Origin of the sequence: Gilliamella sp. Gris1-4, from assembly GCF_001690335.1 — a bacterium.
Lineage (GTDB): Bacteria > Pseudomonadota > Gammaproteobacteria > Enterobacterales > Orbaceae > Gilliamella > Gilliamella apicola_P.
Genome location: NZ_LZHA01000079.1, coordinates 1 through 57,671, shown reverse-complemented (window position 1 = coordinate 57,671; position 57,671 = coordinate 1). Strand labels below are relative to the sequence as shown.

The window sequence follows — 57,671 nt, the reverse complement described above, 5'->3', positions numbered from 1 at the left end:
TTCTGTAAACGAAAAAATTCTGAGCCATCCGCGAATGCCGTAGCTTGAACCAAGTTTACCAACAACAATAAGATTCTCAGTATTCATCATTACAGTGATTATCAATTACTAAATTAAGCAGCTTTTTGTGCTTGTTTAATTAGTGCATTAACACGATCAGAAACAGTTGCACCTAAACCAACCCAATGATTTACGCGATCAAGATCTAAACGTAATTCTTCTGCTTTACCTTGTGCAATTGGATTAAAAAAGCCAACGCGCTCAATAAAACGGCCATCACGTGGGTTACGGCTATCAGTGACAACTACTTGATAAAAAGGGCGCTTTTTAGAGCCACCACGAGCTAAACGAATAGTTACCATAACATCCTCTTAAATTAAAAAATAATCTTTTTTCTGCCCAACACGGACAAAATCAAAGCTCCAGAATTATACTCTTTCTAGCAAAAAGTGCAATGGCTGTTTGTTGATGATGCGGCGTTATATTGATTGACTTAAACTAACTTACAAAAGAGTGGATAAAAATGATACTAACTATAATTTATTTAATTTAACTGGAAATCGATAAATATAATAAAATAGTGATTTTTATTTTTTGTTCTTTTTGTGGAAAAAAGCTCTCTTTAAAACATCAAAAAAGCCCAGTGAGCGTACCATTTTTTGCCCGTCAACATAAACTCGAATGGCTTTTAATACCTTCTTGGGCTCTTTAGATGCAAAGGTGAATGTGCCATTTTTTTTTGTTTGTATAGAATAACGAGGGATCCATCTACCGCCTAATAATACAGAAGCAATCACATAATCAATTTCATTCCATGGTATTTGGATATATTTGCGTGGATCGTGTTGATGATAAAACTCGAAGGCTTTGTCACCAATTATTATATTGCCGTATTCAGATAAGCCTGTAAATGCGGTTGCTTTCATTGTAAAATCAATTTTAGTATTTAATGATTGAACCATCTACCCTATATCCATGCAAAGTTCGAATGATTAATGATACCTTTTCATCACATGGTGTGATGAAAAGGTTAATGTAATAGTAAATAGAAAGTTGGCGCTATTTTAAAATATCATACTTTCTAAATACATATAGGCATAGCTATATGTTTATAAAAGACCGATTACATGGCCAACAATACCGACTATAAATAATCCCAAAATAATTAGGATTGGTGATACTTTTTTACGAAGTAACCACATGCAAAAGAAAGTCAATAGTAAGGGGACAAGTCCAGGTATTAATTGATCTAAGTTATTTTGTAAGGTGGTTACCTTTTGTTGAGTCAGTGATAATCCGCTTTGCATTTGAATTAATGCTTGTTGAATGCCTTCAGCACCTGCTGGTAATGTATTCCAATCAATAAAAGCACCATTGTCTAGCTTGACAGTAGATACAACTGGTTGGAATTTAATTGATACCCATCTTTGTACTAAGGCTGCCAGTACAAACATCCCTAAAATAGAAGCTCCTTTAGTGATTTTTTGCAGTAATCCGCCTGATAAATTATCGGTTATTTTAGAGCCTGTACGGTAACCAAATTCTTGGGTATACCACATGAAACCCCAACGAATAATATTCCATAATAAGAAGAATAAAATTGGTCCCATAATATTACCGCTTAGTGCAAGTGAAGCGCCAAGAGCGCCGAGCATTGGACGTACGGTAAACCAGAATACAGGATCACCCACACCCGCTAATGGTCCCATCATCCCAACTTTTACCCCTTGAATTGCTACGTCATCAACAGCAGCTCCATTAGCCCGTTCTTCTTCAAGTGCAAGAGTTACCCCAAGCACTGGAGAAGCTAAATAAGGGTGAGTATTAAAAAATTCTAGGTGACGCTTAAGGGCAGCAGAGCGAGCCTCTTTGGTGGTATATAATTTTTTGATAGCTGGGATCATTGAATAGACCCATCCACCATTTTGCATACGTTCATAGTTCCAAGACCCTTGGAGGAAAGTTGAACGCCAAGCAACCGCTAAACGATCTTTTTTGTTTAATTGGATTCTATCAGTCATTTTCTTCTCCAAGTTTTTAGTAATCATTTAAAATATCATCAAGTGGATCACCTTTGCTACCACCATTGGATGAATTGCCACGTTCTGAAAGATTGAGGTAAATTAGTGCTAATGCTATACCTAAAGCACCAAGTGCAATCAGTGTTAATTGTGATATCGCGGCAACGACAAAACCAATAATGAAAAATGGCCATACTTCGCGGTTTGCCATCATATTGATTACCATCGCATAACCAACAGCAACAACCATTCCACCACCAATAGCCATTCCCGTTGTTAGCCATTCTGGCATTGCTTCTAGTGTACTTCTAACAACTTCAGCAGGAATAAAGAGTAACGCAGCAGCTGGGATTGCGATACGTAGACCTTGTAAACAGATACCTAAAATTTGTAACCATTCAATTTTTTGAATATTGCCTTCTTCCGCTGCAGTATCCATCATGTGTACTAATGGAACAGCAATAGTTCGTACAATCATGGTTAAGAATAGCCCTGCAACTGCAAGTGGAATAGCTACAGCTATAGCGGTAGATACGCCAGCTATACCTTGGCCGCCTAATACTAAAATAATTGATGAAGCAACCGATGCTAAAGCTGCATCAGGCGCTACTGCCGCCCCGATATTGGCCCAACCGAGTGCAATCATTTGCAACGAACCGCCCAATACAACACCAGCTTCTAAATTACCTGTTACAAGTCCAATTAAAGAACAAGCCACTAAAGGTTGGTGGAATTGAAACTGATCTAAAATACCTTCCATACCAGCTAGAAAGGCAATAACTATCACTAAAATGATAGCAATAATTGACAATGTCATAATATAACCCCTTAAATAAACTAATTCTTTTGTTGCGCCAATTCTTCTTTCGCTTTTTTCAATAATTCCTCCATATTACTGCTAGAGTCATTAGGTACTTTGCGAACATCAAATTTCACATTTTTTGTTTTTAATTTTTCAAATGTATCAACATCATCAGCATTCATTGACAGCACTTTATTAACCATAACCTTTCCTACGGAATGGGCCATTGAACCAATATTAAGTTCATTGATATCGACGCCGCCCTCTATGGTTCGTAGCACATCTTGTGGATTTTCAAATAGAAGTAGCGCTTTGGTATTACCAAAACGAGGATCGCGTGAAACTTCAATAATTTTTTTAACTGGAACTACATTTGCTTTTACACCAGGAGGCGCTGCTTCTTGGATGAGTTTTTTTCTTAATTCATCTTTTGCAACCGAGTCAGAAACAACAATAATCCGGTTCGGATTGGTTGATTTTGTCCATGCTGTCGCCACTTGCCCATGTAATAGGCGTGAGTCAACACGAGCTAACACAATTTTCATTTTACCATCTCCAAGTACTGTTCCTTCGGGGATAGTATTTGCGTTTTTAGTAGAAGCAGAAGATTGTATTGGTATTTCGACTGTTGTTCGAACACCTTCTTTGCTTGGTTCAATAATTGCGGTAGCAATTTCTTTCGCCGTTTCCATTGAGAAACGAGATGAATAGGCTTCAATTAACATTGGTAAATTTAAACCAGCAACAATAGCCCAATTACTATGTTCACCACATAAATTGTTAGCTTGATTAAATGGTGTTCCTCCCCATAAATCTACTAAAAACAGGACTTCTTCTTGATTAGCAAATGTCGCAATCGCTTCAAGCATTCGTTCTTTTAAACTTTCAGGACTATCACTTGGGTGCAAGGTAACAGCTTTAACATTTTCTTGCTCTCCAAATATCATCGATCCTGATTGTAGAATACCTTCCGCAAACTCACCATGAGTTGCTAGGATGATTCCAACCATATAACGACCTCCTAATTTTTTATATTAATTGCATAATATATAAAATAAAAATATCTAGTTATTTTACAGAAAAAAATAAGTTAAAAATTATGTGAGCATCACATTTTAATAAAAAACTTAATTTTTTATTGTTTATTAAAGTAAATTTAGTCTATCTTACAGTGTTTGACGAATAAAACCATTTTCTTTTTTTAGTCTCACTCTGGCTTGCTCTGCATTTAAACCTGAAAGAATCATCAAAATAGCAGTTTTACAATGCTTATTACTTTCGGTTAATGCGGTAATGGCTTTTTCTCGAGTGCAATCGGTAGCCTGCATAACAATGGATATTTGCCGTTCAACAAGTTTGGCGTTGGTAGCTTGTACGTCAACCATCAAATTACTATAGACTTTGCCGATTTTTATCATGCTGGCAGTGGTTAACATGTTGAGGACTAATTTTTGTGCTGTGCCCGCTTTCATTCTGGATGAGCCAGTAATTACTTCTGCACCAACGATTGGTGTAATAGAAATATTGGCTAAATTAATCATTGGAGCTAATGGGTTACAGCATAAGCTAATCACTGTTGCTCCAATTGATTTAGCATATTGCATAGCACCTATTACATAAGGTGTGCGCCCACTAGCGGCAATGCCAACTAAAACGTCATTTGAGCTAAAATTAATGTTTTTTAAGTCAGTAATTGCCAATTCTGGGTTATCCTCGGCGTTTTCAACCGCCTTAAAAATGGCTGTTTTGCCTCCAGCAATTAAGCCAATAACTTGTTCTGGTGAAGTGCCATAAGTTGGTGGACATTCACTTGCATCTAAAATACCTAGTCGTCCTGAAGTGCCAGCACCTATATAGATTAGTCTACCTTGATTTGAAAATGCTAAACTAATCACATCAACGGCTTTTGCGATATTGGGTAACTCTTTTTCAATAGCCAATGCGACTTTTTTATCTTCATTATTGATGATTTGTAGCATTTCTAATGTTGAACAGTTATCTATCTTTTCGCTATTAGGGTTACGACTTTCTGTTAGCATTGCTGATAGATTAATGTGATTCATTATTTTTTAACCCTAACCATAATAAAAATATAACTAAAGCAAATAAGCCCCCAAAACCGACACCGATAGCAGTAATCGATAAATTTAAAGCAACGGCTAACGTATAAAGCCCTAACATTATCATCATCGCTGAGTATTCACTTAGGTTTTGTACCGAAATAACACTGCCAGCACCGACCAAATCTTTCCCCATTTTTTGAATAAAAGCATTTAATGGTACTAAAAAGAAGCCGCCTAATGCTCCGATAACAATGAGTAAAATATAAGACGAAATTATGTTGCTTTGCAAAGTGAAGGCAATTACCGCTATGCCCATCATTATACCAGCAGGAATACAACGTAAAGTGTTGTTAATTGAAATAAATGTACTAGCTAGGCCTGCACCAATAACAATGCCGATAGCAACTATTGCATTAAGGTTTGTTGGTGTTGCGTTGTCATGAATATTTAAGATAGCAGGAACCCAACTGATTAAAAGAAAACGTAAAGTAATACCTGCTCCCCAAAATAAACTGGTACCCAATAGTGTAAATAAAACACGTTTATTATTGCATATGATTTCTAATGTATTAGTAAAATTGTTTACCATATTGATAAATTGCCATGAAATATTTTGCCGTGCAGCAGGTAATTTAGGAATAAAAAAATTAGCAATAACAGCTAGCCCATACACTAACACGCACACAAGTAAGGAAGCGCTCACATTAAGATCGGCAATATGACCACCAGCTAGCGAACCAAGTAAAATGGCGGCAATGGTTGATGCTTCTATTAACCCATTTGCTTTAACTAAATTATCACCTGTAGTTAGTTCGCCTAAAATTCCATATTTAGCGGGAGAGTAGGCCGCAGCACCTATACCAACTAAAAAGTAACCAACAAAAGGACTTATATTTAAACAAATACAACCTGCACCTAATAATTTGATGCTATTTGAAATCATCATTGCTTTGCCTTTTGACATGCTGTCAGCAAATTGCCCCACAAAAGGTGAAAGTATGATAAACGGTGCGACAAAACTAATTTGTAATACCGATTGGCTCCATGTTGGATAATGTAAATTCTTAATGAAAGCTAAAATAGCAAAAAAGATTGCATTATCAGCAAATGCTGAAAAAAACTGCGCAAGCATGGTTGCAACCATGCCTTTGCTTAATAGAGAATGTTGTTTCATGTCACATCCTTTAGTTTATTCATCAGCCATTTTTCGTAAAGTAATAAAATCAATTTTCCCCGTACCTAGTAGCGGTAACTCTTTTACTATACGAATATCACGAGGAATAGCTAGTGCTGGAATGCCCAATTCTTGAGATGCCTGATTAAGTTGCTCTCGATTTAATTTTGTTGAGGTAGTAAATAAGACAATTGCTTCCCCTTTAGCTGCATCGGCTTTAACTGTTGCACCGTGCATTGCATCAGAGTCAACTTTTTTTGCTAAGGATTCAACACTTTCTAATGAAACCATTTCACCGGCGATTTTGGCAAATCGTTTCAAGCGTCCTTTAATTGTCAAAAAACCCTCACTATCAATAGCAACGATATCACCGGTATCATACCAACCTTTTTCGGCTTGTCCATTTTCATCAACTGCTACTGGTTCTTCAAGTTTGCCCGGATTTTCCACCCGTAAATAACCTTTCATCACATTAGGTCCTTTGACTTGCAATTGGCCTCCATCGCTAATGCCCGGCATGTGAATTAATCTTGATACCATGCCTGGAAGTAATCGCCCTACAGTCCCAGCTTTAAATGCCATAGGAACATTAAGGGCTACAACAGGTGCACACTCGGTAACGCCATAACCTTCTAAAATACGAATACCATATTTATCTTTCCATTGTTCTCGTACTGCATCTGATAATTTTTCGGCACCTGCAACAACATAGCGTAAACGCATAAAATCATATGGGTGCGCATAACGGGCATAGTTTGCCAAGAAAGTTGGCGTACCAAATAAAACCGTACAATTTTGGTCATAAATAATTTCAGGGACCATACGGTAATGTAATGGATTTGGATATAAAAATGTACGGCTACCTGAAAATAGCGGTAAAAATAATCCTGCTGTAATACCAAAAGCATGGAATAATGGTAGAGCCGACATGAAGCGATCTGCAGGGGTTGGATCTATAACCGTTCGAATTTGTTCAACATTAGCAAGTAGGCTTCCATGACTATGAGCAACACCTTTAGGGTTTCCCTCTGAACCAGAGGTAAACAGTACTAGTGCTTCGTCATCGCTTGATTGTTGGTATTTAATTAAGCGTGGAATATATTGATGCACTGCAACATAAAGCTTATCTTTTAAAGTTAAGTTTTTACGCAAATCTTCAAGAAAACACCACTTAACGTCTTTGATTTCTTCAAGTAGATAATCAAGTTTACCTTTTCTAATAAATTTGCGTGAAGTAATAATCGTTTTGATTTCAGCAGCAGTAATGGCACAGTTTAAGCCTTTTGTTCCCGCAGTATAGTTAAGCATTGCTGGAGTTCGATTTTTTACTGACAAACCAAAAATAGTTGCAACAGTAATAGTTGCATTGGGTAATAAAACACCTACTCGCTCTTTATTTTTAGTAATTTTGGCAATAATACAACTAACACCTATAATTTGTTTTAATAAATTGCGATAAGATGCTTCGTTAGTTGTAGGATCTTGTACCATTCTTGATTTCACGCCATAGCGAACTTGTGCTTCTAATAATGCTTCAAACAGCGTTAATTTTGGACGACTTGCCATGCGTGCATTCATCATAATTTGATGAAGTTTTTCACCTGCAATATAACGCCTTTCACTAGCTTTAGGCGCATCGGGCATCGGAATAGATGTAGGGTTAAGTACATGAATGGTTATTTTAGGGAATAAACGACGTTTAAATAAACCTTTTAAACGACTAGTTAAAGTAAATTCAGCACCTTCGATCCACACTGGTACAATGGTGGCTTGAGAGCGAGCAGCAACAAAAGCAGCACCATCATAAATTTTCATTAATGAGCCAGTTATAGTAATTCTTCCTTCAGGGAATATGACTATCGGGCGGCCTTTTTCAACTTCGCGAACTAATCGCTTTATTGCCATTGGACTAAGTGGATCCATTGGAACAAAATCAACATAGCGCTTTGCTAAGCGAACTAACCAGTGATTAATATAACCCGAATAAATAGCAAAGACCGGTCTTACGGGTAAAAATACGCCGATTAGAATACCATCAAGGAACGATACATGGTTAGGTGTAATAAGAAGTCTATCTTGTTTTAAATTTTCTAAATCGCCATTAATTCTTACATGGAATAGGATCTTTAAGAAAAATTTTAATATTTTAAATAGCATCTGATTTCTCAAATATCGTGCAATATTACACGCTGTAATAATAGTGAAAATATAGAAGATATACAAGAACTGCGATTTTTGTTATATAAAACAGTTTTTTATGGTTTAATTAATAATAAATCTTGATCTAAAAAATAGATAATAGATACTAAAGTTCAAAAAATATAGAAAATCAATAAGGAATAAAAATGCTTATTTTAACGGCCAATGATATTGAAAGATTTTATACAATGAAAGATGCAATAGCTGCAGATAAACAAGCTTTGAAAATCTATAGCCAAGGAAACAGTGATGTGCCGTTACGAATAAATTTTGATATGCAAAAGGGACAATGTTTGTTTATGCCCGCACATATTAATGGTAGCGATATTGTGGGTATAAAAATTGTTTCAGTATTTCCTGAAAATCCTAAATTGGGTAAACCATCAGTACCAGCTCAAATTTTAATGTTAGATCCGCAAACAGGTGAAGTCTGTGCTATGCTAGATGGCACTTTTGTCACTCAGCTTCGTACGGGAGCAGTTCAAGGTGCAGCAACCGATTTGCTAGCGCGTAAAAATGCTAGTCGATCAGTGTTGATAGGTACTGGTGGGCAAGCTGTATCTCAATTAGAGGCAATGTTAACTGTTCGTTCACTTACTGATGTCGCTATTTTTGATATTGATACACAAAAAGCGGAACAATTTACAGAAGAGATGAAGCATCGTTTCGCTCATTTTTCTACTAATCTTTATTTTTCAAAAAATTTAGATGAAGACATTAGCCAAGCAGATATCATTACTTCGGTTACAACGTCAAACGTTGTGACATTTAATGGCGAAAAAGTAAAACCTGGCACGCATGTTAATGGAGTGGGTGCTTATACGCCAGAAATGCATGAAATTCCTGAATGTGTAGTTGAAAAGGCTAATATTCGGGTAGTTGATACTAAAGAAGGCGTATTTGCTGAAGCAGGTGATATTATTGATCCAATTAAACAAAAATTGGTATCAGAAGATGAATTTTTAGAGCTAGGAGATTTAGTGATAGACCCAAACCAATGCCGTCTAAATGATCAGCAAATTACGTTGTTTAAAACTGTTGGTACAGCCGTATTAGACGTGTATATTGGCTATGATATCTATCTTAAAGCAAAAGAAAAAGGAATTGGTACGTTTTTGTAATACTTAGATATCAAGTTCGTATGATTTTTTGTCAAAAAGTTTTTGATAAATAGGTGTTTGAGTGTAAAAACTAGCTTTTTAATTCTTCTTTTTGTGAACGTCTAAGTAAAGCCATCGCTGCTTGTTTTGGGTCTTTATGCTCATAAAGGACTTGATAAATTTGTTCAGTGATTGGCATATCTACATGATATTTTTGGGCTAATAACCAGACTTCTTTTGTATTGTTGCGCCCTTCAACAACTTGGCCAATAGCATCTTGAGCTTCTTGAATGGATTTATTTTGGCCAAGTAACATTCCAAAACGGCGATTGCGGGATTGATCATCGGTACAAGTTAAAACCAAATCACCTAGTCCTGCCATTCCCATAAAGGTTGCTGGATCTGCACCTAACACTGCACCTAAACGCATCATTTCAGCAAGTCCACGTGTAATTAATGCTGTTCTGGCATTGGCTCCAAAGCCAAGACCATCAGATAATCCAGCACCAATAGCGATAACATTTTTGATTGCACCACCAAGTTGTACTCCAATAAAATCTGTGCTGCTATAGACACGGAAGCTTTTGCTACAATGAAACAAAGTTTGCAGTTGATTCAAAAAATGCTCATCAGTTGACGCTACAGTTACCGCTGTTGGTAATCCAGATGCGACTTCTTTAGCAAAAGTTGGGCCAGAAATGACCGCTAATGGAATCTTATCACCCAAAATATCTTTCGCAACATCTTGTAATAATCGACCAGTATCAACTTCAAGGCCTTTTGTAGCCCAGACAATTTTTGTATCTTGGTTTAAAAAAGGTTTAATTTGAGTCAAAATGCAAGCAAAAGCGTGACTTGGTACTACAATAAGTAAAATTGGTGCTGCTGAAACTGCCGTTTTTAAATCAGTTTCAATTTGTAACAGATCTGGGAAAGGAATATTCGGTAGAAACTGTTTATTTTGCCTATCATGCTGCAAAATGGTCATTTTATCAGGATTGTGCCCCCATAATAAAGTTGAGTGACCATTTCTTGCCAGTAAAATAGCTAAAGAGGTTCCATAAGATCCAGCCCCAATTACTGTTACTGCAGCATCTTTTTTCATAATCATCTAATAAATTTATTATCAGTTAATTGCAATACAATGACTATTGTAGTGTTTCTTTTGATTCAGCTTCAGCTTGTTGTTGCTGAATATAGTTCATAAATAATGCTTCAAAATTTACTGGTTCTAAATTCACTTGTGGGAATGTACCTTTATTCACTAAACTTGAAATTACTTCACGAGCATAAGGGAACAAAATATTTGGGCAATAAGCACCAACACAATGTTGAATTTGGCCTTCATCAAATCCGACAAGTGAGAAAATACCAGCTTGAGTAACTTCACAGATATATACAACTTCGTTTTGTTGTTTTACTGTTACAGTGACACGAAGTGCAACTTCATATACATTTTCGCTTAAAACTTGCGAAGATGAATTTAATTCAAGATTCAACTCTGGTTGCCATTGTTTAGTAAAAATTTCTGGAACATTGTTAGTTTCAAATGAAACATCTTTAGTATAAATACGTTGAATAGCAAACTGTGTTTCTGGTTGTTGTGTATTGTTTTGTTCTGTCATGATAACACCTTATTTTTTATAATATTATTTTCTAACTAATGGTAAATTCTCGCCGTTCCATCCAGCGATGCCGTCTTTTAATACAAAGACATTTGAAAAACCTTGTTTGACAAGTATTTCACCTATACCTGTTGATGATAAACCATTTTCATCAATTAAAATCACAATGTTTTCTTTAAACTTTTCAATTGTTTTTGCACTTGCATTTTTAATATCGATAGGCAGAATATTGTGAGAATCTGTTATATGCCCTTTTTTAAAGCTATCAGCAGTGCGAATATCAATAATAACTGCTTCTTGTTTATTAACCATATGGATTGCTTGGGCATTATTGATAACTTTAACTTTAGATAGTTTGCCTTTAATGGTTAGTACAATGATTGCAATAAACAGTACAATCCAACCTAGGGACAGTAAAAGATGATTTTTTACAAAAGGTAGAATTTCGAGTGTTATAAAGTCCATACTTGTATGATTACCTAGTCATTTCAATATTAAGGTGAGATTATAACGATATTATGCACTGAAATACAGCACCAATAAGAAAATCTTGCAATTTTATAAATAATATTTATTTAATTTTAAGGAATTGACTAATGAAATTGAAACGACTTATCTTTTTGGTGTGTGTCTTATTTTCCATTATTCCTCAGGCATTTGCTGATGATTATTATGAATCTAATAAATTTGATACTCAAACTATTGAAGCCAAATCTTTATTAGCTAATTATTATTTAGAAAAAGGTAACTATCATCAAGCCTATGCTGAATATACAAAATTGATGAAAAGAGATCTTAGTTTTACAAAAAGATTTCACACACAAAATACTCTTGCTTGGTTAATAATAAATGGATATGGCACTAAGCAAGATGTATTTAAGGCAATTGATCTTTATTATGATTCTTATCGTGATTTTAATCGATTTAATCATGATTTGATGATTAGCGAGGCGAATGCAGCACTGTATATTAATCAACAAGAAAAATTGTGGAATTTAATGTTTATTGATATTGTTTCAAATAGCCATTATGTTTCAGAAAAGCTAAAGTCAGACTTATTTGCAACTTTATTTCCTAATAATCCAAATGCATTAACTCAATTTAATAAACAAATTTCTGAGTTAAAGAGAACAAAACTTCGTGACGTAAAAATCAAACATTCAGAATATTTCCCGCATTATGACTATGATCCTGATTTAACTTGTCGCGATTTTTTACGTGAATTTGATGCAGATGCGCCCGATTTCTTTAAATATAATGATTGTATACAAAATGACAAAGGACAAGGAAAACCTCTTAAAGTTATTTATAAAATTGAAGGTAAATATGCAAAACAAGCACATCAGTATTTAGCTAACACCATGGGAATAGGTGAACTTAAATTAATTTGCTGTTATTGGAGTACGGATGTTTATCCTTCTACATCTTTTGTAAATCCTAAAGATCATATGCTGTATCACGTGGTGTTTAGTTCAGAAGAAACGATTGAGCATGACTGGAATAAAATAACTTTTCATTTGAGCATTGAAGCACTGCGAGAAGATATATAGAGCATAAAAATTGGGTTTAATTTTTTATATGACTATTTCGGTGCGCTATTTTGGTGCTTGTTGCTTTATTTTGGTGCAATTGTGATATTTATGTTACTATGGCTGCTTGTAAAGCCACTAAAAAAATAGAGTTTAAAAATTGGCATCATATTTGCATATTATCTAATAATTTGGCAACAACGCCTTTTAAACTGAACAATTATTATTTGTCCTTAATGGAGAAGCTACATGTCTATACAAAAAGTTTTAAAATTGATTAAAGAAAATGATGTAAAATTTGTTGATTTACGTTTTACTGATACTAAAGGTAAAGAGCAACATGTGACAATCCCTGTTAATCAAATTGATGATGATTTCTTTGAAGAAGGTAAAATGTTTGATGGTTCGTCTATTGCAGGTTGGAAAGGTATTAATGAATCAGATATGGTATTAATGCCAGATGCATCAAGTGCTGTTATCGATCCTTTTTTTGAAGATGTGACATTAAATCTCCGTTGTGATGTTTTAGAGCCTGCAACATTACAAGGATATGATCGTGACCCACGTTCAATTGCTAAACGTGCCGAAGAATTCCTAAAATCATCAGGTATTGCTGATACTGTTATTTTCGGTCCTGAACCAGAATTTTTCTTATTTGATGATATTCGTTTTGGTTCGCCAATGTCAGGTAGCTTTGTACATATCGATGATATTGAAGCAGCTTGGAACTCAGGTACTAAATATGAAGAAGGTAATAAAGGCCATCGACCAGGGGTAAAAGGTGGTTACTTCCCACTTCCTCCGGTTGATTCATCACAAGATATCCGTTCTGAAATGTGCTTAATTATGGAGCAACTTGGCTTAGTGGTTGAAGCTCACCATCATGAAGTTGCAACAGCAGGTCAAAATGAAATTGCCTGTCGTTTTAATACGTTAACTAAAAAAGCAGATGAAGTACAAATTTATAAATATGTTGTACAAAATGTGGCACATGCATATGGTAAAACTGCGACATTTATGCCAAAACCAATATTTGGTGATAATGGTTCTGGTATGCACTGTCACCAATCATTGGCAAAAGATGGCGTAAATTTATTTGCTGGTGATAAATATGCGGGTCTTTCTGAAATGGCATTATTCTATATTGGCGGTATTATTAAACATGCGAAAGCAATTAATGCATTTACAAACCCTGCAACTAATTCTTATAAACGTCTTGTCCCGGGATATGAAGCTCCAGTTATGCTTGCTTACTCGGCTCGTAACCGTTCAGCATCAATCCGTATTCCAGTCGTGACTAGCCCTAAAGCTCGCCGTATTGAAGTTCGCTTCCCAGATCCAGCAGGTAATCCATACTTATCTTTTTCTGCGCAGTTAATGGCTGGTTTAGATGGTATTATCAATAAAATTCACCCTGGTGATGCAATGGATAAAAACTTATATGACTTACCACCAGAAGAGTCTAAATTAATTCCTCAAGTTGCGGGTTCACTTGAAGAAGCACTTAATGCATTAGATGCAGATCGTGAATTTTTAACACGTGGTAACGTATTTACTAACGATACTATTGATGCATACATTGATTTAAAACGTCAAGACGTTGATCGTGTACGTATGACACCACACCCAGTTGAGTTTGAAATGTACTATAGTCTATAAGCTATATAGTAATTTAACCTATTAAACCTATTAAACCACCGTTAATTTGCGGTGGTTTCTAATCAGGACGGAAAACCAACGATGACATTTGATAATGAATCTGATGCTAATCTTGTTCTCGATTCTATGATTACAAGTATTTTATTACTTGATACTAAACTTAATATTCTGTATGCCAATATTGCTGCTCAGCAATTATTAGCACAAAGTTCAAAAAAATTATTAGAAAGTTATCTTCCTGATTTGTTGGGATACTTTTCTTTGGATATAAATTTAATGCTCAGTACATTAGAGCAAAATCAGGGTTTTACAGATAATGAAGTCAATTTAGTTATTAATAATGAATTACATATTTTAACGTTGACAGCTCAACTATTAGGTAATGGACAGATTTTAATTGAAATGACGCCATTAAATAGCCATAAACGCCTTAGCCAAGAACAATTACAACAAGCGCAACAGAGTGCTGCTCGTGAATTAGTTCGTGGACTAGCTCATGAAATTAAAAATCCTCTAGGAGGGCTTCGAGGCGCCGCTCAATTATTATCACGTGAACTACCTAAAAATGAATTGCAAGATTACACAAAAATTATTATTGAACAAGCAGATAGGTTAAGAAATCTGGTAGATAGGTTATTAGGCCCACAGCAGCGATTACAACAAAAAGAACAAAGTATTCATCAAGCAATAGAACGTATCTATGCTTTGCTGTGTTTGGAAAAACCAATCAATATTGAGATTCTACGTGATTATGACCCAAGCCTACCCGATTTTATTCATGACTCAGAACAAATAGAGCAGGTAATTTTAAATATTGTTCGCAATGCTTTACAGGCTATCGGATCCAATACTGGCACAATTATTATCAGGACAAGAACTGCTTTTCAGATTACTTTACATGGACAGCGCTATCGTTTGTGCGCTCGTATTGATATTGAAGATACTGGACCAGGTGTGCCTGTTCATATACAAGATACTTTGTTTTATCCTATGGTGAGCGGGCATGAAGGAGGTACAGGTATTGGACTTTCGATTGCAAATAATATTGTTGATCAACATCATGGTAAAATTGAATTTAATAGTTGGCCTGGGCATACTCAATTTTCTGTCTATTTGCCAATTAGGCAGTGAGGTAAATGAAAATGAATGTTTGGATTGTTGATGATGATAGCTCTATTCGATGGGTATTAGAAAAAGCATTAACTAATGCTCATTTTAACTGTGTTAGCTTTGAGAGTGGTCAACAAGTTATTGATGCATTAGATACATATGTACAAAAACCAGCTGTACTAATTTCTGATATTAAAATGCCAGGACTTGATGGTTTGACATTGCTTCATCATATTAAAGAGCAAATGCCGAATTTGCCAGTTATTATTATGACTGCTCATTCCGATCTAGATGCAGCAGTAAATGCCTATCAAAAAGGTGCTTATGATTATATTCCTAAACCTTTTGATGTGGATGAAGTTATTCAATTGGTTGAACGTGCGATTTCACAAACCCAAAGTAATAAAACCAATAATAATACAACAAGTAAAGCCTCGACAGGTATTATTGGTGAAGCACCTTCAATGCAGGAAGTTTTTCGTATTATTGGTAGGCTTTCCAAATCATCAATTAGTGTATTAATTAATGGTGAATCAGGAACGGGGAAAGAATTAGTTGCAAAAGCATTACATATCCATAGCCCACGCTCACAATCCCCTTTTATTGCGCTAAATATGGCAGCCATACCTAAAGATCTTATTGAGTCAGAACTTTTTGGACATGAAAAAGGGGCGTTTACTGGAGCGGCTCAAATTAGGCACGGGAGGTTTGAACAAGCGAATGGTGGAACATTATTTCTAGATGAAATTGGTGATATGCCACTTGATGTTCAAACCAGATTATTAAGGGTGCTTGCTGATGGGCAATTTTATCGTATCGGCGGTTATTCACCTGTCAAAGTAGATGTCCGTATTATTGCAGCTACTCATCAAGATTTACAAACTAGGGTTCGTGAGGGTAAATTTAGAGAAGATCTTTTTCATCGTCTAAATGTAATTCGTATCTTATTGCCACCGCTACGCGATCGAATTGAAGATATACCAAAACTATCAGAACATTTTTTACATACAACCGCCAAAGAATTGGGGGCAGAAAGTAAAGTATTCAGTTCGGAAGCTTTAAATGTTTTATGTCGCTTTAATTGGCCAGGTAATGTTCGTCAACTTGAAAATATTTGTCGCTGGGTTACGGTGATGTCTTCGAATAAAGAAGTTTTAGTTCAGGACTTGCCTCCAGAATTGTTGCAATTATCGACAGCTAAAACAGTGGTTACAAATGAAAATACCACATTGCCTACAAGCCACTTTTCTCAACAAGAAGTTGATTGGAAAGTATTGCTGGAACAATGGGCAAAACAAGCTCTAATAGATGGTAAAACAGGAATTTTGACTGAAGCAATAAATGATGTTGAACGAATCTTACTAAGAAGTGCACTTAATTTTACTCGAGGTCACAAACAAGATGCTTCTCATCTGTTAGGCTGGGGGCGAAATACCTTAACTAGAAAACTTAAAGATTTATCGCTTGATCCCACTAAACACCCTTAATCACCAATATTAATTATGCTATCGAATAAATCGATAGCTTTTTAATCCATTCATTTGAGCGCTATTTAATCTGTCTTTTGTCACATATTAAATTTTTAAATATTTAAAGTGCATTGAATAGAGCAAAGTTTTTAGTTACAATCTTAATGTAAATGATAATTATTATAATTATCGTTTTTTGTTTTTTATTTGGTTGATAATTAGGAGTTACAATGTATTCATATATCAAAGTGAAATTTTTAGTTTTGCTTGCTGTTTTGCTTGTTTTGGTTGGATGTGACAATAAAAAAGAACAGCAAACCTCTGCAAATACGCTTACCATTGAACATGCTCAAGGTAAAACCGATGTGCCTGAAAATCCTAAAAAAGTTGTTGTTTTTAATACTGCAACACTTGATATCATGGACGCATTAAATATTCCTGTGACAGCAGTGCCTCAATCAGACGTACATTATCCAACTTTCTTATCTAAATATGGACGCAAAGACTACACTAATGTGGGCACTTTATTTGAACCAAATTATGAAGTTTTAAGTTCAATTCAACCAGATGTTATTGTTGCTGGAGGTCGCGCTACTGATGCTTATAAAAAATTGAATGATATTGCTCCGACGATTTCTTTAGATATTGACCCAAATAATTTTTTAAGTAGTTTAACTCAAAGAACAGAACAATTAGGCTCAATCTTCAATAAACAAAATGAAGCTAAGAAACTTATTGTCGATTTTAATCAAAAAATCGAACAATTGAAAACCAAGACAACTACTGCTGGCACAGCACTAGTGATTATGGTTAATGGCGGTAAAATGTCGGCTTATGGCTCAAAATCTCGTTTTGGTTTTGTGTTTGATGTGCTCGGTTTTCAGCCAGCAACTACTTTCCAAGAAGCTGGTCGTCATGGTAATGCTGTTACCTCTGAATTTATTTTGAGTGTTAATCCGCAGTGGATATTTGTGTTAGATAGAGATAATGCAATTGGTAATAAAGAAGCTCAGTCTGCACAACAAGTACTTGACAACGAATTGATCCGAAAAACTGCTGCATGGCAACAAAACCATATTGTTTATTTAGATTCTTCTTCTATGTATATTGCTGGCGGTATTCAAACCTATAGCCGTTTGATGGATCAAATAGGTGTCGCTTTGCAAAGTGAACCAGCGCATTAATGTAAAGCATGATTAAATCATTTTATTTTATTGCAGGTATGTTCATTTTATTGATCATGACTGCAATAAGTTTATTTATTGGTGCAGGGCATGTGACACTATTTGATTTATGGTCAGATAGCAATATGCGTGAGATTTTTTTTGTAAGCCGTATTCCTCGAACTGTTGCCTTATTGTTAGCAGGTAGCGCCATGAGTGTTGCAGGTTTGATTATGCAATTATTAACACAAAATCGATTTGTTGAACCTTCTTTAGTTGGCACTACTCAATCGGCTAGTCTTGGCTTATTAGTTATGATGGTTTTAGCTCCTGGCGCTAGTGTCATGACTAAAATGGTTGTTGCTAGCCTATTTGCTATGATTGGCACAATGATATTTATGGCGATTTCTCGAAAGATTATTTTAAAGTCAGCAATAATGGTACCTCTTATTGGCATTATGTTAGGTGCAGTTATTAGCGCTATTACTACATTTTTTGCCATGTATTTTGATTTATTACAATCACTTGGTGGTTGGGAATCAGGTGATTTTTCAGCTATTTTAAAAGGCCGTTACGAATTATTATGGTTGGTGGGTGGTTTGACATTACTTGCTTGTTGGTGTGCGGATCAGTTTACTGTAGTTGGCTTGGGGCGTGATTTTTCTATTAATGTAGGGCTTAACTATCGCCGTGTTATGTTAACAGGACTTATTGTTATTGCATTAATTGGTGGTATTGTCGTTGTAGTTGTTGGAGTTTTACCATTTTTAGGATTGATTGTACCAAATATTGTTAGTTTATTATTTGGAGACAATGTTCGTAAAACCATGCCATGGATCTGTTTGTTTGGTAGTGGATTAGTTTTAATTTGCGATATTATTGGGCGCGTAATTCGCTATCCTTTTGAGATCCCCGTGAGTGTTATTCTTGGCGTAGTTGGCGCTATTATTTTTTTAATATTGTTGAGTCGAAAACGTCATGTTAGTTAATCAAAAACGCCATATTTTGTGTCAAAAAAGAGTTCTTTTATTGTTAATTATTGCTCTAGTTTGCATAATATGTTTTATGACTTTCAACCTTAAAGGCAATATTAGCTATATTTTGAAGCATCGAACGTGGGTAATGCTAACTATGATTTTAGTCGCTTTTTCGGCTGCGACATCAACACTGCTTTTTCAAACAGTTACCAACAATCGAATATTAACACCTTCTATTATGGGATTCGAATCACTATTTGTACTTATTCAAACTGTTGTAATCTTTTGTATTGATTCACAAGGTATTCCTTATATTGGTATTATTGGTAAATTTGTATTCGAATCACTTTTATTAATTTTATTCTCTTTATTTTTATATCGAGGTTTGTTTACTAGTCTCAAGAAAAATTTACATTTGGTATTATTAATAGGAATTATTTTAGGTACATTATTCCGTAGTTTTTCTAATCTATTGCAACGCTTGATGACCCCGTCTGAATTCGCTGTGCTTCAAAGTCGTATTTTTGCTACATTTACACGTGCAGAACCTGTGTTGATTATCTTTTCGTTAGTAATAGTAGCTATTGTTGGTCTATTTTTATGGCAAATGCGATTTAAATTTGATGTACTTGCGTTGGGTCGGGATAATGCAATCAATTTGGGTATCGATTATCAAAAAAGTGTCACTATTATATTATTGCTAGTTTCAGTTTTAGTGTCAGTGTCAACGGCATTAGTCGGTCCATTCACTTTTTTGGGGCTTTTAATTACTAATTTAGCTTATAGTATTAGTGGATCAAGCCAACATCGTTTTTTACTGCCTACTGCTTTTTTGTTAGGTGTTATTTTTCTGGTCGGTGGACAAATGTTCTTAGAGCGAGTATTAAATATGGTTGGTGCATTATCCATTGTCATTGAATTCATTGGTGGTTCTTTGTTTATCTTCTTATTATTAAAAAAGGTTCCAAAGTGATAAAAATTGATAATGTTAGTAAAAACTATCAAACAGTATCTGTATTAAAAAATGTCAATGCGACGATTTCACAAGGTGGAATTACTGCTATTATTGGTCCAAATGGGGCGGGGAAATCGACGCTATTATCAATTATAAGTCGTCTTCTATTAGCTGATGAAGGACAAGTTAAAATTCAAAATATGGATGTTGTTAATACGCCAAGTGATAAACTTGCCACTTATTTATCAGTATTGAGACAAGAAAACCGTTTTACCAGTAGATTGTCTGTTTTTGAACTAGTTGGATTTGGGCGTTATCCTTATACCAAAGGGCGTTTAAATGCTGATGATTATAACCATATTTATCGAGCGCTCGATTTTTTAGATCTTACTGAATATAAAGACCGCTTTTTAGATGAATTATCTGGTGGTCAACGGCAACGAGCTTATGTTGCTATGGTGTTATGTCAAGATACTGAATATGTATTACTTGATGAACCACTCAATAATCTTGATATGAAACATGCTGTTGCCATGATGAAACAATTGCGCCGCGCAGCCGATGAGTTGGGTAAAACCATTGTGATTGTTATTCATGATATCAACTTTGCGTCTGTATACTCAGACTATATTTTAGCCATGAAAAATGGTGAGCTGATATACCAAGGTACGCCACAAAAGATCATGAATGAGGCTATTTTGGAAGAAATATTTGATACACCTGTCAAAATCGAAAAAATTAATGATCAAAATATTGCTATTTACTATTAACAAATACAATGGAAATTAATTAATCTTAATAGTAAAAAGTTACAATTGTTTAATTAAGTAAATAAAAATTATTGTTTACTATTTATTTCTAACCATGTTAAATAATTGGCAATATTTTTGTTGAGATAATTATAATGAAATTACAGGAAATAGCACTTTTAGCAGGTGTATCAAGGACGACGGCCAGTTATGTGATCAATGGAAAAGCCAAAAAGTACCGCGTTAGTGATAAAACAGTCGAAAAAGTTATGTCGGTGGTGAAAAAACATAATTACCAACCCAATGCGGTAGCAGCGGGGCTTAGAGCAGGTAAAACCCGGACTATAGGCATTATTATTCCTGATTTAGAAAACAACAGTTACACTCGCATAGCTAATTATTTAGAACAAATGGTAAGAAAGGAAGGATATCAATTACTAATTGCATGTTCTGAAGATAATCCACAAGTCGAAAGAGAGTGTGTCAAACACCTTCAGCAGCGTCGCGTAGATGCCTTAATTGTTTCTTCTTCGTTTGTTTCTGCTCAAGATTATTTTTTTTATGATGACTGGCAAAATGAAAAGATTCCATTATTTGCACTTGATCGAATATTATCCATCTCTAAATTTAGAAATATTGTAGGTGCAGATAAACAAGATTCTAAATCACTTGCTCAAGCATTTAATAACTTTGTACAAGATTCTGTGGTTTATATAGGAGCCCTACCAAACTTATCTGTTAGTCAACTTCGTTTAGATGGTTTTAAAAATATCAAACTTGATAATTGTAATAAAGTTGATTTTTTATATGCAAATAACTATAGTCGTCAAGATGCTGATTTAGCCTTTAGTCAATGGCTAGAAAGTCATGAAATGCCTAATGGCATATTTACTACTTCTTTTTCGTTATTACAAGGAAGTATTGATGCAATTTTAAGAAAATTTGGGCACTTACCCGAGAGTTTAACTATTGCTACCTTTGGAGATAATGAATTGTTAGATTTTTTGCCATGTAAAGTCATATCACTTTCACAAGATCATAAAGAAGTTGCCGATGTAACAATAAAACTGTTTTTAAACTATCAGCATAACAATAATTATCAATCGGGCACTACAATAATTCCAAGACGATTGATCTATCGAGGTAGCTTAAGCCGTTAACGCATTGATAGACATGAAAATATATTAATTCTAAAACAGTTTAAATTAAAAAATAAGATCCAGATCACAAATTACTTATTAATAGACATAATTTATTTGATAATTAATGTTTATTTATTCATTATTGCTGAAACGATTCAATTGATTAAAAGATTTGTATTTTCTAAGTCATTTTAGTCGCCCCAATATTATTAACCCAGAGGTATTTATTATATGTTTCATTTAGTTAAAGAAAACATTCATTTAAATGAACAAGCTACCAATAAAACTGAAGCGATAAAAAAAATTGCTTCGGCATTAACCAATGCAGGATTTGTTGAAGATGGTTATGTCGATGGAATGTTAGAACGAGAAGCACAAGCAGCCACATATCTGGGTATAGGTCTTGCTATTCCCCATGGAACTACTAAAACTCGCCATTTAGTCAAAAAAACAGGGGTACAAGTATTTTGTTTTCCTAATGGTGTCCAATGGGGGGATGATGGCGAAAAGGCCTATCTTGCAATTGGTATTGCAGCAAGCTCTGATGAGCATTTAGAATTACTCCGTCAACTAACTCACGTACTTGGAGCTGAAGGGGTAGAGGAGCGAATTAAAAAAATTCAGTCTGCCGACGAAGTAATTGCTATTTTAACTGGTAAAACAAGTTCTGAAGATAGCCAATTTTCTATAAATGAATCTGCATTATTATTGGATATTCCTGCTGATAGTTTAGCAACTTTACAAGCATTAAATGCATCACGTTTAAAACAGCAAAATGCTGTAAATTCAAGCTTTATTGCCGATGTGTTGGACAATAAACCTACATATTTAGGTGATGGAGTTTGGTTAAATGATAGCAAACAAGGTAATTTAAAAAATGCTATGGCGATTAGTCGCACTATCAGTAATATTAATGAAGATGGTAAGCCTGTTAAGTTACTCATCACTATATCAGCTGTTGATGATTCTATTTATGATATTGTAAATAATATTGCAACTTTAGTTTTTAACCAAAAATTACAATTACTATTATCAGCCAATACTGATGATCTCAGCAGCCTTCTTTTATCTGGTTCTGCGACAATAGAATCTAATAAATCAGAAATACAATCGATATCTTCAAATGAGTCGACTGTGGCTGAATCGAATAATGAATCATTAAGTCGTGAATTTATTATTCCAAACGAAAATGGCTTACATACACGCCCATCATCAGTACTAGTAAAATTAGTTAAAGAGTTTAATTGTAAGGTTACTGTCGCTAATTTAGATGGTAAAGGTGAGCCAGTAAGTGCAACGAGTTTAATGAAAATTGTTGCACTAGGCGCTAAAAAAGGTAGTCGATTACGATTTACTGCAGTAGGTGAAGATGCTACTCAAGCGCTTGATGCAATTGGTAAAGCAATTGGGGATGGTTTAGGTGAGGGGACTGAATAATGACTTATCGTGTCGCAACAATAACTTTAAACCCAGCTTATGATCTTTTGGGTTTTTGTCCCAAAGTTGAGCTTGGTGATGTTAATTTAGTCCAAACCAATGCGTTACTTGCTGCAGGCAAAGGTATCAACGTTGCTAAAGTTTTGTCGGATTTAGATGTCCAATTAACTATTGGTGGTTTTTTAGGTAAAGAAAATCGTGATGGTTTTAACTTATTATTCAAATCATTAAATGTGATTGATAAATTTGAAACAATTGAAGGTCGTACTCGCATTAATGTTAAATTAACCGAGGAAAATAGTGAAGTGACTGACCTTAATTTTTCAGGCTTCACGATTAGCGAGCAAGATTGGCAACATTTTGTTACAAATTCTCTTGAATGGCTAAAAAATATTGATATGGTTGCTATCAGCGGTAGTTTACCAGCTGGAGTATCACTTGATAAATTTACTAAGTGGATGGAACAAGTTAAAGTGATTTGTCCAAAGATCGTATTTGATAGTAGCCGAGATGCATTAGTTGCAGGACTAAAAGCAAAACCATGGTTAATTAAACCCAATGATAAAGAGCTAGAAATGTGGGTAGGTCGCAAATTACCAACATTAGAAGATGTTAAAGCAGCTGCTATGGAGTTAGTAAACGACGGCATTGAAAATGTAGTGATCTCGCTAGGAAGTAAAGGCGCTTTGTGGGTAACTAAAAATGAAGCATGGCTAGCAAAACCACCAAAATGCCATGTAGTTAGTACTGTTGGTGCCGGTGATTCAATGGTCGCCGGGTTGATGTATGGCTTAATGACTAATCGTTCAATTAAAGATACTTTAGTCTTTGCATCAAGTGTTGCAGCTTTATCAGTTGGGCAAGCTGGTGTTGGTATATCTGATTGCCAAGCTGTAAATAATATGCTAGAAAAAATTGAAATAATTTCTGAATAGGAGTATTCATGAATATATATATTATTGAAGGTAGTAATACAGGCCCAGTAAATGGACGTTTGGCTAAAGCGGAATTAGCTTTAGCCGCAAACGAATTAAATCTAAATCTGGTTGATAATGCAACATCGGCTGATGTTATAGTTGCAGTAGGCTCTGGAACTATCAGTGATAAAGCAGTTGTTGGTAAAAAGGTTTATGCCGTTGATGATTTAAATCAAATTTTTGCTAACCCAAAACAGATTTTAACAGATGCGCAAAGTAAAGCGAGTGTTTATCAACAAACAGCCGAAGCTATGTCTTCACAAAGCAATAATACCAGTGTAAAACGTATTGTTGCGGTAACTGCATGTCCAACAGGTGTTGCTCACACCTTTATGGCAGCAGAAGCGATTGAAGAGGAAGCCAAAAAACGTGGATGGTGGTGTAAGGTTGAAACACGTGGCTCAGTTGGTGTCGGTAATGAATTAACACCAGAAGAAGTGGCTTCAGCCGATGTTGTAATTGCAGCTTGTGATATTGATGTTGATTTGAGCAAATTTGCAGGTAAAAAACTTTATCGCACCAAAACAAGTCCAGCTCTGAAAAAAACAGCACAAGAATTTGATAAAGCATTTGAAGAAGCAACCGTGTATCAACCAAGTGTTAATGCTTCGGTAGCTAAATCTAATAAACAGAAAAAAGGATTTTATCAACACCTTTTAACGGGTATTTCGTACATGTTACCAATGGTTGTAGCTGGCGGTTTGATTATTGCTCTATCTCTTGCATTAGGTGAGTTTCAAGACGTATTAAAAACGGTGAAAGTCTTAGAAAATGGCGTAGAAGTAGTAAAAGAAGTATTAGTAAACGAACTTGTTGGAGAGCCGCACTTAAATCTGATTGGCGAGAAGGCTTTCTCTCTCATGGTACCGTTGTTAGCAGGATATATTGCCTATTCGATTGCCGATAGACCAGGTTTAGTTCCAGGGCTTGTTGGTGGCTTACTTGCGGTATCGACTAACGCAGGTTTCTTAGGCGGGATTTTTATTGGTTATTTTGCTGGTTATTTAGCAATGTGTATTTCCAAATATTTACCATTACCAAAAACGCTTGAGGGGTTAAAACCGATCCTAATTGTACCACTATTTGCGACATTAATAACCGGTTTAGTGATGCTGTTTATTTTTGGTGCACCTATCGCATGGTTAATGTCTTCCTTGGATTCATGGCTAAATTCGTTGAATTCAAATCCAAATACTGCTGTGATTTTGGGGGTAATTCTAGGGGGGATGATGTGTACTGATATGGGGGGACCTATCAATAAAGCAGCGTATTTATTCGGAACCACATTAATTTCATTACATCAATATATGCCAATGGCAGCGGTTATGGCTGGTGGTATGGTTCCACCGTTAGCTATGGGCTTAGCAACACTTATTGCACGCAAAAAATTTGCTAAACCTGAACAAGAAAGCGGTAAAGCTTCATTGGTATTAGGCTTATGCTTTATTTCGGAAGGCGCAATTCCATTTGCTGCGCGCGACCCATTACGTGTTATCCCATGTTGTATTGTTGGTGGTGCTATTACTGGTGGTATGGCGTTAGCCTTCGGTTCAACATTAATGACGCCGCATGGTGGTTTATTTGCTTTAGCAATTCCGGGCGTTGTTAAACCAGTAGTTGGCTACTTATTATCTATTGTTGTTGGTACCGTTGTTGCTGGTGTTGCTTATGCATTAATTAAACAACCAGAATCGGAAGCTACAGCTGTCGCTTAATGTTTGTTAATAATATAAGAAAAAGCGCCATCAAGTGATGGCGCTTTTTATATAGTATGGCATTTAAGCTATTTTTTTACCCAGCGCTGTAAATCTTTAGGGATAAAATGATCCATTTGTTGTAGTATAGTTCGATGATCTTCCGAAACAATTAATGTTTTATAAAAACTATCTCGAACAAAACCTTCATTCACTGCATGTTGCAAAAAATTAAGCATTGGTTGCCAAAATTCTAACACATTAAATAATGCAACGGGCTTTTCATGATAACCTATTTGCATTGCTGTCCAAACTTCAAAAAATTCTTCTAAAGTTCCAGTTCCTCCTGGCATTGCAATAAAACCATCAGCTAATTCCGAAAGTCTTGCTTTGCGTTGATGCATATTATCCACTACTTCTAAACGAGTGATACCGTGGTGTGCTGTTTCGGCTTTGACTAAACGTTCAGGAATAATACCAATCACCTCACCGCCGTGCGCAAGTACTGTATTAGCAATAATCCCCATTAAACCTTTATTACCACCACCATAAATTAGCCGTCGATTTTGTTCTGCTAAAGTTTTGCCTAATTGTTCTGCTTGTGTACGATATTCTAATTGGCTTCCTTCGTTTGCTCCGCAAAAAATACAAATATTTTTTTTCATAAATGCTATTTTACCTGTTAATAATATATTTAATTATCTTAGCATATCTGCAGATTAATTTGATTACAAGCTGAGCAGTTAATTCTATTTGCTGTTTTAGAGATTGACATTAGCGTTATATATAGTTAATATTCATCCCGTTAAGTGTTCCTCCATAGTTCAGTCGGTAGAACGGCGGACTGTTAATCCGTATGTCACAGGTTCAAGTCCTGTTGGAGGAGCCAATTCCCGAATTTATAAAACCTGCTTATGGCAGGTTTTTTTATATGCAACCCCTTCTGATTATTCGTTTCGTTATTACAGCAAATAGACCTAAATCCGAGTTTATTGGGTATGTATTTAGTATTCTTGTCAAATGGATTGATTGCTAAAAGGGATTTAAATGGTCACAGTTGGGTTGAATGTTATTACCGTAGTATTTTAAATCTCAAAATCTAAATAAAACTAACACAGATCATATACTGTGTCTGGATGCACCGATATTTAAGCTAGGTTAGCATGTTAAACAAAGATTTTTGTTGAGTTTGTGTTTTGTTAGTAATAAATTCCAAATGTTGTGTCAAAACCGAACGTGCGCGAAGGGGAGTTGAAGACTACATTTTGTAGCCAAAGCACAGATGACATCAAATAGGCTAGTATCATGAGTGTATTAGTAATGTTACACAAATCTCTCTTAACTAGGTTTCTTATTAATATTATTTGTTCCATAAAATGTTAGGCGTAAAGATATCACTCAATATTTCAATAAGAAAATTCTTTAAAAACCTCAAATGCAACCGTTTTTTACTTTTTTACAAAAGATATAAAAAAAGTACTAGCTAAAATCTCTGCAAGCGGCTATAATTTCACCGCTTTAGATAAAAAGCTTATTTAATAAGCAAACAAACAGAAAAACGCGAAATAAAACAGAAAAATAATTGACAGGTGAAGAAAAATGCATTATCATTGTAGGCACCAGGCACCAGGCACCAGCACTGGCAAACCTATGTCTTAAATCTTTTTAAACACTTTAATCTTCAAAAAAACTTACAAATCTTAATTTTATCGAGAAAATCTGCGAACAATTTCGCACTTGTGTTTCGATTAAAATTTATATCAAAATTCCTAATTTCTTTGTTGCTGACACCGTTTTTATTATTGTCTTATCCACTGAAATTACAGGCATTAACAACTTATACAACCAATATCATTCATGGTAGTGCACCATATTTAACATTTGATAATGGTCAAACTAAAGCTACAACAACGGATATGTTATTGGCTATCACGTTGCCCGATGGGACAAGAGTCATGCCGTCAACTAATATATCAAGTTCAACAAATCCAATAAAAATTATAAATGGAAGTTCTTTTAGTAGTGTAGGGATGTTGATTCCACCGTCAACCAACTCAATAGGATTAGATGATCTCATTCGGGATCCTTATAATTATTGGGGAGATGATGATGGTGATGGTCAAGGTACCAATGGTGTTAGTGCATCAGGAACTTTATCAGTGGTGTTTACCGATAAAAATAATCATTCTATAAATCGAAATGATGTTTTAGATATTTGTAATGCTCCTTATAAGATAACGTTAAGTACTACCGATGGTCATTTAACTACACGGTACGGTGTTCCAAGTAGCACTACTTTTAATGGTGCATCAGCGACGTATTTCATCAGTCCCGATTCATCTACCAGTTGTTACTTTGTAGGATACGCAAGACCGAATTTAAAACATGGAGAAAATAATGTTAAGATTGAGGGGAATAATTACAATTTTGCTGGCCCAAGTGAGATCTGGAACTCAGCTAAAGGTTTTCTAGTTCAATCAAACAATCCATCATCTTATGGTCTTAATTTCCCAACTACTGGTGCTGATGGCTTATATTTTGATTTAGACATAGAAGGAGTAGATGTAAGTCAACTGACTTGGTCACCTATTACGTTGGGTGGAATAACTGCAACAGTGACGAGAACAATGCCGAACGCAAATCCATCATATGATGGCTGGATTTCAGATAAATCACAATACGTAACACGAGTAACCTTAACAGGCCCTAGAGCAAGTGATAGTCAAATAAAAGCCAGAAACCCTAGTCCACTTGGCTTGCCAACTTTACCTCAGACATTTGAGTTAGTGGGTAGGAATAGTAGTGGTAATGTAGTCGTCAAATACGGTTTTGAGTTGAAGCAGTGGTTTGTTAACCGAGGGGATAAAACTTCAGGTACTGGTAGTCATAGAACTTGGTGTGATAGCTTAGGTTGGCGTCTTGTGGAGGTAAGCGATTTAACTAATGCAGTGCGCAAAAGCTCTCCTTCTATTTCTGGAGCGACACCATCGTCAGATGGTAATAATTACCAGCGTCGAATTGGAGCAGGTTTTTTCACTGAATGGGGATATATGAATGATTATGCCAATGCAGACTTCCGTTTCGACTACTATGTGACGGATACTACTAGAGGTAGCGGCCAGTTTAATGTCGGAGCTGGTCGCGGTTACGTGCACAGCGTTAGCCCTGGTGGCTCCGCCAGAGGAGGGCTTTGTGTCACTCCTTAGTTCTTACGCTCTGAGACGAGGGAAATTATGTAATTTTAGTTAGACAATTTATCAAAGAACAGAGCCCCGTTCAGAAGGGCTCACTACTGGGTTCCGCTTTTGCTATTAAACAGCAAAAGCGGTTTTTACAAAATTAGAACTTACTGCAACAAAAACTAATCTGTAGTCATTTAATTTTGATTGAAAATATCTATGAATCTTCAATAATGTTAATACTCTATATGAGATACTTTTGATAAAACTGTCAGGGGGCACTAAAGATAAAATTGCTAGAAACTCAACCAAAATTATAAAAACAACAAAATTCCCATTATTAGCTAAAATAAAATCGAAGCTTTGTGATATTAAATTTTTGCTTTAGCATTGTGTTATTCTAGGTGTGGGGAAACAGCGTACATTTGTTTTATGAACTAAATATAATAGCTCTAAAATTATACAAAAAACTAAGTTAAATTAAACAAACTAGACTAACAAACAAGCCAAATTGTAATAACTAAATTATATTTGTTTATCTAAGTTTTTAAGCATTTCGATGATCGGTCGATTGGCGTCAGGGAATTCGTCGGCATTCAGATCTTCTTGGTCAACCCAACGACTTGGTTGGCCTTCTTTAGCAAAAGGGACTCCATCCCACTCTTCAACTAAATACGCATGAATTGTGATATCGCGATCATCATAATTGTGGTTAAAGGTATCTAAAAATTGGGCTTGGTGGATATAGATGTCAACTTCTTCAGCAATTTCGCGTTGTAATGTTTGATATGGCGTTTCTCCGGTCTCGATTTTTCCACCAGGAAACTCCCAAAAACCAGCAAGATGAGAGTCTTCTCCGCGTTGGGTGATAAATATTTGACAATTTTGTGAACGAATAATACCTACAGCAATTTCAATATGTTTATTCATAATTTTATTTGCCTATGAGTAAAATTAGGGAAAGTTGTAACTTTCCCTTTCAACCTATTGTCGATCCTAATCGACGATTTTAGTATCAACTTTGCTTGATGATACTAAATTTTTTCTTTACTGAACAGCACCATGGCAATGTTTATATTTTTTACCTGAACCACAAGGGCATGGATCATTACGACCAACTTTGGCTTGAGTTCGTACTATTGGTTGCGAAGAAGCGCCTGCTGATAGTTCTTCACTTTCGCCATTTATACTCGCTACCGAATCATGGTTAGCTTGTTGTTTGGCCATTAGTTTTTCCATTTCTGCTAGGCGTTGGCGTTCAGCTTCGTCAACTTCTTCTTGTGAGCGAATTTGTACGCGACTCAAAATACCAATAACATCATATTTTAATGATTCTAGCATGTTAGCAAACATATTAAACGATTCACGTTTATATTCCTGTTTTGGATCTTTTTGTGCATAGCCGCGCAAATGAATACCTTGGCGTAAATAATCCATAGCTGCTAAATGTTCTTTCCAAAGCGTATCAAGTGTTTGTAACATAACACTTTTCTCGAAATGTCTAAATGCTTCAGCTCCAGCCATGTTTTCTTTTTCTAAATATTTATCTTGAGCAATTTGTAAGATTCGTTCACGCAATGTCTCTTCGTGCAGATTTTGCTCTTCATCTAGCCATTTTGCGACCGGTAAATCCAAGTCAAAGTCTGTTTTTAGCGCAGTTTCAAGACCTGGTATATTCCATATATCTTCAATTGATTGTGGTGGAATGTATTGGTCAATTAGAGTGTTAAATACATCACCTCGAATTGAATCAATGGTATCTTTTATATCGGTATTATCAAGTAAGCCGTTTCGTTCTCGGTAAATTACTTTACGTTGATCGTTGGCGACATCATCATATTCAAGAAGTTGTTTACGAATATCAAAGTTGCGACTTTCAACTTTCTTTTGGGCATTGGCAATGGCTTTTGTAACCCATGGGTGTTCAATGGCTTCACCTTCTTTCATACCCAATTTACGCATCATATTACCCACACGATCAGAGGCAAAGATTCTCATCAATGGATCTTCAAGTGATAGATAAAAGCGTGAAGCTCCAGGATCACCTTGACGTCCTGCACGACCTCGTAATTGGTTGTCGATACGGCGTGACTCGTGACGCTCAGTACCTAAAATATAAAGTCCACCTAACTCAATCACTTCTTCGTGTTTTATTTGCCAAGCCTGTTTCGCTTTTTCGATATCTTCTTGTGTTGGGTTTTCAATTTTTGCTATATCACTTTGCCAGTTACCACCAAGCATAATATCAGTACCACGACCAGCCATGTTGGTTGCAATAGTAACTGCACCTTTACTCCCTGCATTAGCAATGATTTCTGCTTCTTGAGCATGGAATTTAGCATTTAGGACATTATGTTTGATACCTGCTTTTTTAAATGCTTGTGAAACTAATTCTGATTTTTCGATTGATGCTGTTCCGACTAAAACAGGTTGACCGCGTTTTACGCATTCCTGTACATCAGATACAATCGCGTTTATCTTTTCTTTTTCGGTCATATAGACAAGATCGGATTGATCTTTTCGTTGCATCGGACGATTAGTTGGAATAACAATCGTATCTAAACCATAAATTTGGTTAAACTCAAATGCTTCAGTGTCAGCAGTACCTGTCATACCCGCTAGCTTTTCATATAAACGGAAATAGTTTTGGAAAGTAATTGAAGCCAGTGTTTGGTTCTCATTTTGGATTTTAACGTGCTCTTTTGCTTCAACAGCTTGATGTAAACCATCAGACCAACGTCGACCATCCATTGTTCGTCCAGTATGTTCGTCAACGATGATAATTTCGTTATCTCTAACAATATAATCAACATCGCGATGGAAAAGATGGTGAGCGCGTAGGGCTGCATTAACGTGATGCATTAATATAATATTGCTTGGCGCATAAAGGGATTCATCACCTTTCATGATGCCTTGTTTAATCAATAATTCTTCAACTTTAACTAAGCCTCGTTCTGTTAAGTTAACTTGGCGTGATTTTTCATCAATTGAGAAGTCTCCATCACCTTGGAACTGGTCAGAGTCTTCTTTTTCTTGACGAGTTAAGTAAGGAATGATCTTATCAACGCTAATATACCTGTCGGAACTATCTTCAGCTTGACCTGAAATAATCAGAGGTGTTCTTGCTTCATCAATTAAAATTGAGTCAACTTCATCGACTAAGGCGTAATGTAATGGACGTTGTACTCGAGCATCTTTGGTAAATACCATATTATCGCGTAGGTAGTCGAAACCATATTCATTATTGGTACCATAGGTGATATCTGCGTTGTAAGCCTCACGTTTTATGTGTGCGGGCATATTGGGCAGGTTAATCCCTACAGTTAAGCCCAAAAATTCGAATAAAGGACGATTATTTTCAGCGTCTCGCTGCGCTAAGTAATCATTAACCGTAACAACGTGTACACCTTTACCTGTTAGTGCATTTAAGTAGGCAGGTAATGTCGCTGTTAAAGTTTTACCTTCACCAGTACGCATTTCAGCAATACAACGTTCATTTAATACCATACCACCGATTAACTGCACATCAAAATGACGCATGCCAAATACACGTTTACTCGCTTCCCGTACCACTGCGAAAGCTTCTTCCAAAATATCATCTAATTGGGTTCCAGAGGCAATCCTGTCTTTAAATTCTGTAGTTTTTGCTTTTAGTTCATCATTAGTTAATGCTTCCATGTCTGGTTCAAGTGCATTAATTTTTTCAACTCGTTTACGCATACTTTTTAATACGCGCTCATTGCGGCTACCAAATACTTTTGTCAATAATTTTAATAACATAACTTTTCTCTTGTTTTTTCTATACGGATCTAGGGCATTAGCCTTATATAAAAATTAATTTTATTTGCGTGATAATCTCATTAAGCGGTAGCTATAGGTCCGGCTCGTATGCCGTTATAGGGGGATAGTCGGATAACTTTACTTGGTGAAAGCTCAATATAATTGGGTCTGATAAAAAGCGCTACAATACATTGCTTTTGTAACTGCGGTAGCGTTTGGGATTTTTTTCGATCTATTTCTTGGTGATCTTGTACAATAGATGCAATTGCAATAATTTCAATTTGCGAAACCGAAGATTCTGTTGGAAGTGCATCGTGTTGACATAAACTGAACACAGTAGCGATCACACCTAATAATAAGTGCGGGAAAGCGATTTTAATAGGTAAGCGTTTGCTGAGCTTTTGCCAATAATTAATCATTGTCATAATAGCGATATGTTAGCATTTTTTGCCAAAATGAAAAACAATTATTAGTATTTGTTAAAAACAATATAAACTATTTACAAGAACTCATTTTGCAAGTATCCATTATTCAAAATAGGGTGAGATGATTTAGTAATAGTCAATCTTGGATTATGGTAACTTATTAATGCAATAATTTTATTTAGTTATAGAAAATAATTTTTATAATAATAAGCTGTTCTGCTATTATATTTATATAACTTAAATTGACAAATCATAAAGATATGAAAATTCTCTTTGGTGTTCAAGGAACAGGAAATGGCCACGTCAGTCGTTGTAGAACTTTAGCTAAAGCATTAAAAAAAGCTGGAGCTGATGTTGATTATATTTTTAGTGGACGTGATCCTAAAGACTATTTTGATATGCAAGTTTTTGGTGATTATAAGACTTATCGAGGTGTCACCTTTGCAACACTAAATGGTAAAATTAATTTTCGTAAAACCATACAACGAATTCGTGCATTTCGACTTATTAAAGATGTGCGTGAACTCGATTTATCAAAGTATGATTGTATTATTAGCGATTTTGAGCCAGTTAGCGCTTGGGCCGCACATCATCAGCAACGTGACTGTTTAGGTATAAGCAATCAGGCTGTATGCCAATATCTTAAACCTAAAGAATATGGGCTAGTTGCCAATGTAATTATGAAATATTATGCGCCAGTTACTAAGCCTGTTGGTTTGCATTGGTTTCATTTTGGGCATAAGTTATTGCCACCGATGATTGATTCATTTAATGCCACACCAATAGAAGATGGTAGCATTGTGGTTTATTTGCCGTTTGAAGGTATAGATGAGATCATTGGTATGTTAAAACAATTTCAAGATCATCAATTCATCTGTTTTCACCCGGATATAAAGCAAGAATCACAACAAAGTAATATTATTTTTCAACCTCTTAGTCGTGATAGTTTTACGCAAGCTTTAGTCAATTGCTCTGGCATTATTTCAAATACGGGCTTTGCACTGATTTCTGAAGCATTAACGCTTGGTAAAAAGATTCTTACTAAGCCTGTTGCAGGTCAATTTGAACAAATTTATAATGCTCAATGTTTACGATCTCTTGATATGGCAACGGTTATGGAAAGTTTAAACTGTATCAAACTTAAGTATTGGTTAGATTTACCTTCACCAAAACCAATAATATACCCTGATGTTGCTACAGAATTGTCTAATTGGATCGTTGCTGGACAAAAGGAGTCGTTACTTTCTTTAAGCGAACGACTTTGGAGTCAAACTATCTTTCCTGAGCATGTCAATCAGCGAATAAAGTCTTTAGGGTATGTGTAAAGGAACGAATATGATATTAAGTATTATTGTAGCTATGGCCGATAATCGTGTAATTGGCTTAAATAATCAAATGCCTTGGCATTTACCTGCAGACTTGGCATGGTTTAAAAAAAACACACTTAATAAACCCGTTATTATGGGAAGAAAGACATTTGAGTCTATTGGCCGTCCACTACCAAGTCGTCATAATATTATTATTTCAAAGCAAGCACCAAGTGAATCTAATTCAACTCAAAATGTAAGTTGGGTTCAATCAATTGATGCCGCCATAGTGTTAGCCCAAGAACAGAATGTTGATGAGGCATTTATTATTGGTGGTGGTAATATTTATAAGCAGACTTTACCGTTAGCAAATCGACTTTATTTAACGCATATAGATGCGGAACTACAGGGGGATACCCATTTCCCTGATTATTTACCTGAGCAATGGCAAGTTATTTATCAAGAAGGGCATCAACCGGATGATAAAAATGGCTATTCATATCAGTTTGAAATTTTAGAAAGAAAGCAATAAATATTAAACCTAATTGCCACTAAAAAAGTGGCAATTTAACATGTTAATTAACCTTGAAAACGTTTAGCTTCAATAACATCGGGTAGTTGTTTTATTTTATTGAGCACTCGATTTAACGAATCCTGATCAAAAATTTCCATATCTACGTCGATAGTGGCTAATTGTTGCTTCATATCTGAACGGCTCATTAAACCAAGAACATTAACCTTTTCATTAGCTAAAATGGTAGTAATATCTCGCAATAAACCACTTCGATCGTTGGCAACAATCTTTATCACCATGGTATAACTTGATTGGGTATTGTTGTTCCAAACAGCGTGAGTAATACGTTCAGGCGCATGATTTTTAAGTTCTTGCAATTGCTCACAATCAGCTCGGTGAATTGAAATACCTCGCCCATGAGTTACAAACCCCACAATTAGATCGCCAGGAATAGGGCGGCAACAGTTTGCAATGGTATACATTAAGTTACCCACACCCTCAATAATAATTTCACTGCCTTTTTTATTGTTGAATTTATTAGTATTTTTAGCTTGTATATTTGTTTTTTGGGCAATCTGTTTTAATGCTGCTTCATCTTCCTCTTCAGCAGTTGGTTTATTAAATTGTGCATTGATAAAATTAACTAATTGATTAATCCTTACATCACCACTACCAATACCTGCTAATACTTCGTCAAATGAATGAGCGTTATATTTATTAATTAAGATTTTTTCGACACTTTTTATACTAATGTTTAAAGGTTCAAGTTCGCTTTGTAAAATTTGCTCACCTGCGGCGATATTTTTATCGCGATCTTGCTTTTTAAACCAGGCTTGAATTTTAGCTCTGGCACGACTACTATTAACGAATCCTGTATTCGGATTTAGCCAATCTCGACTAGGATTTGGTTGTTTTTGGGTAATGACTTCAACTTGATCGCCCATTTTTAAATTATAAGTAAATGGTACAATTCGCCCGCCTACTTTGGCTCCAATACAGCGGTGACCCACATCGCTATGTATATGATAAGCAAAATCAAGTGGAGTTGATCCCGCTGGCAAGTCAACAACATCACCTTTAGGCGTAAAAACATAAACTCGGTCATCAAAAATTTGGCTACGAACGGCTTCTTGTATTTCACCACTTTCCGACATTTCTTGTTGCCATGTTAATAATTTACGCAACCAAGAAATTCGTTGATCATAAGCTGTCATTTTGTCGGTACTGCCTTCTTTATATTTCCAATGTGCGGCAATACCTAGTTCAGCTTCATTGTGCATTTGTTCAGTACGAATTTGAATTTCGATTGCTTTATTTTGTGGACCATAAACAACAGTATGAATCGATTGATAACCATTTGGTTTTGGATTTGCTACATAATCATCAAATTCTTTTGCGATATGTTTATAATGGCTGTGGACAATACCTAATGCATTATAACAATCTTCAATACGATCGCAGATAATGCGCACAGCACGAATATCATATAAATCTTCGAATTGAAGGTGTTTACGCTCCATTTTTCGCCATATACTATAAATATGTTTAGGACGACCGTATACCTCAGCTCGAATATGATCTTGATTCATCAAATCTTGTAAATGGCTTACAAATTGTTTGATGTACAGTTCACGATCCAATCGCTTTTCTTGCAATTTTTTTGCTATTAATCGATATTCATCTGGATGTAAATAGCGGAAGCAGAAATCTTCTAGCTCCCATTTTAATTGACCTATACCTAAACGGTTGGCTAAAGGCGCATAGATGTTAAAACATTCTTTAGCTGCAAGGACCTGTTCTTCTTGAGGTGCATTGATTAAATTGCGTAAATAGGTAATGCGTTCTGCCAATTTAATCACTACACTTCTGAAGTCATTTACCATCGCTAGTAGCATTCGGCGAATACTATCAATTTGTTCGGAAGTAGCACTGCCGTTACGAATCGCTCGTAATTGGCGAATTTCTTTCATCCTAACAATGCTAGAAATGATATGAGAAATTTCACGATCAAAATCTTCAGGAATATCTTCTCGGCGAATAATTTTGCTATCAACAAAAGGAAGCAATAAAGCCGCACATAAACTATTAATATCCATATTAAGAGTCGATAGAATTTCGACCATTTCTATCGCATTTTGGAAACAGAAAATTTGCTCCGATGCACCTGCGCTGTTTTCAAAACAAAAATCCCAAACTTCTCTAAACTTCTTATAAGATGCGGGATTGGTTAATAACAATTCTTGTTTTACCCATTGTTCTACATCAAATTGAGCAAGAGAATAGTGTTCCTCACTATGTTGGTGTGCTCCTCTAATCGATACCATAACTTATGTCCCTGATTTTATTAACAACAACATTGATTCAATGTGTTTGGTTTGCGGAAACATATCTAAAATAGCAACTTGAGCAATTTGATATCCTGCATCGATAAGTTCTTTGCTATCTCGTGCTAGTGTAGCAGGATTACACGATATATAAACAATTTTTGAAGGGGCTAATTTTGCGATTTCAATTGTTGCATTAAATGCACCAGCTCTTGCTGGATCTAATAATACTTTATTATATTGTGATTGACTCCATATCGAAAATTGTTGAGTATCGTCTAAGTTGCTAGTTAAAAAATTGGTTTCCGCACAAATCTCAGTATTATTTAATATAGTGTTAAATTTTGCTTTTTCAACTAGAGCATCAACACCTTCAACTCCCGTTACAGTTTTACTTAATTTTGCTATAGGTAACGAAAAATTACCCATTCCGCAAAACAGATCTAAAACCCGATCTGTTGGTTGTAACGTTAGCCAGTTAAGCGCCTGTTCGATCATCTTTTGATTAATTTTACAATTTACCTGAATAAAATCTAGAGGGCTGAATGTTAATTTTAAATGATTAATTAAATAAAAATGCTCAGTATTACCGGTAATATGTATTAAATCGTTGCCGTGAAAATAAAGTGAAATATTGTTATTTTCGGCGAATTCTTTTAATAGGTTAACATCATGATTGCTTAGAGGCATAGTGTGCCTTAAAACAAGAATAATACCGCTATCGACCGAAATTAGTTCAACGTGCCCCAGTGCTTTTTTCTGTTTTATGTTATTGAGCATGCTTTGTAATGGCGCTAGCAATGAATCTAATTCGTCAACTAATATCGGACAATGTTTGATATTGATTATTTGATTGGATTCTGCTTGGCGAAATCCAATTGCTAATTGGCCTTTAACGATATTAATTGAAAGTCTTGCACGTCGACGATAATGGTAAGGTTGATCGGCAATAATTTGCGGTGAATTTTTAACGATATTTGTTAAAGGTTGTCCTGTTTCTTTTTGTAATAGATTTATCAACGCATTATATTTTGCTTGTTGTTGCATCTGTGGTGCAATATGTTGTAGTTCACAACCTCCACATTGTTGATAATATTCACATAGAGGTTTAACGCGGTATTTGCTTTGATTATGATATCTAATGACTTTAGCTTTAGCGTAATTTTTCTTATTTTCAGTTAACTCAATATCAACGCTTTCATCAGGCAAGGCTGATTTTACAAAAATTGTTTTACCTTTATGATTGGTCACGCCTTGTCCAAAAGCATCTAAAGATGAGATAGTTACTGTCAATTTTTGTGGTGTGAACTTTTTTCTTTGTGGAGTATAAAAATTAACCATAGACGTTTTTATTTATGTTAAGCGCTTTAATAAAGCTGTTTTGACATGCAGTGGTACTAAATTTGTTATATCACCACCATGGTAGGCAACATCTTTCACTATTGTTGATGAAATAAATCCCATTGCAATTGATGGCATTAAAAAGATAGTGTCTAAATCAGATTTTAATGCACGATTCATTTCGGCAAGTTGCCTTTCGTATTCAAAATCGTGTGTTGTACGAACGCCTCGAACGATAACTGTGGCATTATGGGTTTGTGCAAAATTAGCCATTAAATTGTCAAAGGCAATAACTTCGACATTGAGTAAATGTTCAACTGCTGTTGACGCTAAATTTACGCGTTCTTCTAGAGTAAAGAGTGTTTTTTTATTAGGATTTTCGGCAATAGCGACAATTAATCGAGGAAACAGTAACGAAGCTCGTGTAACAAGATCAATATGACCATTAGTGATGGGATCAAAAGTCCCCGGAAAAATAGCAGTTAAACTTTTGCTTTTCATATTTAATATTATCCATTAGGTATGATGACTGTATCATACCTAATTTTACTTAGGATTGTTAGTTTAACCGTGCAAAATTCTTTTGCTCAAATTGTTAGATTTCTAGTAATGTAAATATGAAAAAGCTAGATGTTATTAATATACAGCAATAATTAAGTCAAACAACTTATTGATTTATAAAAAATTGGTAAGCAGTGTAATGTTCATATATTTGTTCTGGTTGTAAAAAGCAGCTTGGTTGTGGCCAGTCAGGATGATTAGGGCTGTCCGGTAAAAATTGGCTTTCTAATGCTATGCCAGCAAAATTTCCATATTCACCATTATGCCGGTTTGGTGTATGTTGTAAAAAGTTACCTGTATAAATCTGTAATGACGGTTTGGTTGTAGTAACATTCATTGTTACTTTTTTATCAGATGAAATGAGTTGAGCGGCTATCGCTTTGGTTTTATCTAATAAATAAGCATGATCATAACCACCAGTTATTTGCCTTTCTGCGCTTTCAAGTAGTTTTTCCGATAAAAGTTTTGGTTGACGTAAATCCATATTGTGCATGGCAACACTAGCTAAGCCCTTATTAGGGATACCATTGGCATTAACTGGCAAATAATAGTTAGCATTTACTTTTAATCTGTGATTAAGTATATTCTTGCTTATTTCACCATCTAGATTAAAGTAAGCATGATTAGTCAAATTCACTGGCGTAGTTTTTGTTGTAGTTGCATTAAACAAGATAATTACTTGATTGTCATCGGTGAGTTTATACGTTACAGTTACATTCAACTCACCAGGAAAACCTTGATCACCATCAGGTGAAATCAAAAGGAAGGTCACTTGCTGATCGGAGCAAGATTGAATTAACCATAATTGTTTATCGAAGCCTAATTTTCCGCCGTGTAACTGATTTACACCTTGATTCGCAGTGAGATGATATTGTTTATTGTCAATATTAATAGTAGCATTGGCAATACGGTTAGCATATCGGCCAATTGTAGCACCTAAATAGGCATTCTGTTGTTGGTATTGTTCAAGTGAGCGACAGCCGAGTAGCACTTCACGATTCTGTCCATTAACGGGCAATTCACAGGAGAGCCATGTAGCTCCCCAGTTTGAAAGTTTTATTCGCATTCCTTGTTTATTGGACAGTTCAATAATTTGCGTTATAGGCATATCGCGTGTGCTCCTTCACTTGGTTTACAGACATAAAAATCTCCTTTAATACCAAATTTTTTAGCATAACTATCGCTAACAACGGTTTTAACAGCATCAACTTTATCTTTTGGTACTAATGCCACAACACAACCACCAAAGCCACCGCCAGTCATGCGAACACCGCCTTGTTCACCAATTACACCGTGAATTATTTCAACTAGATAATCAATAGCGGGGACTGTAATTTCAAAATCATCACGCATTGAATTGTGACTTTGTGCCATGAGTTTTGATAATAATTTATAATCACCATCTGTAAGAGCTTGTGCTGCTTTTAGTGTGCGCTCATTTTCAGTGATTACATGATGAGCTCGTTTAAAGACAATTGGATCGAGCGTGTTTTCAATATGTTGTAATTCGGTTAAGGACGCGTCTCTTAAGGCTTTTACCCCAAGGGCTTGAGCTGCTGCTTCACACTGTTTACGTCGAGTATTATATTCACTATCAACTAATCCTCGTTTGATATTTGAATTGATGATAACTACAGCAAAATCTTTAGGAATTGAGACTGGTTTAACTTCTAATGAACGACAGTCAATTAATAATGCATGTTGACTTTGTCCAAGGGCAGATATTAGTTGATCCATGATGCCACAATTGCAACCAACAAATTGGTTTTCGGCCTCTTGACCAATTAGGGCTAACTTGGTGCCATCTAAAGCCAAGTTATAAAGAACTTGGAACATTTTAGCTACGGCAACCTCTAGAGATGCTGATGAACTTAGTCCTGCTCCTTGAGGAACGTTTCCACTAATAGCAAAATCGACGCCATGGATATTATTTGCATATTTTTTTAAGTGTTTTACCACCCCACGTATGTAGTTAGCCCACATATAATCCGGATGTTTTTCAATAGAAGAATCTAAAGAAAATTCATCTTGTTGATTATCATAATCAACCGCAATAACTCGAACAAGATTATCTGAACGTTTGTGACAACTTATTATCGTTTGATAATCGATAGCACAAGGTAAAACAAAACCATCATTATAATCGGTATGCTCGCCAATCAAATTTACACGACCGGGGGCTTGTATAAGTGTATCGGGTTTATAATCAAATTTAGATTCAAATGCTTGTGTAGTTGCTTTGATTAATGCGTTCATCTATTTATCCTTTTTGTCTTTATAATGCACATCACTAACGTTACGTAACCTTTCAGCTGCTTGCTCTGGGGTTAAATCACGTTGTACTTCGGCTAACATTTCGTAACCTACCATAAATTTTTTTACTGTGGCGGAACGTAATAAAGGGGGATAAAAATGTGCATGTACTTGCCAATAATCATTTTTATCTTGCATAAATGGCGCACCATGCCAGCCCATAGAGTATGGGAAAGAGCAATGAAATAAATTATCGTAGCGACTCGTTAATTTTTTGAGCGCAATAGCTAAATCACTTTGTTGTTCGTCATTTAATTGGGTTAATTGTGGAATGCGAATTTTTGGTAATAATAATGTTTCAAATGGCCATATTGCCCAAAAAGGAACAACGGCAAGCCAATACTTAGTTTCTACAACGATTCGCTCACGATTAATAAGTTCCTTTTCAGCATAATCAACCAATAAATTGCGATGATATTTTTCAAAGTAATTACGCATATTTAGATCTTCACGCGCAATTTCATTCGGTAAAAAGCTATTTGCCCAAACTTGTCCATGTGGATGAGGGTTAGAGCACCCCATTGCTGATCCTTTATTTTCAAACACTTGTACCCAAGGATAGTTTTCGCCCAACTCTTGCAGCTGTTCTATCCAAGTTTTAATTACTCCTTCAATTGCAGGTAAATCAAGTTCAGGTAATGTTTTACTGTGATCGGGTGAAAAACAGATAACTCGACTAGTACCTTTTGCGCTTTGCATTTGGAATAAAGGATCGGCGTTTTGTGGTGATTCTGGAGTATTTTCCATTAGTGCTGCAAAATCATTAGTAAAAACAAATGTTCCCTTATATTGGGGGTTGATATCTCCTGTTACCCGTTTATTTCCTGGGCACAAAAAGCAAGTTGGATCATAACTTGGTTTTTGCTCTTCGTTTAATACTTCTTGTTGTCCTTGCCATGGGCGTTTTGCCCTATGTGGTGAAACAAGTACCCATTGATTGGTCAATGGGTTGTAACGACGATGAGGATGGTCAACTGGGTTAAAAATATCCATTTTTGCCTCTTCTTTTAATTTTGTATGTTTTATAAAATGTATTGTTAATCAGGATAGCCTTGAGGGTTATTTGATTGCCAATTCCATGAATCTTTTACCATGTCATCAAGCGTGAGTTTGGTTTTCCAACCTAATATTTGCTCAGCTTTGTTAGCGTCAGCCCAGAATGCTGGTAAATCACCTGCTCGTCTTGGAGCAAAGTGCCAATTAAGAGGTTTTCCTGATGCTTTTTCAAAAGCTTTAATGACTTGTAATACGCTATAACCAACACCTGAACCTAAATTGTAAATATGCACACCAGCTTTGTTTTGATCGGTTTTGAGTGCAGCGATATGCCCATCCGCCAAATCAACAACATGTATAAAATCACGAACGCAAGTTCCATCTACTGTTGGATAATCATTACCAAAAACAGCTAATGACTCTCTTTTGCCTACAGCAACTTGCGTAATATAAGGCATAAGATTATTAGGAACACCAAGTGGGTCTTCGCCCATTAATCCACTTGGATGGGCTCCAACAGGATTAAAATAACGTAGTAAAGTTAGTGACCAATCGGGCTCAGCAACGGCTAAGTCCATAATACATTGCTCAACCATTAATTTACTTTTTCCATACGGACTAGTAGGTAAACCTTGCGGTAATGTTTCAACATAAGGAACAGGGGCTAATTCGCCATAGACCGTGGCCGACGAGCTAAATACTAACTGTTTAACGCCTGCAGCTCGCATTGCTTTCATCAGTACGATACTGCCGTAGACATTGTTTTCATAATATTCTAGTGGTTTGTGAACTGATTCACCGACGGCTTTTAGGCCAGCAAAATGGATCACTGCTTTAATGTCATGTTCTGAAAAAATCTTAGTTAATAGTTTTTCATCGCATACATCGCCTTGATAAAAAATGACGGATTGCCCAGTAATTTTTTGTATCCTATCCAGTACTGATGCTTTACTGTTAAACAAATTATCAATAATAATTGGTGTATAGCCAGATTTAATTAGTTGAACACATGTGTGACTTCCTATATATCCACAACCACCAGTTACTAATATTTTCATAATAAAACCTTCATCTAATTCAATAATAGTTATAGTGAGTATCTGTTAATCTTCAGACCTTTCACTGTTGTTATGTTTCCACAGATCCCATGGTCCACGCCCTGATAATGTAAAGGATGAAATAAGCGTAAAACTAAATGCGATCAAGCCAAGGATTAAATATGCTCCTTCGAAACCTATTTTAACATACATTAACCCCGCAAAAGTGGACATAAACATAATAGATAATTGTTTTGCAAAACAAAATGCAATTAAGTAAACAGTTGCTGATAAGTGAATAGGGAAGTGTTTAGTAATATATTTAAATGCACCAACAAGTAATAAAGGTGCTTCGAACATATGTAGCGTTTTTAATATCACCACTTCAACCGCTGTACTGGCAAATGCTGAACCTGTAATACGGATAGACATGATAGCACCAGCAATAAGTAATGTATTTTTACTACCTAATTTCATTACAATCAGAGGAGCAAAAAACATCACAGTGGCATTTAAAAATTCACCAAGTGTCGTTACATAACCAAAAGCTTCACGACCCACTTGTTCGTTAGCAAAAAATGAGGTAAAAAAGTTTGCAAATTGTTGATCAAATACATCATAAGTACAAGCAACTCCAATAATGTAAAGCATGAAAAACCATGTTTTGCGCATACTAAGTAAATCAAGGGCAAGTTTTAGATTGAATGGCTTTGGTTTATTTAATCCCATTTGCTCAACGACTTCTGTTGTTGTGGTTTTTGCAGGATCGGCGATTTTAACTAGAACTAAAAGAATCAATGCAAATCCAGAACATAACCAAAAAACGGCATTGACATCTTTAGAAATCATAATTCCAACAAACGAAGCACATATAGCCCAACCAAAACAACCAAACATACGACAACGGCCAAATTCGAAACCACTTCGTCGACTTATTTTTTCGACAAGTGCTTCAATAGCTGGTGCACCACCACTAAATACCATACCAAGATAAAATCCACCAACAATTGCGCCCAAGGTGACATTTAATTTAAGTAACGGTCCTAAAATGAAGATAAAAAATGGACCAAATAGTACAAGAAGAAGTGTGATAACCCAAAGAAGGTGTTTTTTTAATCCTAGTTTATCTGAAATTAATCCAAACAAAGGTTGAAAAAAAAGCGCAAATAGTGAAATAAATGAAAAAACGTACCCAGTATTTGCCTCATTAAGCCCGTTCATTTTTAGCCAAACGGGAAAAAAAGGACAGTATGCTCCCATAATAAAAAAGTACAGAAAGAAGTAGAGGCTGAATACCCAATAATTCTTATTACTTAGTGATGACTTTATTTTTTGATTCATAATGAACTTCCTTTGTTAGGCTTTAAATGATCACACAATCATTTAAGAATCTTTTACATGTTGATGAACAGGTAAGTTATTTGTTTGGTAAGATAATAGCACTAAAATTATTTTGAAAAAGTGATCTAGATAACATTTTATGAAATCGATTACATAAAGTGTTAAATTATTTTATGTTAAAAAGTTTCCGGTAGATATACGTTTTAGTATAAATTTTGTATTTTATGATGAATAAAAGTACTGATTAATGATCAGTTATTTATTGATAATAAAGTTCAAAGCAATTAATTGAGACGAAAATAGAATTAAATAAAAATAATGTAATCAACCGTTGAAAACGATTACATTGAGCTATTTACGCTTCATTTAGTCTATTGTAATTGACTATGATTTAAGTAAGCTAAACAATTAACATTTATACTGAAACGTATATCTACCGGAAACTTTTTAACAAGAAATTTTTTATTAATTAGAATTAGCTTAACTTTTTATTATTAACTTGTTTAATCCCAGTTAGATAGGAAAAATTAGATAACCTAATGGTTAATTACTTAGTTTTAATTGATTTTATTCTTTCCTCAAAATCTGACCAATAATAATAACCATCATTATTAACAGAAGCATTTTCCAAATGAAGTTGATAATGTTGTGGTAAATTATTGTCATCAAGTGCTAGCCCGTTATGGAGTTGTTCAAAACTTTGATAAATATATTCGGCTTTAAAAAAGTATTCGCCTGTAGATAGGTGACGAAAACGCTGTAAAGCTACTTTTCCACCAATTGGGGTTATTTCAAATTGATTTGGTAGTTGGTAGTCTTTAAAGTCTAATGCACCCAGTAATGAAGCGATGGTACTATCGTGACCAACAAGTAAATTGACTTTACTATCTCTTAGCATAAGATCGTTTATCATGTTGATAATAAGTGCAGCTGAGTGTTTGGCAAGCGTCTTAGAATGGCAAACTAAATTTATATATTGATTACGAATTGCGCTAATTTGTTGCCACTGCTCTTGGCTAGTCAGTCTACCCCATGCAATTTGTTCTTTTGGAAAGGCTGAATAGTATTGCAATAAGAATGCATCAACGGCTGAAATACCTATCGCAAGTGGTCCGAGGAGTGCTGGTTCTTCATGTTTTTTAAAATAAAGTTCGGATGGAATATCGGCTAAATCGCATTTATATTCAGCATATAATTTTGAATGCTTATAATCCAAAATATCGGAAAGGGTTTCATAAGCTGGTGCTAGGCTTTTAAAAATATTAGCTGCTTTGTCAGCTTCTTCAATATCACGCAATACCGCATTTTTAAACTCAGTTGAATCGTCTTGCAAGCTAGGATCGAAAATCGGATCCATTTTTTCAATGGCATATTTATGATGAATAGGAATATCATACCCAGCAAAGGCACCAGCTGTCATAAATTGAGCGGTCGCGACAGTTCTTTGCAGACTATTAGAATACACGAATAATTCAGTATCATGTTTTGATAATTTTATATTGTGTTTTTCAAGCCAAGTCGATAAATAGCTGCCAAAATAAACTTCTAATATTCCACCACGAGTGGTCAAATAACCATATGGATGATCCCATTTAGGCCATTTAAAGGGAGTAACTTTTTCTAAAAACTGCAAAGTATTTTGCAATGGCGTACGAATACCATGACGGCTAAGTATAACGACTTTATCTAATTGGTAATGGTTATTTTTCATTTTGTGATCCATCCTTGTTTATGTAAATAATCTAAAATAAAATCACGTTGTTCATTATTTATTGTATTTGCAATTTTATCACTCCAACCACCGGTTTTTTGATTAGTACTACGGTTTTGATAGTAATCACCTATTTGGGTATCATATTTTGCTAAAGTTGCATGATCAAGTGGTTGATATTGGTTTTCAAAAAAGAGAAGCTCTTTAGGTAACCTCGGTTTTATTTCTGGATTATGATCGGGGTAACCAAGGCAAAGCCCAAAAAGAGGAAGAACATATTTTGGTAACTCAAGTAATTGGGTTGCTTTATCAAGATCATTTCGCAGTCCACCAATATACACAGCACCAAGTCCTAAGGATTCAGCCGCTATTACTGCATTTTGCGCCATAATTGCTGTATCAACACAGCCCAATAATAACTGCTCTGCTTTGCCAAGATTAAGTGTTGGATCAATTTGAAAATGACGATTAAAATCGGCGCAAAATACCCAAAATTCAGGGGCTTGGTTAACATATTTTTGATCACCAGCATAATGAGCTAGTTTTTCGCGTTTTTGAGGATCTGTAATACGAATAATTGTCGAACATTGAATAAAGTTAGAACTAGAAGCCGACTGTGCTGATCGAACTATAGACGCTATTTGTTCTTGAGTTAAACTAGTTGTTTTATAAGCACGAATAGAGCGGTGTAGACAAAGTAGATCGATGGTTTGATTTTGCATAGTGACTCCTTAGCATAATTATTTGTTTACAAATTGAAGATCCCAAACGCCATGGCCTAAATTTTGACCTCGTTTTTCAAATTTAGTAATTGGTCTATCATCAGGTCTCGGAATATAGTCACCGCTTGGTGATAAATTTTCAAAACCTTCAGCTTGGGTTAAAACCTCTAACATATGTTCTGCATAATGTTGCCAATCGGTAGCTAGGTGCAAAATTCCACCTAATTTTAATTTTTGTCGAATTAACTGTACAAATTGGGGTTGAATAATGCGGCGCTTATTATGTCTTGCTTTATGCCAAGGATCAGGGAAAAAAATTTGTACTTTGTCTAATGTATGATCAGGGATCATATTTTCTAATACTTCAACAGCATCGTGACACATCACTTTTAAGTTTGATAATTGATTTTCTCCAATTGCCATCAAACAAGCACCAACGCCAGGTTTGTGGACTTCGATTCCTAAAAAATTCTTATCAGGTGCATTTTTAGCCATTTCAATTAACGAAGCACCCATACCAAATCCAATTTCAAGAACAACCTGTTTGTTAGAGTCAAAAACCATTGGTGAATTTGCATCATATTCAATACCAAATACCGGCCATAAATTTATTAATGCCTGTTCTTGGCCTTTTGTTAAACGACCTTGCCGTAAAACAAAACTACGAATGGTTCTTTTAGATTTGATATTTTCGTTATCTGAGTTTAATTGTTCGTTCATCACGTTATCTACTTTTGTTGTGGAATTTATTAAAGCCAAAGAATGGTTTGTTAGTTAGTTTACTCGATTTTGAGTTCACAGCAAAAGCATCTTATGGCCAAATTGTTTTATTTAATGATTTATAAAAATATATCAAATATTTTCAATATATTTTTATATTGTAGTTGAGCATAATCGATAAATGATTATATAATTATAGCCCCAATTTAACCGATTACGAATAAAGTAATCATGAATACATGCTTGAGGATTTCTCGTGCCTGATATGAAGCTTTTTGCTGGTAATGCCACACCAGAACTAGCAAAACGTATAGCTAATCGTCTTTATACTTCTCTTGGTGACATTGTGGTAAGCCGTTTTAGTGATGGTGAAGTTAATGTCCAAATCAATGAAAATGTCCGTGGTGAAGATGTTTTTATTATTCAATCAACTTGTGCCCCTACCAATGACAATTTAATGGAATTATTAGTTATGATCGACGCAATGCGCCGAGCATCTGCTGGTCGTATTACTGCTGTTATTCCTTATTTTGGTTATGCAAGGCAAGATCGTCGAGTTCGTTCGGCTCGTGTCCCTATTACTGCTAAAGTTGTTGCTGATTTTCTATCAACTGTTGGTGTCGATAGGGTATTAACCGTTGATCTTCATGCCGAACAAATTCAAGGTTTCTTTGATGTACCTGTTGATAATGTATTTGGTAGCCCAGTTATTTTAGAAGATATGCTACAACGTGAGTTTGATCGCCCAATTGTTGTTTCGCCTGATATTGGCGGAGTGGTGCGTGCTCGTGCGATAGCTAAACTGCTTAATGATACTGACATGGCAATTATTGATAAACGTCGTCAACGTGCCAATGAAGCTGAAGTGATGAATATTATTGGTGATGTTGCTGATAGAGATTGTATCTTAGTTGATGATATGATTGATACTGCAGGAACACTTTGTAAAGCAGCTGATGCTTTAAAAGCGCGAGGTGCAAAAAGAGTATTTGCTTATGCTACCCACCCGATATTTTCAGGTAAAGCAGTAAGTAACATTAAAAACTGTGCCATTGATGAAATTGTTGTTTGTGACACAATTCCATTAACGGCTGAAGTAAAAGCATTGAAAAATGTTCGCCAATTAACATTATCAGGTATGCTTGCTGAAGCAATTCGTCGAATTAGTAACGAAGAATCAATTTCAGCAATGTTCCATCAATAACCTATTTTATCATTGGTATAATGCCCCTTTTTTGGGGCATTTTTATCGATAAAATCTAGTAACAATAAAAATATTATGACAACGATAAAACTGATTGTAGGACTCGCCAATCCCGGAAATGAATATGCAGCAACAAGGCACAATGCAGGTGCGTGGTTTGTTGAGCAATTGGCTGAACGTTATAATCAATCATTAAAAAATGAACAAAAATTTTTTGGTTACACATCACGAATCAACATTTCAGGTCATGATGTACGTTTATTAGTTCCAACTACTTTCATGAATTTAAGTGGTAAAGCTGTTCAAGCTATGGCTACATTTTACCAAATAAAGCCAGAAGAGATCTTAGTTGCACATGATGAACTCGACTTAAATCCCGGAATAGCTAAACTTAAGTTTGGTGGTAGTCATGGTGGGCATAATGGGCTAAAAGATATTGCTAGTAAATTGGGAAATAATTTAAATTTTTATCGGTTAAGAATTGGTATTGGACATCCTGGCGATAAAAATAAAGTTGTTGGTTATGTTTTAAATAAGCCATCTAAACCTGAACAGGAATTAATTGATAAAGCTATTGACGAATCCTTACGTTGTACAGATATCTTATTGTCTGATGGGATAGACGTTGCAATGAACAAGTTACATGCTTTTAAAGCTTAGTTAAATTGTTGGAAGTTTCAATAACGTAAAAATCAATAAATATCCACTTTAATAAAAAAAATCCACCTAAAATATTAGGTGGATTTAATTGTCTTAATATTCTCTTTTAAGAGAAAAGATGGGTTACATTACCACCTTTTTCAGCAATTTTTTTCATTACTTCTTTAATTAACCATGTATTCATTGCTGCGGTATCATCAGTATTGCCTGGATAATTCAGTTCTTTCGCTAAATTTTTCCGTGCATCTAAACTGCTATCTATACCTAATAATTTCAATAGATCAACGATAGATGTTTTCCAATTAAGCGTTTCAGGATGCTTTTTAGCTAAATTATCGAGAATAGAGGAAACATTAACATTAGTTGCAGATGCGCTTTGCTCTACTTTATCTTGGACTTTCTCTGAACCACTCGATACTGTATTTTTAACAGATGCGGTGATATTTTCAACTTTATCCTTCACAGCATCAACAGCATTATCTACTGTTGCTTGAGCATTTGGAAATACTTTAGAAAAAATGTTATTTAAAATATTCATATTACATCTCCTTTAAATTTAAACTGCTTTAAAAAAACTGCTTAACGATATAGATGTAGAAAAGATCACATTCAATATAGCGCTTAGAAGAATGTAATGTCAAAATTGTTATGCATTAATAGCATTTTATGTATTACGATAAAGTGTTTATCAATATATTAAAAAATTATTTTATATCAAAAAAATGCCCTTAAAAGGGCATTAGAATTTTGACTAGCTAATTATAATTGATTAATTTAGTTCAATTAGTTAAAAAAAGCTCGAAGAATAGCATACTCAACACCACGAATTTCGGCTAAACCTCGTAAGCGACCTATAGCGGAATAACCTGGATTTGTCTTTTTCTTCAGATCGTCCAACATTTGATGGCCATGATCTGGACGAACAGGGATTGAGCGTTTGATTCCTGCTTTTTTACGTCTCTGTTCTTCTGTAATGAGCGCCTTTATCACGGCATACATGTCAACATCACCAGCTAAATGATCGCCTTCATGAAAAGATAATGGATTTTCTTCTCGAACTGTTGCCCGTAAGTGAATGAAATGAACACGATCAGCAAATTTTTCAGCCATTGTTGCCAAATCATTATCGTTACGAACGCCATAAGATCCTGTACAGAAACAAAAGCCATTATGAATACTGTCAACTGTATCTTTAATCCATTGCATATCTTCGATAGTTGAAACTATACGAGGTAAACCCAAGATAGGGCGAGGAGGATCATCAGGATGTACTGTTAATACCACACCAACTTCTTCTGCAACAGGTACAATAGCTTTTAAAAAGTAGGCATAATTTTCACGTAATTTGTTTTTATCAATGCCATCATAGGTTGCAAGGTGTGCCCTAAATTGATCAAGAGAATAACCTTCTTCTGCACCAGGTAAGCCAGCGATAATGTTAGCGATAAGCTTATCTTTGTCTGATTGTGTCATTTTTTCAAAATAAGATTTAGCTGAAGCTATATCTTCTTTTGAGTAATCTTTTTCTGCATTGGGTCTTTGTAATATAAAGATATCAAATGCTGCAAACGCTGTTTGGTCAAAACGTAATGCTTTTGAACCATCAGGCAACTCATAAGCTAGATCAGTACGAGTCCAATCTAAAACTGGCATAAAATTGTAACAAACAGTATCAATGCCACAAGCTGCTAAATTTCTAATAGACTGTTTGTAATTTTCAATATGCTGCAAAACGTTTCCTGTATGGGTTTTTATTTCTTCATGAACAGGAATACTTTCTACAACAGACCATGTTAATCCTTTTTCTTCAATAATATTTTTTCGTTTTTGAATTTCTTCAATAGTCCAAACTTCTCCATTGGGAATATGGTGTAAAGCTGTAACAATTCCAGTTGCTCCAGCTTGTTTAATATCATCTAAAGATACTGGGTCATTTGGTCCAAACCAACGCATCGTTTGTTCCATATAAATCTCCTTCACGATTTCATTTTGTTTTTCTAAAATAATAAAGATCTATAAACAATGCTGATTATTATCTATTGATTAACAATGTTAACCGGAATTGAGTCAAATAAATAACCATCAAAATTTGGATCTTCGCTATCCGAAACTGCCATTAATGTTTGTTTAACATTTTCTAAATGTTGCCACATAGCATGACGTGCGGCCATTGCATCTTTTACCTGTAACGCTTGTAAAATTTTTTCATGATCATAAAGCCATTTTTTTCGATAACTATGATCAGTTATTCGACTGTGTAGCTGACCCCACATTTTGCTAGCGGTACGTTTTTGCCACAAATCATTTAACAGACTTTCAAGTATTGAATTCTTGGTCGCTCTTGCTATTGCAATATGAAACATTTCATCTGCACTATAATCATCTAAAATATCTTGTTCTAAAATTTGTCGTTCTTGTTCTAAAATAGCTCTTAACTCAATAATATCTGATTTTACAATTTGTGAAGCGGCAAAAGCGGCAATATTACTTTCAATTAATTGTCTAGCTTGTAATAGTTCAAAAGGGCCAAAATCCTCTTCTTCAATTTTTTTATCTGTTTCTGATAATATTTCATTTGGTAAACCAATTACATATACACCAGAACCTTTTTTGACAGTGACTAGATTTTCTAGTTCTAGCATAATTAACGCTTCTCTTACTACGGTTCTACTTACATTAAATGCCTCTGCAATATCTCTTTCTGGCGGTAATCGGTCACCAATTTTATAGGTACCACCTTTTAATAGTGATTTAAGTTCATTACCAATTTCTTGATATAGCCGATTAACTGTTAGCATTATTTATAATCCTTATTCTAATTTCGGTCTAATTTGAGTAATTATACGCTAATTATTACAAGTACTATAAGTCAATTATGGGATAAATTGATTTAATTTCATAATTGGCATGCCAATATAGTTTCGTATTATAGATTTTTTTTCAACATCATATATAAAATAAACCAAAAAATGTGATTTATATCGCAAAAAAGAAAAAATTGGGATGAAATGTTTGCCAACAAATGAAAACATGTCTAACCAATAAAGTAATTAAACAGATAATCACGGTGAATAAAATGTTAAATTTATTAAATCTTCCTAAATCAATCCAACATAGACCTTTATATGATCGGCAAAAAATAACCTCACGAATTGTTCATTTGGGATTCGGTGCTTTTCACCGTGCTCATCAAGCGTTATTGACCGATCGTTTACTTAACAAGGGAAACTGTGACTGGGGTATTTGTGAAGTTAATATTGTTGGTGGTGAAGAATTAATTAATGAAATTCGTAAACAAGACCATTTGTATACTGTGTTAGAAAAAGGTGCAACATCAAAAGAAGCATTTATTATTGGTAGCGTAAAAGAATCATTATTAGCACCAACAGATGGCATAGATGCAATTTTAGAAAAGATGACGGATCCAGTAGTTGAAATTGTTTCATTAACAGTAACAGAAAAGGGATATTGCATGTTACCTAGTGGAGCTGGATTAGATTTGAATAATGCATTAATTAAAGCTGACTTAGCAAATCCAACAAAGCCTATGTCTGCCCCAGGTGTTATTGTTGAGGCGCTTTATAGAAGAATGCAACGAGGGTTAAAATCCTTTACTGCTTTATCATGCGATAATATTCCTGAAAATGGATTGGTCTTAAAAAAAGCAATATTAGGATTAGCTAACGTTCGAGATCCACAATTAGCAAATTGGATTGAGTCTAATACAACATTCCCATGCACTATGGTTGACCGTATTGTCCCTGCCGCAACATCCGAAACATTAACTGAAATTGAAGATACATTAGGCGGTATGTTTGATCCATGTGGTATTGCTTGTGAACCTTTTATTCAGTGGGTTATAGAAGATAATTTTGTCACTAACCGCCCTAATTGGAATGAAGTCGGTGCTGAATTTGTGGATAATGTTGTTCCATATGAAGAAATGAAACTTCGTATGCTAAATGGTAGCCATTCTTTTTTAGCCTACCTAGGCTATTTGGCTGGTTACGAGCACATTAATGATTGCATGAATGATGTTAATTATAAAAAAGCAACTTTAACATTGATGATGCAACAACAAGCACCAACACTTCACGTCCCTAGTCATGTTAATTTGCAACAATATGCAAACAAACTTATTGAACGTTTTAGTAATCCATCTTTAAAACATAAAACATGGCAGATTGCGATGGATGGTACTCAAAAATTGCCTCAAAGAATGCTCGATTCAATCCGTTGGCATATCAAAAATGGTTCAGATTTTTCATTGCTAGCTTTAGGGGTTGCGAGTTGGATGCGCTATGTCGGCGGCATTGATGATAATAACCAGCCAATAGATTTACGAGATCCAATGAGTGAGAAACTACAAACTATTGTTAAAACTAGTACCGATGGCGTTGAACGAGTAAATGCTCTATTACATCTAGAGGCTGTCTTTGGGTTAGATTTGCCGAGCAATGCATTATTTAAAGAAAAGGTAACAATACATTACCTTTCTTTAATGAAATATGGGGCAAAACAAACTGTCAGCAATTTATCAAACTAAGGTTATTAAACTAAGAGTGGATTAAATATAATGAAAAACTTTTTGGATGAAAACTTTTTGTTACAAACCGAAGTCGCGCAAAGACTCTATTTTGATTATGCAGCAGATCAACCAATATATGATTATCATTGCCATTTACCACCAAAAGATATTGCGGACAATAAAAACTTCCGTAATTTAGCAGAGATTTGGCTTGCTGGTGATCATTATAAATGGAGAGTGCTTCGTACCGCCGGTGTAGATGAGAAATTTATTACAGGCAATGCATCTGATTACGAAAAATACTTAGCTTGGGCAAAAGTGGTTCCTTTAACATTGGGCAATCCAATTTATCATTGGACTCATTTAGAGTTAAGGCGTCCATTTGGTATAAAAAATATACTTTTTAATGAAAAAACAGCTGAAAAAATTTGGCTTCAGGCTAATGAGCAATTAGCTACAAAAGAATTTTCGACAAAAGGTATTTTGAAACAAATGAATGTTAGGGCAGTAGGTACTACTGATGATCCAATTGATTCACTTCAATACCATAAACAAATAAGCTTAGATGGTTCCTTTGAAACTAAAGTAAGACCTAGTTGGCGACCTGATAAAGTATTTAAAATTGAACTGTCTGGATTTCCTAACTATATTTCTCAATTAGGTCAGGTTTGTGATATTGAAATAAACACTTTTTCAGAACTGCTCACTGCATTATTAAAAAGGCTTGATCACTTTGAACAGCATGGCTGTGAAGCATCAGATCATGGTATTGAGATATTACGCTACGCAGATATCCCTTCAGAAAAACAACTCGATTTAATACTCAAAAAACGTCTAAATAATCAATCGTTATCTGAATTAGAAATAGCACAATTTAGTACAGCAGTTCTTGTTTGGTTAGGTAAACAATATCATAAACGTAATTGGGTTATGCAATTACACCTAGGTGCTTTACGCAATAATAATCAACGGATGTATAAATTGCTGGGTCCAGATGCAGGATTTGATTCAATAGGTGATAGACCAATCGCTGAACCTTTATCTTCATTGTTAGGAACTTTAGATCTGACCGATGAGTTACCTAAAACAATACTATATTGTTTAAATCCTAGAGATAACGAAGTCCTAGCTACAATGGCTGGTAATTTCCAAGGTTCAGGTATTGCTGGCAAAATCCAATTTGGATCAGGGTGGTGGTTCAATGACCAAAAAGATGGCATGGAGCGTCAACTAATGCAGCTTTCACAAATGGGTTTATTGAGCCAATTTGTTGGAATGTTAACTGACTCACGTAGTTTCCTCTCATTTACAAGACATGAGTATTTTAGAAGAATTTTGTGCAATATGATTGGAAATTGGATCGAAAATGGTGAAATTCCTGCTGATTTTAATTTGGTAGGAAATATGATCAAAGATATTTGCTTCAATAATGCTAATTTTTACTTTTCTAAATAACAAAAATAATTGAAGTTTACATGGAATAATAAGGAGTAATAATGAAAACAGTACAAAAATTTAGGTGGAGCATGATATTACTTATTTGTGCAATTACCATCATTAATTACCTAGACAGAACAGCTTTGGGTGTTGCTGCTCCTACTATCTTAGAAACAACAGGTATTACTAAAGAACAATATTCTTGGGTAGTAAGTGCTTTCCAGTTGGCTTATACAATTGGTCAACCAATTATGGGCTTTTTTATTGATACTATTGGATTAAGGTTAGGTTTTGCTATTTGTGCTATTGTGTGGGGGCTTGCGACTATGGGGCATGCATTAACTGGAACATGGCAAGGTTTAGCTTTTATGAGAAGTATAATGGGTTTCAGTGAAGCATCAGCAATACCCGCCGGTATTAAAACAGCATCTATATGGTTTCCCGCAAAAGAACGAGGTATTGCTTCAGGCATATTTAATATGGGTACTTCATTTGGTGCAATGTTAGCTCCACCTTTAATTGCCTGGTGTATTTTATTTCAAGGTTGGCAATTTGCTTTTGTTGTTTCAGGTTCTTTAGCATTGATTGCAGCACTTGCTTGGTTTACTTTTTATCGAGATCCTAAAGATTCTAAAATGCTATCGGCTGAAGAACGTGCATATATTGAGGCAGGGCAAGAGAAATATTTAGATATTGATAAAAAAGAAAAAGTTTCTATTTCATCAATTCTTTCTCAACGAAACTTTTGGGGAATTGGTATTGCGCGTTTTCTTGCCGATCCTGCTTGGGGTACTATTAACTTTTGGGTTCCAATATTTTTTGTTGAAACACTGCATTTTAGCCTAAAAGAAATTGCTATGTTTGTTTGGTTACCTTTTTTAATGGCAGATTTAGGATGTTTAGCTAGTGGATTTGTAGCTAAATTTTTGAATGATAGAGGTTTTTCTTTAATTAGATCAAGATTAATTACTTTTTCTATAGGCGCTGTACTTATGATGACCATTGGTTTTGTAAGTATTGTTCAAAACCCTTATTTAGCCGTGTTCTTAGTTAGCTTAGGTGGTTTTTCTCATCAACTATTATCTACAGTTGCTTCAACACTAGGTGGCGATTTATTTAAGAAAAACCAAGTGGCTACGGCAGTTGGAATGGCAGGAGCATGTGCATGGACAGGTCAGCTAATTTTTAATCTATTTATTGGAGCATTCGTTGGGATTATTGGTTTCGGTCCATTTTTCATTGCGTTAGCCTTCTTTGATGTAATAGGTGCCGTTGTTTTATGGATTTTTATCAGAGAAAACAAAATTGAGAACAGTAACTTTCAATTAGAAAGAAATTAGCTATTTTCCTTATATCTTTAAACAGGCAAATACAATATCTGATCTGTATTTGCCATTATTTTATTAGTGTTTTGTTTTACTATTTACTAGGGCGTGTTGATCTTTCATGATTATTTTTTAGACGGCATGATGTGAGTTATAATAATTCAGCCAAAAACAACCATAACTCGATTCATCATGCCAAGAACAATGCTAACAGATAAACGGTGGGAAAAGCTACTACAAATAATGAAAAATACCGGCCGAGTTTATAATAAATCCGAGCATCGGATGACGTTTGAAGGGATCCTTTTCCGAATGAGAACCGGTATTCCTTGGCGAGATTTGCCAGAAGAGTTTGGTGAATGGAGCACTGTCTATAGGCGATTTAATTTGTGGTCTAAAAA

At 35.2% G+C, this 57,671-nt stretch carries 51 protein-coding genes, 1 tRNA gene and 2 pseudogenes (1 of these 54 running past the window's edge); 23 read left to right on the top strand and 31 right to left on the bottom strand.

The window, feature by feature from the left end; translation table 11 throughout:
• The 10 genes and pseudogenes from rimM to aas all read right to left on the bottom strand — a co-directional run.
• Positions 1-90 carry the 5' end (the start) of a ribosome maturation factor RimM gene (rimM, locus tag A9G31_RS09810; RefSeq protein ID WP_065561481.1) on the bottom strand. The gene continues 441 nt to the left of window position 1, outside the view, so 90 of the gene's 531 nt are visible here — the first part of the coding sequence; the start codon lies at positions 88-90; its stop codon lies beyond the left edge, outside the window.
• A 23-nt stretch (positions 91-113) separates the two neighbouring features.
• Positions 114-362: a 30S ribosomal protein S16 gene (gene rpsP / locus A9G31_RS09805; protein WP_034900786.1), complete on the bottom strand. Its 249-nt coding sequence runs from the start codon at positions 360-362 to the stop codon at positions 114-116.
• Between the two features lie 225 nt (positions 363-587).
• Positions 588-962, bottom strand: coding sequence for a DUF956 family protein (locus A9G31_RS09800; RefSeq protein ID WP_065561480.1), 375 nt, complete (start codon positions 960-962; stop codon positions 588-590).
• Positions 963-1,109: 147 nt separating this feature from the next.
• Positions 1,110-2,021, bottom strand: coding sequence for a PTS system mannose/fructose/sorbose family transporter subunit IID (locus tag A9G31_RS09795; RefSeq protein WP_034946776.1), 912 nt, complete (start codon positions 2,019-2,021; stop codon positions 1,110-1,112).
• A 16-nt stretch (positions 2,022-2,037) separates the two neighbouring features.
• The gene (locus A9G31_RS09790; protein ID WP_065561495.1) at positions 2,038-2,832 is read right to left on the bottom strand and encodes a PTS mannose/fructose/sorbose transporter subunit IIC; all 795 of its coding nucleotides are present in this window, start codon (positions 2,830-2,832) and stop codon (positions 2,038-2,040) included.
• A 26-nt stretch (positions 2,833-2,858) separates the two neighbouring features.
• Positions 2,859-3,392: pseudogene (locus A9G31_RS12270) on the bottom strand (PTS system mannose/fructose/N-acetylgalactosamine-transporter subunit IIB); the annotation flags it as partial.
• Positions 3,393-3,451: 59 nt separating this feature from the next.
• Positions 3,452-3,833: pseudogene (locus A9G31_RS12265) on the bottom strand (PTS sugar transporter subunit IIA); the annotation flags it as partial.
• A gap of 156 nt (positions 3,834-3,989) precedes the next feature.
• Positions 3,990-4,886: an N-acetylmuramic acid 6-phosphate etherase gene (murQ, locus tag A9G31_RS09780; RefSeq protein WP_065561478.1), complete on the bottom strand. Its 897-nt coding sequence runs from the start codon at positions 4,884-4,886 to the stop codon at positions 3,990-3,992.
• Positions 4,873-6,060, bottom strand: coding sequence for a lysophospholipid transporter LplT (lplT, locus tag A9G31_RS09775; protein WP_065561477.1), 1,188 nt, complete (start codon positions 6,058-6,060; stop codon positions 4,873-4,875). Before lplT ends, murQ begins: the two co-directional genes overlap by 14 nt.
• A gap of 15 nt (positions 6,061-6,075) precedes the next feature.
• Positions 6,076-8,217 carry a bifunctional acyl-ACP--phospholipid O-acyltransferase/long-chain-fatty-acid--ACP ligase gene (aas, locus tag A9G31_RS09770; RefSeq protein WP_065561476.1) on the bottom strand — a complete coding sequence of 714 codons (2,142 nt, stop codon included), beginning with the start codon at positions 8,215-8,217 and terminating at the stop codon, positions 6,076-6,078.
• A 188-nt stretch (positions 8,218-8,405) separates the two neighbouring features.
• Between aas and A9G31_RS09765 the strand changes: the two genes are divergently transcribed.
• Positions 8,406-9,380, top strand: a complete 975-nt coding sequence (locus A9G31_RS09765) for an ornithine cyclodeaminase family protein (RefSeq protein ID WP_065561475.1) — start codon at positions 8,406-8,408, stop codon at positions 9,378-9,380.
• Between the two features lie 70 nt (positions 9,381-9,450).
• Here A9G31_RS09765 and gpsA read toward each other — a convergent pair whose 3' ends face one another.
• Genes gpsA through A9G31_RS09750 form a run of 3 tightly spaced genes read right to left on the bottom strand, consistent with a single transcriptional unit; the run spans position 9,451 to position 11,449 of the window.
• Positions 9,451-10,467, bottom strand: a complete 1,017-nt coding sequence (gene gpsA / locus A9G31_RS09760; protein ID WP_442902673.1) for an NAD(P)H-dependent glycerol-3-phosphate dehydrogenase — start codon at positions 10,465-10,467, stop codon at positions 9,451-9,453.
• A gap of 40 nt (positions 10,468-10,507) precedes the next feature.
• The gene (gene secB / locus A9G31_RS09755) at positions 10,508-10,984 is read right to left on the bottom strand and encodes a protein-export chaperone SecB (RefSeq protein ID WP_065561473.1); all 477 of its coding nucleotides are present in this window, start codon (positions 10,982-10,984) and stop codon (positions 10,508-10,510) included.
• Between the two features lie 24 nt (positions 10,985-11,008).
• A complete protein-coding gene (locus A9G31_RS09750) occupies positions 11,009-11,449 on the bottom strand; it encodes a rhodanese-like domain-containing protein (RefSeq protein ID WP_065561472.1) in 441 nt (146 codons plus the stop codon).
• Between the two features lie 131 nt (positions 11,450-11,580).
• Between A9G31_RS09750 and A9G31_RS09745 the strand changes: the two genes are divergently transcribed.
• From A9G31_RS09745 to A9G31_RS12260, 12 genes are all read left to right on the top strand, one after another.
• A complete protein-coding gene (locus tag A9G31_RS09745) occupies positions 11,581-12,534 on the top strand; it encodes a DUF4952 domain-containing protein (protein ID WP_065561471.1) in 954 nt (317 codons plus the stop codon).
• Positions 12,535-12,762: 228 nt separating this feature from the next.
• A complete protein-coding gene (glnA, locus tag A9G31_RS09735; RefSeq protein ID WP_065561469.1) occupies positions 12,763-14,172 on the top strand; it encodes a glutamate--ammonia ligase in 1,410 nt (469 codons plus the stop codon).
• A gap of 81 nt (positions 14,173-14,253) precedes the next feature.
• Positions 14,254-15,303, top strand: a complete 1,050-nt coding sequence (glnL, locus tag A9G31_RS09730) for a nitrogen regulation protein NR(II) (RefSeq protein WP_065561468.1) — start codon at positions 14,254-14,256, stop codon at positions 15,301-15,303.
• A gap of 11 nt (positions 15,304-15,314) precedes the next feature.
• Positions 15,315-16,769 (top strand): nitrogen regulation protein NR(I), encoded by a 1,455-nt coding sequence (gene glnG / locus A9G31_RS09725; RefSeq protein WP_442902672.1) that lies wholly within the window; start codon positions 15,315-15,317, stop codon positions 16,767-16,769.
• Between the two features lie 212 nt (positions 16,770-16,981).
• Positions 16,982-17,935: a siderophore ABC transporter substrate-binding protein gene (locus A9G31_RS09720; RefSeq protein WP_141671441.1), complete on the top strand. Its 954-nt coding sequence runs from the start codon at positions 16,982-16,984 to the stop codon at positions 17,933-17,935.
• 11 nt (positions 17,936-17,946) lie between these two features.
• Complete coding sequence (locus A9G31_RS09715) at positions 17,947-18,903, top strand: ABC transporter permease (protein ID WP_065561493.1); 957 nt, start codon at positions 17,947-17,949, stop codon at positions 18,901-18,903.
• Entirely contained in the window at positions 18,893-19,864 is a 972-nt protein-coding gene (locus A9G31_RS09710; protein ID WP_065561466.1) for an iron chelate uptake ABC transporter family permease subunit, read from the top strand. Before A9G31_RS09715 ends, A9G31_RS09710 begins: the two co-directional genes overlap by 11 nt.
• Positions 19,861-20,616 (top strand): iron ABC transporter ATP-binding protein, encoded by a 756-nt coding sequence (locus tag A9G31_RS09705; protein ID WP_065561465.1) that lies wholly within the window; start codon positions 19,861-19,863, stop codon positions 20,614-20,616. Before A9G31_RS09710 ends, A9G31_RS09705 begins: the two co-directional genes overlap by 4 nt.
• A gap of 134 nt (positions 20,617-20,750) precedes the next feature.
• Positions 20,751-21,755, top strand: a complete 1,005-nt coding sequence (cra, locus tag A9G31_RS09700; protein ID WP_065561464.1) for a catabolite repressor/activator — start codon at positions 20,751-20,753, stop codon at positions 21,753-21,755.
• 213 nt (positions 21,756-21,968) lie between these two features.
• The gene (gene fruB / locus A9G31_RS09695) at positions 21,969-23,174 is read left to right on the top strand and encodes a fused PTS fructose transporter subunit IIA/HPr protein (RefSeq protein WP_065561463.1); all 1,206 of its coding nucleotides are present in this window, start codon (positions 21,969-21,971) and stop codon (positions 23,172-23,174) included.
• On the top strand, positions 23,174-24,109 hold the full coding sequence (gene fruK / locus A9G31_RS09690; RefSeq protein WP_065561462.1) for a 1-phosphofructokinase: 936 nt from the start codon (positions 23,174-23,176) through the stop codon (positions 24,107-24,109). The genes fruB and fruK overlap by 1 nt, the downstream gene beginning before the upstream one ends.
• A gap of 8 nt (positions 24,110-24,117) precedes the next feature.
• Complete coding sequence (locus A9G31_RS12260; RefSeq protein ID WP_065561461.1) at positions 24,118-25,866, top strand: fructose-specific PTS transporter subunit EIIC; 1,749 nt, start codon at positions 24,118-24,120, stop codon at positions 25,864-25,866.
• Positions 25,867-25,934: 68 nt separating this feature from the next.
• Here A9G31_RS12260 and A9G31_RS09680 read toward each other — a convergent pair whose 3' ends face one another.
• Positions 25,935-26,510 (bottom strand): TIGR00730 family Rossman fold protein, encoded by a 576-nt coding sequence (locus A9G31_RS09680; RefSeq protein ID WP_065561460.1) that lies wholly within the window; start codon positions 26,508-26,510, stop codon positions 25,935-25,937.
• 148 nt (positions 26,511-26,658) lie between these two features.
• On the opposite strand from A9G31_RS09680, the gene A9G31_RS09675 reads away from it, so the two are divergent.
• Positions 26,659-26,734 (top strand) — tRNA-Asn (locus A9G31_RS09675).
• 913 nt (positions 26,735-27,647) lie between these two features.
• Complete coding sequence (locus tag A9G31_RS09670; RefSeq protein ID WP_141671440.1) at positions 27,648-29,051, top strand: hypothetical protein; 1,404 nt, start codon at positions 27,648-27,650, stop codon at positions 29,049-29,051.
• A 498-nt stretch (positions 29,052-29,549) separates the two neighbouring features.
• On the opposite strand, the gene mutT is transcribed toward A9G31_RS09670, so the two are convergent.
• From mutT to A9G31_RS09655, 3 genes are all read right to left on the bottom strand, one after another.
• Complete coding sequence (mutT, locus tag A9G31_RS09665) at positions 29,550-29,954, bottom strand: 8-oxo-dGTP diphosphatase MutT (protein WP_065561458.1); 405 nt, start codon at positions 29,952-29,954, stop codon at positions 29,550-29,552.
• Between the two features lie 117 nt (positions 29,955-30,071).
• Positions 30,072-32,804: a preprotein translocase subunit SecA gene (gene secA / locus A9G31_RS09660; RefSeq protein WP_065561457.1), complete on the bottom strand. Its 2,733-nt coding sequence runs from the start codon at positions 32,802-32,804 to the stop codon at positions 30,072-30,074.
• 80 nt (positions 32,805-32,884) lie between these two features.
• Positions 32,885-33,229 carry a hypothetical protein gene (locus tag A9G31_RS09655; protein WP_065561456.1) on the bottom strand — a complete coding sequence of 115 codons (345 nt, stop codon included), beginning with the start codon at positions 33,227-33,229 and terminating at the stop codon, positions 32,885-32,887.
• A 260-nt stretch (positions 33,230-33,489) separates the two neighbouring features.
• Between A9G31_RS09655 and A9G31_RS09650 the strand changes: the two genes are divergently transcribed.
• Together A9G31_RS09650 and folA are read left to right on the top strand one after the other, a co-directional pair.
• Complete coding sequence (locus tag A9G31_RS09650) at positions 33,490-34,554, top strand: MJ1255/VC2487 family glycosyltransferase (RefSeq protein ID WP_065561455.1); 1,065 nt, start codon at positions 33,490-33,492, stop codon at positions 34,552-34,554.
• A 10-nt stretch (positions 34,555-34,564) separates the two neighbouring features.
• Complete coding sequence (gene folA / locus A9G31_RS09645) at positions 34,565-35,068, top strand: type 3 dihydrofolate reductase (RefSeq protein ID WP_065561454.1); 504 nt, start codon at positions 34,565-34,567, stop codon at positions 35,066-35,068.
• A 47-nt stretch (positions 35,069-35,115) separates the two neighbouring features.
• On the opposite strand, the gene relA is transcribed toward folA, so the two are convergent.
• The 11 genes from relA to trmB all read right to left on the bottom strand — a co-directional run bounded on the left by relA (position 35,116) and on the right by trmB (position 48,119).
• Positions 35,116-37,374 (bottom strand): GTP diphosphokinase, encoded by a 2,259-nt coding sequence (relA, locus tag A9G31_RS09640; RefSeq protein WP_065561453.1) that lies wholly within the window; start codon positions 37,372-37,374, stop codon positions 35,116-35,118.
• Positions 37,375-37,377: 3 nt separating this feature from the next.
• A complete protein-coding gene (rlmD, locus tag A9G31_RS09635; protein WP_065561452.1) occupies positions 37,378-38,715 on the bottom strand; it encodes a 23S rRNA (uracil(1939)-C(5))-methyltransferase RlmD in 1,338 nt (445 codons plus the stop codon).
• A gap of 12 nt (positions 38,716-38,727) precedes the next feature.
• Entirely contained in the window at positions 38,728-39,216 is a 489-nt protein-coding gene (gene coaD, locus A9G31_RS09630; RefSeq protein ID WP_065561451.1) for a pantetheine-phosphate adenylyltransferase, read from the bottom strand.
• A 166-nt stretch (positions 39,217-39,382) separates the two neighbouring features.
• Entirely contained in the window at positions 39,383-40,384 is a 1,002-nt protein-coding gene (gene galM, locus A9G31_RS09625; RefSeq protein ID WP_065561450.1) for a galactose-1-epimerase, read from the bottom strand.
• Positions 40,375-41,532 (bottom strand): galactokinase, encoded by a 1,158-nt coding sequence (galK, locus tag A9G31_RS09620; protein ID WP_065561449.1) that lies wholly within the window; start codon positions 41,530-41,532, stop codon positions 40,375-40,377. Before galK ends, galM begins: the two co-directional genes overlap by 10 nt.
• Positions 41,533-42,582: a galactose-1-phosphate uridylyltransferase gene (gene galT, locus A9G31_RS09615; RefSeq protein ID WP_065561448.1), complete on the bottom strand. Its 1,050-nt coding sequence runs from the start codon at positions 42,580-42,582 to the stop codon at positions 41,533-41,535.
• A gap of 44 nt (positions 42,583-42,626) precedes the next feature.
• A complete protein-coding gene (galE, locus tag A9G31_RS09610; protein ID WP_034912648.1) occupies positions 42,627-43,643 on the bottom strand; it encodes a UDP-glucose 4-epimerase GalE in 1,017 nt (338 codons plus the stop codon).
• A gap of 45 nt (positions 43,644-43,688) precedes the next feature.
• Positions 43,689-44,963: an MFS transporter gene (locus A9G31_RS09605; RefSeq protein WP_065561447.1), complete on the bottom strand. Its 1,275-nt coding sequence runs from the start codon at positions 44,961-44,963 to the stop codon at positions 43,689-43,691.
• A gap of 547 nt (positions 44,964-45,510) precedes the next feature.
• Positions 45,511-46,674 (bottom strand): histidine-type phosphatase, encoded by a 1,164-nt coding sequence (locus A9G31_RS09600; protein ID WP_176700386.1) that lies wholly within the window; start codon positions 46,672-46,674, stop codon positions 45,511-45,513.
• On the bottom strand, positions 46,671-47,396 hold the full coding sequence (nfsA, locus tag A9G31_RS09595) for an oxygen-insensitive NADPH nitroreductase (RefSeq protein WP_065561445.1): 726 nt from the start codon (positions 47,394-47,396) through the stop codon (positions 46,671-46,673). The genes A9G31_RS09600 and nfsA overlap by 4 nt, the downstream gene beginning before the upstream one ends.
• An 18-nt stretch (positions 47,397-47,414) precedes the next feature.
• Positions 47,415-48,119, bottom strand: a complete 705-nt coding sequence (gene trmB / locus A9G31_RS09590) for a tRNA (guanosine(46)-N7)-methyltransferase TrmB (RefSeq protein ID WP_065561444.1) — start codon at positions 48,117-48,119, stop codon at positions 47,415-47,417.
• Between the two features lie 253 nt (positions 48,120-48,372).
• Here trmB and A9G31_RS09585 point away from each other — a divergent pair, with 253 nt between their 5' ends.
• Positions 48,373-49,320: a ribose-phosphate pyrophosphokinase gene (locus A9G31_RS09585; RefSeq protein ID WP_034915766.1), complete on the top strand. Its 948-nt coding sequence runs from the start codon at positions 48,373-48,375 to the stop codon at positions 49,318-49,320.
• A gap of 75 nt (positions 49,321-49,395) precedes the next feature.
• Positions 49,396-49,980, top strand: a complete 585-nt coding sequence (pth, locus tag A9G31_RS09580) for an aminoacyl-tRNA hydrolase (protein WP_065561443.1) — start codon at positions 49,396-49,398, stop codon at positions 49,978-49,980.
• Positions 49,981-50,086: 106 nt separating this feature from the next.
• Here pth and A9G31_RS09575 read toward each other — a convergent pair whose 3' ends face one another.
• The 3 genes from A9G31_RS09575 to A9G31_RS09565 all read right to left on the bottom strand — a co-directional run bounded on the left by A9G31_RS09575 (position 50,087) and on the right by A9G31_RS09565 (position 52,778).
• Positions 50,087-50,518 (bottom strand): DUF3597 domain-containing protein, encoded by a 432-nt coding sequence (locus A9G31_RS09575; protein ID WP_065561442.1) that lies wholly within the window; start codon positions 50,516-50,518, stop codon positions 50,087-50,089.
• Positions 50,519-50,763: 245 nt separating this feature from the next.
• Positions 50,764-51,945, bottom strand: a complete 1,182-nt coding sequence (uxuA, locus tag A9G31_RS09570) for a mannonate dehydratase (RefSeq protein WP_065561441.1) — start codon at positions 51,943-51,945, stop codon at positions 50,764-50,766.
• Positions 51,946-52,016: 71 nt separating this feature from the next.
• Positions 52,017-52,778, bottom strand: a complete 762-nt coding sequence (locus A9G31_RS09565; protein ID WP_065561440.1) for a GntR family transcriptional regulator — start codon at positions 52,776-52,778, stop codon at positions 52,017-52,019.
• Between the two features lie 278 nt (positions 52,779-53,056).
• Here A9G31_RS09565 and A9G31_RS09560 point away from each other — a divergent pair, with 278 nt between their 5' ends.
• The 4 genes from A9G31_RS09560 to A9G31_RS09545 all read left to right on the top strand — a co-directional run.
• Positions 53,057-54,526 (top strand): mannitol dehydrogenase family protein, encoded by a 1,470-nt coding sequence (locus A9G31_RS09560; protein ID WP_065561439.1) that lies wholly within the window; start codon positions 53,057-53,059, stop codon positions 54,524-54,526.
• Positions 54,527-54,556: 30 nt separating this feature from the next.
• Positions 54,557-55,963 (top strand): glucuronate isomerase, encoded by a 1,407-nt coding sequence (gene uxaC / locus A9G31_RS09555; RefSeq protein ID WP_065561438.1) that lies wholly within the window; start codon positions 54,557-54,559, stop codon positions 55,961-55,963.
• Positions 55,964-56,004: 41 nt separating this feature from the next.
• Positions 56,005-57,285, top strand: a complete 1,281-nt coding sequence (locus A9G31_RS09550; protein WP_065561437.1) for an MFS transporter — start codon at positions 56,005-56,007, stop codon at positions 57,283-57,285.
• 177 nt (positions 57,286-57,462) lie between these two features.
• Positions 57,463-57,671 (top strand): transposase (locus A9G31_RS09545; protein ID WP_141671360.1); only part of this gene is annotated, 209 nt, incomplete at its 3' end.

Bases quoted from the DNA above. Each gene is read 5' to 3' on its own strand.
- rpsP (WP_034900786.1), bottom strand. From the start codon at position 362: ATGGTAACTATTCGTTTAGCTCGTGGTGGCTCTAAAAAGCGCCCTTTT.
- A9G31_RS09800 (WP_065561480.1), bottom strand. From the start codon at position 962: ATGGTTCAATCATTAAATACTAAAATTGATTTTACAATGAAAGCAACC.
- A9G31_RS09795 (WP_034946776.1), bottom strand. From the start codon at position 2,021: ATGACTGATAGAATCCAATTAAACAAAAAAGATCGTTTAGCGGTTGCT.
- murQ (WP_065561478.1), bottom strand. From the start codon at position 4,886: ATGAATCACATTAATCTATCAGCAATGCTAACAGAAAGTCGTAACCCT.
- lplT (WP_065561477.1), bottom strand. From the start codon at position 6,060: ATGAAACAACATTCTCTATTAAGCAAAGGCATGGTTGCAACCATGCTT.
- aas (WP_065561476.1), bottom strand. From the start codon at position 8,217: ATGCTATTTAAAATATTAAAATTTTTCTTAAAGATCCTATTCCATGTA.
- A9G31_RS09765 (WP_065561475.1), top strand. From the start codon at position 8,406: ATGCTTATTTTAACGGCCAATGATATTGAAAGATTTTATACAATGAAA.
- secB (WP_065561473.1), bottom strand. From the start codon at position 10,984: ATGACAGAACAAAACAATACACAACAACCAGAAACACAGTTTGCTATT.
- A9G31_RS09750 (WP_065561472.1), bottom strand. From the start codon at position 11,449: ATGGACTTTATAACACTCGAAATTCTACCTTTTGTAAAAAATCATCTT.
- A9G31_RS09745 (WP_065561471.1), top strand. From the start codon at position 11,581: ATGAAATTGAAACGACTTATCTTTTTGGTGTGTGTCTTATTTTCCATT.
- glnA (WP_065561469.1), top strand. From the start codon at position 12,763: ATGTCTATACAAAAAGTTTTAAAATTGATTAAAGAAAATGATGTAAAA.
- glnL (WP_065561468.1), top strand. From the start codon at position 14,254: ATGACATTTGATAATGAATCTGATGCTAATCTTGTTCTCGATTCTATG.
- glnG (WP_442902672.1), top strand. From the start codon at position 15,315: ATGAATGTTTGGATTGTTGATGATGATAGCTCTATTCGATGGGTATTA.
- A9G31_RS09720 (WP_141671441.1), top strand. From the start codon at position 16,982: ATGTATTCATATATCAAAGTGAAATTTTTAGTTTTGCTTGCTGTTTTG.
- A9G31_RS09710 (WP_065561466.1), top strand. From the start codon at position 18,893: ATGTTAGTTAATCAAAAACGCCATATTTTGTGTCAAAAAAGAGTTCTT.
- cra (WP_065561464.1), top strand. From the start codon at position 20,751: ATGAAATTACAGGAAATAGCACTTTTAGCAGGTGTATCAAGGACGACG.
- fruB (WP_065561463.1), top strand. From the start codon at position 21,969: ATGTTTCATTTAGTTAAAGAAAACATTCATTTAAATGAACAAGCTACC.
- fruK (WP_065561462.1), top strand. From the start codon at position 23,174: ATGACTTATCGTGTCGCAACAATAACTTTAAACCCAGCTTATGATCTT.
- A9G31_RS12260 (WP_065561461.1), top strand. From the start codon at position 24,118: ATGAATATATATATTATTGAAGGTAGTAATACAGGCCCAGTAAATGGA.
- A9G31_RS09680 (WP_065561460.1), bottom strand. From the start codon at position 26,510: ATGAAAAAAAATATTTGTATTTTTTGCGGAGCAAACGAAGGAAGCCAA.
- mutT (WP_065561458.1), bottom strand. From the start codon at position 29,954: ATGAATAAACATATTGAAATTGCTGTAGGTATTATTCGTTCACAAAAT.
- secA (WP_065561457.1), bottom strand. From the start codon at position 32,804: ATGTTATTAAAATTATTGACAAAAGTATTTGGTAGCCGCAATGAGCGC.
- A9G31_RS09655 (WP_065561456.1), bottom strand. From the start codon at position 33,229: ATGACAATGATTAATTATTGGCAAAAGCTCAGCAAACGCTTACCTATT.
- A9G31_RS09650 (WP_065561455.1), top strand. From the start codon at position 33,490: ATGAAAATTCTCTTTGGTGTTCAAGGAACAGGAAATGGCCACGTCAGT.
- folA (WP_065561454.1), top strand. From the start codon at position 34,565: ATGATATTAAGTATTATTGTAGCTATGGCCGATAATCGTGTAATTGGC.
- relA (WP_065561453.1), bottom strand. From the start codon at position 37,374: ATGGTATCGATTAGAGGAGCACACCAACATAGTGAGGAACACTATTCT.
- rlmD (WP_065561452.1), bottom strand. From the start codon at position 38,715: ATGGTTAATTTTTATACTCCACAAAGAAAAAAGTTCACACCACAAAAA.
- coaD (WP_065561451.1), bottom strand. From the start codon at position 39,216: ATGAAAAGCAAAAGTTTAACTGCTATTTTTCCGGGGACTTTTGATCCC.
- galM (WP_065561450.1), bottom strand. From the start codon at position 40,384: ATGCCTATAACGCAAATTATTGAACTGTCCAATAAACAAGGAATGCGA.
- galK (WP_065561449.1), bottom strand. From the start codon at position 41,532: ATGAACGCATTAATCAAAGCAACTACACAAGCATTTGAATCTAAATTT.
- galT (WP_065561448.1), bottom strand. From the start codon at position 42,582: ATGGATATTTTTAACCCAGTTGACCATCCTCATCGTCGTTACAACCCA.
- galE (WP_034912648.1), bottom strand. From the start codon at position 43,643: ATGAAAATATTAGTAACTGGTGGTTGTGGATATATAGGAAGTCACACA.
- A9G31_RS09605 (WP_065561447.1), bottom strand. From the start codon at position 44,963: ATGAATCAAAAAATAAAGTCATCACTAAGTAATAAGAATTATTGGGTA.
- A9G31_RS09600 (WP_176700386.1), bottom strand. From the start codon at position 46,674: ATGAAAAATAACCATTACCAATTAGATAAAGTCGTTATACTTAGCCGT.
- nfsA (WP_065561445.1), bottom strand. From the start codon at position 47,396: ATGCAAAATCAAACCATCGATCTACTTTGTCTACACCGCTCTATTCGT.
- pth (WP_065561443.1), top strand. From the start codon at position 49,396: ATGACAACGATAAAACTGATTGTAGGACTCGCCAATCCCGGAAATGAA.
- A9G31_RS09575 (WP_065561442.1), bottom strand. From the start codon at position 50,518: ATGAATATTTTAAATAACATTTTTTCTAAAGTATTTCCAAATGCTCAA.
- uxuA (WP_065561441.1), bottom strand. From the start codon at position 51,945: ATGGAACAAACGATGCGTTGGTTTGGACCAAATGACCCAGTATCTTTA.
- A9G31_RS09565 (WP_065561440.1), bottom strand. From the start codon at position 52,778: ATGCTAACAGTTAATCGGCTATATCAAGAAATTGGTAATGAACTTAAA.
- A9G31_RS09560 (WP_065561439.1), top strand. From the start codon at position 53,057: ATGTTAAATTTATTAAATCTTCCTAAATCAATCCAACATAGACCTTTA.
- uxaC (WP_065561438.1), top strand. From the start codon at position 54,557: ATGAAAAACTTTTTGGATGAAAACTTTTTGTTACAAACCGAAGTCGCG.
- A9G31_RS09550 (WP_065561437.1), top strand. From the start codon at position 56,005: ATGAAAACAGTACAAAAATTTAGGTGGAGCATGATATTACTTATTTGT.